Source organism: Leucobacter sp. CX87, from assembly GCF_018682295.1.
Classification (GTDB): domain Bacteria; phylum Actinomycetota; class Actinomycetes; order Actinomycetales; family Microbacteriaceae; genus Cx-87.
Window position 1 is genome coordinate 227740 of record NZ_JAFIRI010000002.1, and the last position, 55843, is coordinate 283582.

Consider the following 55843-nt stretch of genomic DNA (forward strand, 5'->3'; position numbering starts at 1 on the left):
GGTGTCGGACCCCGAGGCGCCGGCCGCGATGGGCCAGCTCGACCGCTCGGGCTTCGAGCACGCACTCACCCGCAATCTCACGACGGCGTACCTCGTGACGCGCGCCGCGCTCCCCCACCTCGCCCTGGCCGAGCACGGCCGCATCGTCACCGTCTCGTCCGTGTCCGGGCCGATCCTCGCGTACCGCGGCGACGTCGGGTATCACGCGGCGAAGGCGGGCCTCGTGGGGCTCACGCGCGCTCTCGCGGTCGACCTGGCGGCGAGCGGCACGACGGCGAACGCGGTCGCCCCGGGCTGGATCCGGACCGGATCCGCGACCGAGCACGAGAACCGCATGGGCGACGCGGTGCCGCTTGGCCGCTCGGGCACCCCCGATGAGGTCGCCGCGGTGATCGAGTTCCTCGCATCCCCGGGCGCCTCGTACGTCACCGGCCAGGTGCTGATCGTCGACGGCGGAGGCGCGATTCAGGACGAGAAGGGGGTCGGGTAGCGGGCCCTTGTTCCCCGTACTCTTGAGTGACCCCTTCATTCGACGGGATGTCGCCAAGTTCCAGGAGGAACCGTGAAGACCAACCCGTACTACTCGACCAACACGACCGACCCCGACGTACACCACAACCAGCGCGACTGCCCCGCGGGCAAGGCGATCCCGAAGGAGAACAAGAAGTTCGGGACCAACGGCTACAAGCTCTGCAAGACCTGCGCGAAGATGTAGCTATTCGGCGGCTGCTTCCCGAGGCTCGGTCGGAGCTACATCGGCGGCAGGATCCTGTCCGGCCGCCACGGGAGCGCCGCCCGGGCGCCGGAAGAGGCCCCGCCAGCCCAGCTTGATGCCCTCTTCTGCAGGCTCTTCGACCTCAAGCCCGTAGTAGTCGCCGATGTGATCGACGAACGCGGCGCGCTGGGCACGGTCGTACGCGCGCCGCTCGCGGGTGAAGGCGATGATCGTGGACCAACAGATCCCGAGCATGATCACGGAGAACGGCAGCGCGATGATGATCGCCGCGGTCTTCAGCGCTTCGAGCCCTCCTGAGAGCAGCAGGGCGGTCGCGAGGAAGGCCGTGGCAAGCGCGAAGAACACCCGGATCCAGCGCTTCGGCTCGACCTGGCCGCCGGTCGCAATCATGCCCATGACCAGCGAACCAGAGTCCGCCGAGGTCACGAAGAAGATCGTGATGAGCACGATCGCACCGACGGTGAGCGCCGCGCCTCCCGGCAGCTGCCCGAGCATCGCGAACAGCGAGCCCTCGATGTTGACCGCCCCGTCCGGGCCAACGAGCCCGCCCGGGCCCGACAGCTCCGAGTAGAGCGCCGTCCCTCCGAGCACGCTGAACCACAGGAACGTCATCAGCGTCGGGACCAGGATGACGCCCATCACGAACTGGCGCACGGTGCGCCCGCGCGAGATGCGCGCGATGAAGATACCGACGAACGGCGCCCACGAGATCCACCAGCCCCAGTAGAACGTGGTCCACGACGCCTGCCAGGCCTCACCCTCGGCGCCGGTAAACGCGCTCACGGTGAAGGACATGCCGACGATGTTCTGCAGGTAGTCGCCGATGGACTGCACAAATTCGCGCAGCAGGAACTGAGTGGGCCCGACGATCAGGATGACCAGCACGAGCACTCCGGCGAGCATCAAGTTGGCGTTCGACAGCCACTTCATGCCCTTCCCGACGCCCGACAGCACCGAGAACAGCACGAGCGCGGTGATCACGACGATGATGACGATGTTGCTGAAGTCTGACGCCTGCATAATGCCGGCGCTCTCAAGCCCCGCGCTGATCTGCAAGACGCCGAGGCCGAGTGAGGTGCCGACGCCGAAGATCGTGCCGACGAGCGCCACCACGTCGATCGTGTTCCCCCAGCCGCCGCGTACACGCTTGCCGAGCAACGGCTCGAGCGTCCAGCGGATCGAGATGGGGCGGCCGCGGCGATGGATCGCGTATGCGAGCGCCAGACCAATCACCACGTAGATCGACCAGGCGTGCACCCCCCAGTGGAGGTACGTCTGCGAGAGGGCCTGCTGCGCCAACTGCCCCTCGCTGCCGGTGACCCCTGGCCGCGGGCTCGCGAAATGACTCAGCGGCTCGCTCACGCCGTAGAAGACGAGACCGATGCCCATACCCGCGGCGAAGAGCAGCGAGAACCAAGAGCCGAGCGAGAACTCCGGCTCGTCGTCGTCCTTGCCCAGCTTGATCTCGCCGAAGCGACTGAACCCCATTGAGAGGCTAAAGATCACGAAGAACGACGCGATGAGGACGTAGTACCAGTTGAAGTTGTGGACGATGCTGGCCTGGATTGCCTTGAAGGCGGCTTCCGCCGCATCGGGCAGGATCATCGCGAAGGCGGCAAAGAGAACAACGATCGTGGCCGCGGGCCAGAAGACCCAGCGGCTCAGGGTGGACGATTGAACGGTTTCGTTCGTCATGCCCTCCAGGCTAGCTGGGATGCGGCCGCGAGGCGATTCGAGCTGGGTTGGTGGGAGTGCAGATGGCCGCCCACCTCACCCGTTGGGGAGGTAGGCGGCCACAGTTCAGCCCTACGCAGCGGCCGAGAGCACCTCGAGAGCGGCGTCGATTCCCGCACCGACGTTCACGTCCATTCCCAGATCTTTGAGCCCTCGCCCCAGCGCCGCAAGCCCCACGATGGGGTACATTCCGCTGGCGGTCGGACCCATATGCGCGAGGCGCATCAGGTTGCCAGCCCCCTGGCCGCTCGACAGCATGACGCCGTACTTCTCGCGGACGTGTGTGCGCACCTCGACGTGATCAAGGTGTTCCGGCAGCCGCACAGAGGTGACGCAGTTTGCCGCGATGCCGGGGCTTGCCGCCCACAGCTCAAGCCCCATCGCGACGACGCCGGCACGGGTTGCCTCGGCAGCGAGCGTGTGCCGCGCGATCGCCTCGTCGAGTCCTTCTTCGAGTACCTGGTCCAGCACCGACTCAAGCCCGTGCACGTCGGAAACCGACGGCGTATAGGGGAAGACTCCCCCGTCGAGCCACTTCTCTTTCCAGTCGAGCAGTGACACATACGAGGCGCGCGGCGCGGCGGGGTTGTTTTCGATTCGGTCCCAGGCGGCAGGGCTGACCGACATCATCCCGATGCCGGGAGGGCCCGCGAGGCACTTCTGTGCGCCGGTCACGACGACGTCGAGCTGCCACTCATCGGTCTCGAACTCGAGTCCACCGATTGAGGACACCGCGTCGATGAGCGTGAGGGCGCCGTACTTCTTCGCGATCGGACCAATCGCTTTGCAGTCCGTGATTGTGCCAGAGGGTGTCTCGGAGTGCACCAGTGTGACGAGCTCGATGCCGGGGTGCGACTTGAGGAAGTCCTCGACCGCCGCCGGGTCCACCGCCTCGTTGTAAGCCACCTCGAGCTCGAACACCTCGGCGCCGAAGCTCGTGAGCCAGTACCCCATACCCTTGCCGAACACGCCCTGCACCAGGTTGAGCACCTGCATGCCCGGCTTCACCAGCGAGCGAGCGGCACCCTCGAGCGCCACGATGGCCTCGCCCTGCATCAGGATCATGTCGTTCTTCGTCTTGAACACTCGCGCGGCCTTCTCCTGCGTGCGCCGGAAGGTCTCGAGGAACAGCGGGTCGTAGTGGTACAGAATCGGCTTGCCGAGGGCGGCGAGCGTGCGGTGCGTCGCCATCGTCGGCCCGGCAGACAGAGTAAATACTTCTGGGTTCTTCAACGTTGATTCCCTTTCAGAACAGATGTGCGAGCGCGCCAGAGGACTAGCGGGCACCGCGGACGTATGGTGTTGCGAGCGCCGCCGGAAGGGCGGACTTGCGGGAGAAGAACGTGAGCACGATCATGACGGCGATGAAGGGCATCATGGTCACCACATCGTTCGGGATGTTCAGCGTCGTCAGTTGCAGTACCGTGCCCATCGCGACGAACAGGCCGTAGATCAGCGAGATCAGGAACACCCAGAGCAGCCGTCCACGGGCCAACATCGCCACCACAATCGCGAGGAACCCCATGCCGTGCGTCATCCCCGGCGTAAAGGTACCGGCAGAGATCAGCGCGAGGTAGGCGCCGCCGAGGCCTGACATCGCGCCACCAAACAGCACGGCGAGCGAGCGCGTTAGCAACACGTTGCCACCGGCCGCATCGAGCGAGGCGGGCTTCTGCCCGGCAGAACGTAGCCGCAGGCCGCTCGTCGTGCGGTACAGCCAGATCGAGGTGATAATGGCCAACAGCATCGAGACGTAGAACATGCCCGGCTGCGAGAACAGGCTCGGTCCGACTACCGGAATGTCCGAAAGGAACGGAATCTCCCACGGCGCGGCGAGACCGAGCCGCGGCTTCGAAGTGCCGTAGTTGAAGTCGTACAGCACGCTGCTGACACCGGTTCCGGCAAGCGTGATGCCGATACCCACGACGATCTGGTTGAGGCCGAGCAGCACCGACAGCACCATCATGATGGACGACAACACGACGCCCGCAAGTGCGCCGACGAGGAAGCCGACCCAGAAGCTGCCGGTAGCGAGCGTCGCGACGAACCCGAAGTACCCGCCGATGAGCAGCAAGCCCTCCATGCCGATATTGAGCACGCCTGCCTGCTCGCCCACTGTTTCGCCAATTGCCGCGAGCATGACGGGCATCGCGCTGGCGAGCGCCGCTATGACAAACGCGGTGAGGAATGCGTCAGAGAAAAAGGGAATCATTTCCAGTCGTCCTTACTTCTTCACGCTCTTGAACAGACCAGTGGGGAGATAGCTCTTGCCCAAGTCCTTGCGATTTCCCATGAACTCGATGACCGTCATGAAGAACAGGATCAGTGCAACGATAATGAGCAGGAAGTCGACCGACAGCCCCACCTGTTGCGCAGCGATCGTGCCGCCCGTGGCGAGAATCGCATAGAACGCGACAAGCGGGATCGAACCGATGGGATTCAAGCGCGCCAGGAACACGAACGGCAGGATCTTGTCGCCATACATCGGGTTCCAGTTGGTGCGCATGTAGCCCCAGAGCCCCAGCATGTCGACCGCACCCGCGAGCGCGATCATTCCGGAGGAGAGCAGGAAGACGATGATGATCATCTTCTTCGCGTCGATCCCGGCGTGGGTGGCTGCCTTAGGGCTTGCCCCCAAGACGTCGATCTTGAGCCCGAATGACGACTTCGTGAGGATGTAGTGGAAGACCACGACAATTACCAAGGCAACAATGAATCCCACGTGGATTCGGGTGCCCGGGATAAAGGGGAGCATGAGGCCCAGGTCGAGTACGCGAGTTTGGGGCACGGTGACGCCGTGATCCTGAAACGGGCCCTTGACCAGAATATTTGCCGCGCTGATCGCGATAAACGAAAGCATGAGGCTCGTGATGATTTCATTCGTGCCGTACTTCGCCTTGAGCAAAGCAGGCAGGTAGCCAATCGCCGCGCCGATGACAAATGCCATCACGAACAGCACCACGATCCCCACCCCGAACGGCAGCGTCGCCATCACATCTGGGGCAGTGCCCGCGACGACCGCCGCGGCCAAGAGGTAAGTGCCGTTGTAGCCCAGATTCCAGAGCTGGGCGCGGAACGAGATGATCAGGCCAAGCGAGATGATCAACAAGGGCGCCATCATCGTGAGCGTCTTCTGCCAGCCTGTACCGCCAAGTCCCAGAGCGAGAATGTCTCCGTAGAACTTCAGCGGGTCGACGCCCATGGTCCAGATGATGAACCCTGCAACGATCAGCGCCAGCACAATCGGGGTGACCGTGCGAATGAGTACCTGCATTGCGACGCCGAGCTTACTCTTCTCCGGCTTCCGCGCCGCCTCGATCACCCGAGTTTCGGGGCCTGGATCGCCGGGCAGATCCGTCTCGTTCTGGGTCGACTTCTCTGCGAGCGACTCACTATTCGTGCTCATGTGTTCCCCTTGCTGTCGCAATCGTCGTCTTCGAACCGACCATGAGCTCGCCCACTCGTTCGGTCACCCGGTCGCCGTCATTCAGAACTTCGCCGATCAGACGGCCGTTGGAAATCACGGCGATCCGATCTGAGAGTTCTGCAAGTTCGTCGAGGTCGGTGGAGATCAATAGCGCTGCTCCTCCGCCTCGGGCAAATCCCCGGACGGTCTCGCGCACGCGATATACGGTCTTGAGATCAAGACCGTAGGTCGGCTTGTGGAAAATCACAGCTCGCGGATCATGCGAGAGCTCTCGTGCCAGCAGAATCTTCTGGATATTGCCACCCGAGAGCGTGCCTGCCCGCGTCTGCTCAGAGGGGGTCCGGATCTCGTAGTCGGCAATCTGCCGATGTGCCTCCTCGAGCACCGCGGCCTTGTCCATGCGCCCAAATTTCCAGAAGGGACGTTCGCCCACCTTCTTCAACACCAAGTTGAGAGCAACGCTGAAGCTGCCGACGATTCCCTCGTGCAGGCGATCATCAGTGACGTAGCGCACGCCGAGGTGCTGCCGTTCCTTCACCCTGAGCTTCGTGATGTCCTTCGCATCGAGCGCGACCGAACCCTTCATCGGCGCGAGCTGCCCAGCGATCGCTTCGGCGAGGTGCTGCTGGCCGTGGCCGTCAATGCCGGCAATGCCCACGATCTCCCCCGCGCGAATCGACAGGCTAATGTCACTGATCGGGATCTCGCCCGAACGCGACGCAGTGCTCAGTCCGCGCACTTCGACCACTACCGGAGCATCTGTGGGCACGACGTGTCTACGCTCCTCAGCACCCGCGCCGGCGGCCTCGGCCTGGTCCGTCGTCAGTGCCTCGGGGTTGGTCCCGAACATCGCCTCAAGAATGCGGGCCTTCGCCTGCTCCTCGGTCATCGCGTGCATCTCGACAGGATCAATGCGCCCGGCCACCTTGCCGCCGCGCAATACGGTCACCGCGTCTCCGATGGCGTACGCCTCGTGCAGTTTGTGGGAGATGAAAATCACGGCGAGACCCTCGGCCTTCAGCCGGTTGATACTCGCGACAAGCTTGTCAATGGCCTGGGGAGTCAGCATCGACGTGGGCTCATCAAGAATGAGCACCTCCGAGCCCTTCCACATCGCCTTTGCGATTTCGACCTGCTGTTGTTGACCCAAACCGAGATCCCCTGCGGGGAGGTCGGGGTCGATCTCGACTCCGAGGAGTTCGCTGAGCTCTTGCAGGCGGGCGGTGGCACCAGCTTTGTCGAGCCAGAAGTTGTCGGAGTCGCTCAGCATGAGGTTTTCGAGCACCGTGAGCGATGGGATCAGTGCTGAGTGCTGGTACACGACGCCAATACCCTGTGCCATCGACACGCTCGGCGAGCTCAGGACGGTCGGTACTGAGTTGATCTCAATGGTGCCCGAGTCTGGCTGCTGCAACCCGGCAAGGACGCTAATCAAGGTCGACTTGCCAGCACCGTTCTCGCCCAGCAAGCAGTGCACTTCGCCGCGCTTCACATCGAGTGAGATCGCGTCATTCGCGATGATGCCGGGGAATGACTTGGTAATTTCGGTGAGTCGAATGATCACCGAAGCTTCGGCGTTGTCCGAATCCGGGACATTCACCTGGGTGTTCTCGGACAAGGCTGTCCCCTCCGTTTATCGCGCGGCTCAGATACGAGCGGGGTGCCCCAGCACTTTGCCGGGGCACCCCGTGCAGCGCATATTTCCCGTGTGTTACTTACCCTTGGAGTCGATGATCTTCTGGACCGCCTGAGTATCGGTCGCCCGCTCAACCTTGACGCTGCCGTCGATGATGCCAGCCTTGGCCTCATCGACCGCCGTCGCAATATCACCGGTAAGCGACGGAGTGTCCTGCAGCGACAGGCCACCGTTCTCTACCGTGAGTTCGTAGGTCTTCGTGCCAAACGTTCCAGCCTCGACGTCCTTGATCGCGGCGACATAGGAGTCCTTGAAGTTCCAGAGCACGGAAGTCAGCACCATGTCCGGGTCCTCAACGATCTCGGTAACATCGCCAATCGTGGCGATGTACGAAATCGGGTAGCCGACGTCGGCGGTCTCGATTGCCTGGAGATAGCCGATGGTCGCGCCATCCCCCATGCCGAAAATGACGTCGGCGCCTGCGGCGATGACCTGGGTGGTCACCGTGCTGCCACCCGCGGAGTCCCCATATCCTGCGGGGCCAACATACGCCACGACGACGTTGATCGTCGGGTCCACGCTGTAGACACCCTGCGCAAAGCCACCGGCCATCAAAAACCAGTTCAGGTCCTCGGCCGAGGCCACAATACCGACGGTCTTCGTCGTGGTCTTCTTCGCCGCGGCAACGCCTGCGAGATAGGCGCCTTCCTGGGCCTGCGTAATCACGGTGGCGACCTTGCCCGGCTCATTCTTATCGAAGTCCACAACCAGGGTCGGGACCCCGGTCTGCATGCCGACGCGGTGACCGGCGGTATTGAATCCACTTGCGTGGGCGATGATGAGCTGGTTCCCTGCCTCCGCAACCTGCGTCAGAATCGTCTCGGTGTTGTCGTAGCCGACGTTCGAGTTGTCGTCGAGTTTGATTCCCAACTCGTCTGCTGCCGCCTGGGCAGCCCAGATGCCCTGCTGATTCCAGCCGTAGTCGGACTCCTTCTCAGGTGTGACGATGGCGAACTGAGTCACCTTCGTGCCTTCCGCGGCGCCTTCACCATCGGTGGAGCCTGTCTCAGCGCCACGTCCAGCGCATCCGGCCGTAAAAAGCAAGCCGGCACTGACCGCGAGCGCGATACCGGCTCGGAGCCCCTTTTTCGTTGATCGTTCCAAGAACATTTGCGTTTCTCCAATTTGACTCACCGTTGAGTTGCTGAGCATATACAAGCGGGCACCCTCACCCAGAATTATCACTTTGTAATGCTGGTTTATGAAGCTATAAGAATAAAAAAGCACTGTCAAGCAATTCAGAGCGCCGAGATAACAGCGTTACTTTCCCGGAATTCCGGCGAAGTAACGCCCCATCCCGACATAAATCACATGCTGAGAAACCGGTGCCGCCAACCTGTGCGGCCGATAGGTGATTACTGAGTGCGTTCCTCGGCAAGCACGAGCTCCGCGATCTCCCTGGCGCCCAGCTTTACCTTCTCGAGGAGCCGTTCTTTTGCCTGATCGTCGAGCCGGAACTCGAGCCCAGCAATAGAGAGCGCAGCGACCGTGCGCCCCTCCACAATGATTGGCGCGGCTACCGCGTAAATGCCCTCGTCCACCTCGGCCGCCGAGACGGCGTGATTGAGCTTTCCCGCCAGGGCGACCTCATTGCGCAGCTCCACCACTTCCTCTTTCGAGAGCGTCTGCTCGAGCTTGCGGAAGTACTTCTCCCGCTTCTCGGGGAGCGCTGCTGCAAGCAGGACCTTTGGGCCCGCCCCCTTATGTAGCGGCATCAGGTGCCCCGGCTTGAAGGAAATCATTGCGGGCTTGTCCGGGATCACCGATGCCACACACAACACTGAGTCCTTCACCCGACGCAGGATCAGGGTCGTCTCGTGAGTTTCTTCGACGAGCTGCTCAAGAATCGGCTTCCCGATCGCGCCGATGTCGAGCGACGACTCTGCCACGCTCGCCAGTCGGAACATCTGCGACGTCAGCGTGTAGACCCCTCTCCTGCGCTCTTCGATGAGATACAGCTCACGTAGGAGCGCGATGTAGCGGTAAGCGCTCGGGATCGAGATCTCGAATCGGGCGGAAATCTGCTCCACAGTAATTTCAGGCGATGCCTCGGTGAAGCTGAGCAGAATCTGCAATACCCGACGTGCACTGTCGACACCTTTTGCACGACTCGTTTGCATGTGGTCCTCTATCCTTCGGGCCGATCGTCTCCCCGCAACAACGACCGTACGGGCGGCTAAGTTAGCGCTGATACGTTCCGACGAAGCGATTTTGCTCGACGATAGCATCAGCATACGAGGCCAGGAACTCTTCGCGTGAGGGCGCTCCGTCGACCTTGCGGTTGAGCGCATAGACCCAGAAGTAGTAGTGGTGCTGGCCATGCCCAAACGGGGGCTGCGGGCCACTGTAGGCGGCCTCGCCCATTCCATTGGGACCGACACGTCCCGCCGCCACGGTACCGCCGAGCTCAGTGGTACCTGGATCGATGCCATAGACCGTCCAGTGTGTGAATCCCTGCGGCAGCGGAGCGTCGGGATCGTGTAGCACCACGGCAAGCTCGACGGCTTCCTGCGGGACGCCGGCAATCACGAGACGAGGAGTCTCGTTTCCGGTGTCCGCTGCAAACCGTGAGGCAATCGCGCCCAGGTTTTCGATGTCGGGGCTCGAGAGAGCGAGGTCTTGAATATTGAGGCCCATGGGCGTCTCCTTTGTATCTGGTGGGGTTAGGAAATCTGATCGAGCAAATCGAGCGCGATTTGGGAAACGGCGCCCGGCTGCTCCTCCGGGACGTAGTGGTCAGCATCGGCGACGGTTTCGTATTGCAACTCCGGGCGGAGCGCACGCGATTGATCGAATGCGACCTGGGTCACGAGCGTGCTCTCTGCGCCACGCACGACGACCGTCGGGACCGCGACCGCTCCGTAGTATCCGGCGAGGTCGGCCCGGAGTCCCTGCACCGTCTGCAGCATGGCTGCGGGTGATGCGAGCGGCTCGAAACCCTTCTCGGTTTCGCGATAGCCGTACTCCGCCCGACGCATGATCGCGTCGTGCGGCATGTTGGCATATCTTTCGTGGAGGTAGGCCTCAATTGCTCCGACCGATTCGAACGTCCGGGCGCCGGCACCCACTCTGGCCTCGAGGCTGTCGAAAACTTCAGTTTCGATGAACGGCGTGAAGTCAATAGCGACCACCCCGTCGACGAGCCCTGGATAGAGCGAGGCTGCAGCGATGGAGTTTCGCGATCCGAGTGAGTGTCCCACCAGAACGTTCTTCCCCTCGCCGCCGAGAGCCTCGACAAGCCCGCGGATGTCGCCGGCGAAATCCTCCGCCGAATATCCCGCTCCGGGCTTTGCGCTATTGCCGTGTCCACGCTGATCTACGGCGATCACCCGGGCACGCTGACCGAGGGCGCGGGCCACCGGCGTCCAGACCTGATGATTCGCCGTGACCCCGTGGAGCAGGAAGAACGTGTCATCTCCCTGCCCCAGCTCGGCGTAGGCAATCTCGATTCCGTTCGAAGAGCAGTGTTGGATCACAGCCAGAGCCCTTCGCTAGACCTGGTCGCTGCTCAGCGGCTGCGGCATCGCCTTGCGCACCTGCACGAGCTGCTGGACGATTTGCGCTCGCTTGGCCGCAACTTCGCCCTCGCCATATTCGAACAAGCCCTTTCCGCTCTTGAAACCAAACGTCTGTGCCTCAACATTCTGAGTGATGACGGCGGGAACCCCGTCCGCCTTTGAGAGGTCAGGGTTCAAGTAGCTCGCGACATTGTTATAGGTGTCGAGACCGGCCATGTCGAGCAGACGCATGGGGCCCACCACCGAAAGCTTGAAGCCAATCCCCCAGCGCACGCAGATGTCCATGTCCTCGCGCGAAATAACTCCCTCGTCGACAAGTGCCAGGCTCTCACGCATGATTGCGTACAGGATCCGGTTCTCAACAAACCCGGGGGTCTCGCGCTCACGCACGGCCTCATAGCCGAAGGAGTTCGCAACCTCAGTGACTCGGTCGCTCGTTGCCTCACTGGTCTGCTGACCGGGAACAACCTCGATCAGCGGAATCACGTGCGGCGGGTTTGACCAGTGCATCCCAACCAGGCGCTCGGGGTGAGCAAGCCCTTCAGCTAGCTTGGTAATCGGAATGCCCGAGGTGTTCGATGCGATGATCACGTCCGCGCCAACCAGGCCTTCAACCTGCGCGAGCACCTGGCGCTTGAGGTCTTCACGCTCGGGCACCGCTTCGAGCACGAACTCCGTCCCTGAAAGCGCCTCGCCAATGTCGGTTGTGAAGCTGATCTCGCCCTGGCGATCACCGCGGGGCGACTCAAGGTTGTCAAGCACCTTGGCGGCGAGCTTCACTCCGTCGGCGGCGCGCACGAGGGCGTCCTCGACCACGTCGTACACCGTGACGTCGACACCCGAGCGCGCAAATACGGCGGCAATGCCGGGGCCCATGATGCCCGAGCCAAGTACGGTGACCTTCTTGAGATGTGCCATGTTTCCTTCTCCTTTGAATGAAATGTCGTTGAGCTGTGCTGAACTGCGCCCAGCTAGATCGCCTCGGGTTCCCGACCCTCAGCGCGGTCAAGCAGGCGGTTGAAGTACTTCCAGTAGTTCTCTTTTGCATGGTGCGGGTAGATCCGCGCGGCTTTCTCAATCGACTCCGCGTGGTCGGGAATCGGGAACGTGGCCCCCGACGACTCGAGATCAATCTGAAACTTCGAGGACCACTCAAGGAAGATGCCGCACAGCAGCAGCTCGCGAACATCGCCGCCGGTGAAGGCAACGCCGTGATTGGCCAGGAGGATCGCCTCTGCCTGCCCCAGCTTCGCCGCGACGGCCTTTCCGAGCTCAACCGTCGTGACGATGTGGCTCGTCTCGTCAAAGCGCGGCACGCCCTCGTTCGCAAACCACGCGCCGTGATTATTGACCGGTGCGAGCTGGTTGGTGCCAGCACCAAAGACGGTTGCGAAGTGTGCGTGCGAGTGGCCTACGAAATTCACGTCGGGGCGAGCGAGGAAGATTTCAGCGTGCAGTGGCCATTCGAGGTGACGGAACCCCTCCCCCTGCAACACCTCGCCGTCGAGCGTAACCAATAGGTAGTCCTGAGCCGTAACCTCCGAGAGCGCGAGATGCCCGCGCTTCAGCCACATACCCCGCCCCTCCGGGTCGCGGTAGGACATGTGCCCCATCGACATGTCCCCGTGGCCTTCGATCTCGAGGATGCGATGTACGCGGGCGAGGTTCTCGAGAACCTCTTGAATTTCCGGTGAGGGGTTGAATGGCTCACGCATGTGAAGCTCCTTCTTCTATTCTTGCGATTCTGAAGTGCATTGTTTGACGAGCCGCTATCGCTGCGCCAGAGCCTCGGCTTTGGTCATTCCGCCGACGCGGGCATTCGGGCGTCCGCCGCTCGAGACTGCCACGCAGATCAGCAGCTCGTCTGGCTTGGGAGAGTCTGCGACGTGCAACGTGATGCCGTCGTAGTAGTCACGGACGTAGACTTCGTCCTTAAATGCCAGGGGAATGTCGAGCGTGACGCCCGCCGACGAGACCTTGGTCATTGACGAGATCCAGGCTTTGCCCCCGCCAACAGCGTCGCGGAAGCCGTTGCCGAAGATCGTGGTCACGCAGGCCACCACGTGCTCCTGCTCACCCGCGATGCCAGCAACGCCACCCTTGCCATACCCCTCGACCTCGCGGCCACCCAGCAGCGCCTTCGCCCGGGTACCCAGGGCGAACGCGAGCTCACCGCTCGGGGCGGTCAATGCACTGAGATCCTGCTGGAAGGGCTGGCCGGCGAACGGGTTTCGAATCACGACACCCACCGCCGCCTTGACCAGCGGCTCAGCTAGCTGCTGCCCAGCAAGCTCGGTCACCTCCACCACGCTCGAGTGCCAAGCGCGGATCTCGTACCCATCAATTACTGCGTTCATGCGTGCACCCCCGTTGTCGGATCGTAAATGGCCGCCTCGAGCACCTCGGGCGTGAATTGGTTTCCCTCTGCCATGCTGCGCGTCTCAGCGAACCACGCCGACTTCTCTTGGCAGCGGTCGGTGACCCCGCGCTCGCGCACCTGCCAGTCCACCAGCTCCTGCGTGAGGTCGGCAGAGCCCTTCGATACCGAGGTGGCCATCGTGTAGGCGTTGACCATGGCCGAACCCGCACCCTGTGCGAGCGCCGGGCACATCGCGTGTGCCGAGTCGCCGACCAGTGCGACGCGGCCGTTCGACCACTCCTTCAGCACGTTGGTCTGGTAGCCGTCGTAGCGTCCCGAGATCTTCGCAGCCTCGCGCAGTACGGGAGCCAGGTACGGGTGGCTCTCAACCCAGACGTCGTAATTGATCGGCACCGCCGACCCTTCCTCGTCCTCGATCGGCGCCATGAGCGCGATGTAGAGCTCATCCTCGTTGCAGGGAATGTACAGCACGCGCAGCACTCGGGGTTCGAGGTTCCAGAAGTCGATGACGTTGTCCCACTCGTCGCCTCCGCCCAGCTCCTCCTTGCAGCGGGGCACGATGAGGCGCGTGACGCCGTCCTTCGAGCGCGTGCGCTCCTGTTCAAAGCCGATCGAGTCGCGCACGTTCGAGTTGACGCCGTCCGCGCCGACGACCAGGTCGGCATGGCGCACCTCGCCACTTGCAAGCGTGACACTGCCGGCAGGATCAGCGGCGACGACTTCGGAGTCCACCAGGATCGTGACGCCCGCCTCGATGGCCGTCGCGACGAGCGCGTCGTGCAGCGCCTTGCGGGTCATCGTGCGCCAGGGCAGACCCCCGAAGTCTTCGAGCGACTTCGTCACGTTGTGCATGCGCGTCTCGTAGAACGGCGGCATCACGCTGTGAGGCAGCAGCCGGTCGTAGGCGCCGATCGCCTTCAGTACCTGCAGGCTGTTATTCCAAAGCAGGATCCCTGCGCCCAGCGGGCGAAGCTCCGTATCTTTCTCATGCAGCGTGACGTCCCACCCGTTCTGGGCGAGCGTCGTAGCCGCGACGAGCCCGGCAAACCCGGCCCCTGCAACCTCGGCAGTACGATTACTCATGTTGTTGCGTCCTTTCATGGCCACCATACTCACGTGATAACCAAATCTCAGCTTGTAATAAAAAGTATTTGTGGCATGCCACAAGAAATCCCCGATTTCTTGTGGCGGAAAGCCCGCGCCCGAAGGCGCGGGCACCCTGCTAGTTGCGCGTGTGCCCGCCGTCGACCACGAGCAGCTGCCCGGTCACCCAGCCAGCCTCCTCCGTCGTCAAGAACGCGACGGCTGGAGCAATATCTTCCGGCTGCCCCTTGCGCGCAAACGCCTGCATCGGAACGACGTAGCCGAAGCCATCGTTGTGCGGCCCGGCCTTGACGCCCTCGCTCTCGGTCAGCCCCGGGGCAACCGAGTTGACCGTAATGCCGTCCTTGCCCAGCTCGGACGCGAGCGAGCGAGTGAAACCAATGGTCGCCCCCTTGCCCGAGACGTAGTGGTTCGCGTTGGGCGTCCCCGCCACGAAGGTGTTCGACGAGATATTCACGATGCGACCGTAGCCGGCCTCGGCCATGTGCTTTGAGACCGCCTTGGTCACCAGGAACAGCCCGTCGACGTTGACCGCCATGACACGGCGCCACTCATCAAACGACAGCTCTTCCCACGCAACGAACGGCACGATCGCCGCATCATTCACCAGAATGTCAATACGGCCATACTTGGCCATTACGTCGTCGACCAGGCCCTGCACTGCGGCGGGATCACTGACGTCGGTGCGGTGGAAGTGACCTGAAAGCTCGGCAGCAACCGCCTCGCCCTTCTCAGCGTTCACATCGGCAATGACCACAGTGACATCGTTCTTCGCGATGCGCCGCGCAATGGCCGCCCCAATACCCTGGGCTGCGCCCGTGACAATTGCTACCTGCTTTTCATGCTTCGTCATTGTTCCTCAATTCCTCACTGAATTTCAAAAGTTGTAGGTCGCACTTCCCCAGCAGCGGGCGCTAGCCGCCGTACGACTCGGGAGCCTTCTTCCACAGCAGCCACGGGGCCATCTCGTGCGACGGGTAGATATCCGCACCCTTGGTGCGACTGATGTAGGACAACTTGCGCAGCGAGTCGATCGAGGCCGAAGGATCAAGGTGGAACCCGCCGATCACCTCGGCCTCGAGTGCCTTGTAGGTGTAAGCCGCGTCTCCCGCAAAGAGCATCGCGGGAGCGCCCGCAAACTCAACCAGCATCGAGTAATGGGCGACCGTGTGACCGGGGGTCTCGATCAGCGTCACGCCGGGCGCGATCTCGTACTCCCCCGAAATGAACCTGTACTTCGACTTATCGAAGTTGAAAGAGAGATCGGAGTAGCCGAGGCGCTCGAAGGGTTCGGGCACGAGCGCGTGGCGCAGCTCGTCCTTATGCACGAGAATCTGCGCATTCGTCAGGTACTTGTTTCCACCGACGTGATCGAAGTGGAAATGCGAATTAATGACAATGTCGATGTCTTCCGGCGCCAGCCCGCAGAGGGCGAGCTGCGCGGGAATCGTCTGCTCGGGGCTTTGCAGCGGCTTCTCGAAAGGCAAGACCGCGTTCACATGGTCAAGGTCAAACCCGGTGTCGAACAAGATGTTGGGGCCGTCGGCGATCTGCACCAGCACGCTGTACACCGGAAAACGAACCTCGTCGCCGAGATCATGGTGCCAATGCACCTGCGAGCCATCAATCACCAAACTGCCGCCGTCAAGCAGCGTGACCTTGGGGTCGGTCATTGCTTCCTCCTCGTTGAGATAGACCTCGATCGGCGCCAATTTATCTCAACCGGCGCAAGATTCCTCTCATGTTATGAGAACAAAATGAGGCATGTCAACCACCCGGAACAAAACTCGGCCTTGAGTTTCTTCTCACATGACGAAATAGTTGTCTCAACATGTAACGCAAACGCAAGGGAGCGCAGCCGTGCAAGCACAAGTGCAGACCATCCGGGCGGGTATCATTCTCGCCGCGAGGGACGTATTCACACTCTCCAACTTTTATACCGAGGTGCTTGGCTTCACGGCCTCGGCCCGATTCGAAGACCCGCCCTACGTGATTCTCGAAAAGCAGGGAATGCGGCTCTCGCTCACTCAAGATGGCACCGTGGGCGACGACCTGCCCGACGTCACTTTCCGCGTGCCCCATTCGGCACAAGAACGAAGCGCCTGCCTGGTGCTTGAGGTTGCTGACTGCGATGCGGTGCGCGCCGAACTCGTCGGGCACAATGTGAATTTCCGCTCCGATACGTTTCGGCCGCCGTGGGGTGGCGCACGATTCTTTGTCGCGGACCCCGAGAACAACCTGATCGAGATTGAGGAACTGGCATGAAAGCGATCGTCCTAGCGGCCACCGAAGTAATTGGGATTCAGGATCGGCCCGCTCCCGAGATTTCGTCACCCGAAGACGCCATCGTGCGCGTCAGTCACTCGGCGATCTGCGGGGCCGACCTCTTGCCCTTCCACGGGCACACGCCCGGATTTGAATTTGGGATGATTCCCGGTCACGAGTTTGTCGGCGTCGTCACTGAGGTCGGTACGAGCGTGACCGGGATCGCCGTGGGCGACCGCGTCGTAAACACGAGCATGACGAGCTGCGGCGAGTGTTCCCAGTGTGCCCACGGGCGGTGGACGCAGTGCGAGACGCGCTCGCTCTTCGGGTACTCCGGCGTGTACCCGAAGCTTGACGGCGGCCAAGCAGAGTTCGTGCGTGTACCAAACGCCTCTCGGAGCCTCATGCCGCTCGACGATTCGGTGTCGAATGAGGACGCATTGTTTCTCGCAGACATCCTGCCCACTGGATACGCCGGTGTCGACTCCGCCGGGGTCAGCGCTGGGCAGCTGGTAGTCGTGCAGGGCGCGGGCCCGGTCGGCCTCATGGCAATCATGGTCGCTCTGCAGCGCGGAGCCCGGGTCATCGCCGTGGACGGGGTGCCGAATCGGCGAGAGCTCGCGGTGAAGCTCGGCGCCGAGACCTGCGAGCCTTCCGAGGCGCGCGAACGAGTCGCCCTCGCGAGTGGCGACGACGGCGCGGACTGCGTCATTGAAGCGTCCGGCAGTATTCCTGCACTGCAGGAGGCGCTCCATCTCGCCCGCCCCCAAGGAACAATCTCGGTCGTCGGCGCGCACTTCGAAGCCGACTTCCCGCTCAACAACGGAATCATGTTTGAGAAGGAGCTCACGCTCAAATTCTGCATCGGCAACCCGTTCGCAACACGCGAGCTGCTGCTCGGCATGATCCAGTCTGGTGAGCTTGCGCCGCGCGAGGTCTTGACGCACGTCCTGCCGTTCACCGAAGCTGAAGAAGCGTACCGACGCTTCGACAATCGCGAGTTCGTCAAGGTCGCTCTCACCTACGACGGGATCCGCCAATGAAGTTCCGAAAACTGACCACGACCGTCGAGGAGGTCGCCTTCGAAGGCGGACGCGCGGTCACTCCCATCGCGCGCGTCGCGATCGTCGCTGTAGTAATCGACAACCCGTGGGCGGGCCAGGGCTTCGTCGGCGACCTCGGCCCCGGGATAGCGAGCTGCGCATCGGAGCTGGGCGCATTGCTCACTCCGAGGGTAATGGCGGCGCTTGGCTCACCACTCGAGGCGTATGGCAAGGCAGCGATCGTCGGTCTTGACGGGGAAATCGAGCATGGCTCGGCACTCATCCACACGCTGACGTTTGGCAATCACTTCCGAAACGCGGCAGGCGCGACGACGTTGCTGCCCGCGGTCGAGAAGCGCGGGCTGGCCGGCGCCCTGTTTGACATCCCGCTGAAGCACTTCACCGACGCGACGGTGCGTTCGCATCACCAAACCGTCGAGGCGCGCGTCTCGGATGCCCCTCACCCGGGCGAGATCCTGATCGCGCTCGCGGGCGCAGCGCAGGGCCGGCCGCAGCAGCGGCTTGCGACCTTTAACGCGGCAGAGCAGTAGACACTGCGCAAGTGGAGCCCCGGGACGTTCGCGCCCCGGGGCCCCGTCATGCCGCCCGATAGCCGGGCTGATCCTCATATACGGGCATATCACTGTAAAACGCCCAGAGGTAGCAATACTCGCTCACGGGGTCCTTCGTCACGCTGCCGAGGCAGATCATGTCGCGATAGCGCTCGGCGCCGGCCTGCGTGTAGTGCAGTCGACACAGCACGCGAAACGTGTCGTCGTCGATCATGCTCTCCGACGGCTTCCAGCACTCGACCGCTTCAATCGGCTCTTCGACCTTCGAATCGCGCGGGGCAATGTCGGCGAGTTGCGCGATGATCCGGCCATCCTCGCCACCAACGGTCGCGGCGCCGCCGGCGCATCCGGCCGTACCGAGCAGGGCCGCCGACATTGCCAGCACCGCCGCCAGGCGCAAGGTCATTCTCTGTCTCATTCGGGCCTCACTCGTGCGTTTGCTTCACCATATCGGCTATAGCCACAGGTGCGGACGAGGCGACTGCCCCGCCCGCATCTGTGGTCGTACAGCCAGGGCTACTGGTGCGCCTTCTCGACGAACGACGAGTCAAACACGTCGTTCACGTCAGGGGCCTGCTCAATGACGCCCTGCTTGCTCAACACGTCAATGGTCGTCTGCCAGACCTCTTCGCTCATCGCGCCGAGGCCGAGCTCAGCCGTCAGGTCGCTCTCGAAGGTGTGGTCAATGTCGGCCTGCAGCTGCTCCTGAAAGACCTCTGCTTTGTCGGCGAGCTCGGGAGCCGAGGCGGCCACGATCTCGGCGGCCTCCTGCGGGTTGTCGATGACGTACTGGAACGACTTGATGTAAGCCCGGGTGAAGCGCTCGACCAGATCGGGATCCTCTGCCAGCAGCTTCGAACTCGTGAACATCCCCGAGCCGTACACGTCGTAACCGTTCTCGGAGCCGAGCATCACGCTGAGGCTGCCGGGGCCGCCCGCCTTCGCCTCGAGCTCGGGCACCTCGGCGTCGATGTAGCAAATGATCGCATCGACGTTGCCGGTGAGCAGGTAGCTCTCGTAGGGCGGCGTCACCGTGAGTTCGGTCACATCGGCAGCGGTCAAGTTGTTCGCGGCCAGCAGCGCCTGCCAGAAGATGTAGGTTGAGCCTGCGGGGTGCACGCCGATGTTGAGGCCCTTGAGATCCGCGGCCGTCTGCAGGTCGTGCTTCTCGGAAAGCCCACACATGGCGAGCGGGCTCGTCTGGTTGACGGCGGCCAGCGCTGTCACCTCGACGCCCTGCGAGCGGGCGGTCGCCAGGGTCGGTAAGTCGCCGAAGCCGAAGTCGGCCTGGCCACCGCCGACAATACGCATGGCATCGGGAGAACCCGTGCCCTTAATGATGTCGTCGACGACGATGCCCTCTTCTTCGAAGAAGCCTTTCTCCTGGCCGACGAAGAACATTGCGTGGTTCCCGCGGGGCACATAGTCGAGCTGCACCGTCACATGGTCGAGCTCGGCTGCGCTCTCGCCGCCCCCTTCGCCGCCGCCCGAGGCCGTCGAGCCGCAGCCGGCAAGCAGCAAGGCTGTCGCACCCGCGAACGCGAGCGTGGTGATCAGTCGAGATTTCATAGATAACTCCTTCGTTACTGAATCAGGATGGTGAGAAGTGGGCAGTGTGGTTAGTTCGCCTGCTGGAACTTCAAGTGCGGGTAGAACTTCGCCAGTAGCATCTCGAGCCACGCGATCGCGTAGTACAGCACCAAGCCGAGTGCCGAGATAGCCGTGAGCGCCGCGAACATGAGGGGCGTATCCAGCTGCGTCGATGCGAACTGAATCAGGTAACCGAGGCCGGCGGAGGCCCCCGAGAACTCAGCGACTACGGCACCGATCACGCACAGGGTGATGGCAATGCGCAGGCCTGCAAAGAGGTTCGGCAGCGAGGTGGGGAATTGAATGCGCCAGAGGAATTGGCTGCTGCTCGCGCCGATCGACTTCATCAACATCTTGAGGTCGGCGTCGTACCCTTTCAGCCCCACCATCATGTTGAGGGTGATCGGGAAGAAGGCAATGACCACGATCAGCCAGAGCTTCGGGGCGAGACCGTAGCCGAACCAGAGGATGAAGATCGGCGCGAGGGCCACCTTGGGGACGACTTGAAACAGCACGATGAGCGGGTAGAGCGCGCGGTCGAGCCAGCGGTAGCGCACAACGATCAGTGCGAGCAGCACCCCGACCGCGATGCTGATGAGAAATCCGTAGAGAATCTCTTGCGTGGTCACCCAGGTCGCGGCGAGGAGCAGGCCCGCTGAGTCGACTAGTTCGAGCGCGATAGCACTGGGCTTCGCGAGTTTGAACTCGGAGATCTGAAATACAACGACCGCCAGTTCCCACAGCACCAGAATGAGCGCTGCCAGCAACAGTGCTGGCCAACTCGCGGAAAACCACTTCGCAATACGGCTTTCGCGCGGGACCGCCATCGCTCGGGTCGCGATCGCGACAGTGTCGGTAGTCGTGGCGGTCATGCTGCGCTCCTTGCTGCTTCGACGTTCTGGTCGAGCTGCTCGCGCAGCTTCTCTTCATAGGCGACAAACTCGGGTGTACCGGCTGAGCGCCCATCGCGGGGGCGCGGCAGCAAGATGTCTTCGCTCAGCGTGATCCTGCCGGGGTTTGCCGACATGACGTGCACAGTGTCGGAGAGGAATACTGCCTCGGAGATGGAGTGGGTGACGAAAACGACGGTCTTGCCCGTTGCACTCCAGAGATCCTGCAGCAGCAGGTTCATCTGGTCTCGGGTGATGGCGTCGAGGGCGCCAAAGGGCTCGTCCATGTACAGGATCGACGGGTCGAGCGCGAGCGCCCTGGCGATCGAGACACGCTGCGCCATGCCGCCGGAAAGTTCGTGCGGGAGCTTATCGATCGCGTTCGACAGACCGACGAGCTCGAGGGCCTCGAGCGAGCGCTTGCGCGCCTCAGCCATCGATGTCTTGGGCTGGCTCAGCTCAATGAGAAATGAGGTGTTCTCGAGCGCTGTCTTCCACGGCAGCAACGCAGCCTTTTGCTGCACGAGGCCGATGCGGCCGTTCTTCACCGCGGTGTGCACGTCCTCGTCGCCGATGCGGACTGTGCCGGTGGTGGGCTCTTCAAGACCGCCAAGGATCTTGAGCAACGTGCTCTTTCCACAGCCTGACGGACCAAGCAGTGAGATAAATCCCCCCGCCGGAACCTGGAGATTCAGGCTACTCAGGACCTCGTGGGAGAGGCCTTGACGCCTGAACGTCATGCCCACCGATTCGGCGATAATGCTGTCTCTGGCCACGCGAAGCCCCCTTGCTTCAAGATCACTTGTATTACGTGGAGAGCATAGTGAACTTCTCACAGAAGAGCTAGGGGTGTATCACCATTTAATAATAATGAACTTTGTGTGAGTATGTGAAACCTGCCCTACGGGCGCGGAGAGCAGATGAGGGCCAGATCGGCCCCCGTCCGTCAGCGCAGCCACCCCGGGTCGCCCAAGAGCCCCTCGAGCTCACCCAGGAGCCGCGTGGCGTGAAAGCCGTCGGCCGCGGCGTGGTGAATCTGCAGGGAAACCGGCAGCAGCGTGCGCCCCTCGCGCACGACGTAGCGTCCGAGCGTGAAGATCGGGGCGAAGTGGTCATTTCCGCCCGCGATCTGCAGTGAGAACCCCGTAAAGCTCGTCCACGGGAGGCTCGAGATATCGAACGTGTTCGCCGGCGGCTCCCCCTGCGGGAACATCTGATCGGTGTGAGCGGCGCTCGCGAGCACCTCGACGGCTCGCTCGTGGAAGTTCCTGAAGTCTGCGTCATACGGCACCCAGACCGACGCGAAGGTCTCTCGTTCTCGGTTGAACACCGTGAACGCGGGGTGCACGACTGGCCAGACGGCAGGCAGGTCCTCCGCATTCAGGGTCATCCGGAACTCCGCGAATCGATTGACCACGGTCGCGATGGCCCAGATCTGTGCCGGGTAGGTCTTGAACTCCGACGCGGCGAGCGCGCGCACCATCTCGCTGACGTCGAGCTCGACGGTAATCGCATAGCTGCAGGGCACTCGCGAGCGGAAGTGGTCGAAGGTCTCGCGGCGCGGCCAGTACTCGAGGTCGATCGGCGTGGGGGTAACCATGACCGCCATCCTGCCAGGGGGCTCGTCGCGATATACGGAGTAACGGCGCCGTCTTCGCGCGCGTCGCGCTCTAGGCTCGGCTTATGCCTGCTTTCCTCGACGCCCTTCAATCCGGGGTGGTTCCCCTCGACGGCGGCCTCGGCACGCACCTCGAGGCGCGCGGGAATTCAGTTGCATCGGCCCTGTGGTCGGCGCGGATCCTGCTGGAGCAGCCGGACGAGGTACGGGCCGCACATCTCGACTTTTTCCAGTCCGGGGCCCGCGTCGCGACGACCGGGTCGTACCAGGTCAGCGCGAGCGCGCTGGCGAGTGCGGGGTTCGACCCCGGACTGGCCCCCGAGCTGTTGGCTCGCAGCGTCGAGCTTGCGCGCGAGGCCCGGTCTGCCGCGGGACTCGGTCCAGGCGAGGCGTGGGTTGCGGCCTCGCTCGGCCCGTACGGCGCGAGCCTCGGCGACGGCAGCGAGTACACGGGCGCGTACGGGCTCTCGGTCGCCGAGCTTCGCGAATGGCACCGCCCGCGCCTCGCGGCGCTCGTCGCGGCTCGTCCTGATGTCGTGTTCGCCGAGACCATCCCGAGCCTTGCTGAGGCGGCTGCGATCGCCGCGGAGGGCGTCGAGCTCGACCTACCCGTCGTCCTCAGCGTGACCGTCGCGGACGGCGCACTCCGCAGCGGCGACGCGCTCGCGGACCTTGCAGCGCTCGCCGCACAGCACCCGGGCATCGTCGCGCTCGGGGTGAACTGTTCGTCGGTGGACGAGACTGACGCGGCGCTGCGGGTGCTCGCCACCCACACCGAGCTGCCCCTCATCGCCTACCCGAACAGCGGCGAGGTGTGGGACGCACGGTCACGATCCTGGTCGGGCACCGGCCGTTCAATTGTCGGCGCTGTTGACGAGTGGCGTGCCCTCGGCGTTCGTGCGATCGGCGGTTGCTGCCGCGTCGGCACCGATGAGGTTGCCACGCTGTCTCGCAGGATCACGGTCGAAGCAGCCGGGTGATTTTCGATACCGTACCGTGACCTTTCGTGAGGTCTCTCGCGGCTGTGCGGGGCTTCAATGTCGGAGGTCTGGCGGAACATCGAAACATGGAATTCATCACCTCGCTCGAGCACCAGTTGGCGGCAGTGCGCCAGCTGGTCGGCGAGGTGCCGTCGGCATCTTCACTCCCCGAGATCGTGCGCACGCTGTCCGACGAGGACGTGGTGGCGGTGCTCGAGGCGACAGCCTCGCTTGCTCGTTCGGTCGAGCGGCTGCAGCTCGCCGCGTCCGGCGTCGTGGCCCTTCGGTCCACCCGCACGGACGGGCACTCGGGCATCGCCCAATCACGCGGTCACCGGGGCCCAGTGTCGCTGGTGCAGCAGCTGACTGGAGTCAGCCGATCGCAGGCGATGCGTGAAATCCGGGTGGGGCAGTCACTCCTTGAGAGTGCGGCGGGGACGGGGGCTGGTGCCGGGCCCTATGGCATGAAACTCGGCGCAGACGCGAGTGATGGTGTCGGCACCTCTGCCGACGGTCTTGCCACCCCATGGCATGCGCCGTTAGATCGCGCGCTACTGAGCGGCACGATCACGGCCGATCAGCACGACGCGATCCGGATGGGTCTGGGGGAACCCCCAACGCCGCTCGAGGGCGAGCTTGCCGCTGTGATGGCTGCGACGTGGGGCCTCGCCACCGAGCACCTCATTACCGAAGCCGGCCTGCGCACCCTCGAAGAGCTCCGCGCCGCCGCGCGGGCAGTGCGCGACGAGCTCGATCCCGTGGGGGCCGAGCGCAGGTTCACCGAGCGGTACGAGGCTCGTTCGTTTCGTATCTGGGTTGATGCGAAGGGCACGCACCACGGGACGTTCACCTTTGACGACGAATCAGCGGCCTGGGTGCACGGCCTCATCGACGCCGCCCTCCGGCCGCGCCGAGGCGGCCCCCGATTTGTCGATCCGACCGAGAACGCCCGGGCGGACGAGCTTCGAAATGACCCGCGCACGAACGATCAGCTCACTCACGACCTCATGATCGACGTGTTGCGTAGCGGCACCCTCGCCACCCCGGTCCAGGTGTTCGGGACCCGCCAAGCAGGCGTCCGGGTCGTCCGGGTCGTCACCGATGCCCACCCCGACCACGCGTTCCTCGAGGGCGATGGCACACAGGTCCCGGCCTGGGTCGCTGACCGCACCGTCTGCAACACCGGGACGGTGCCGGTCGCCATCGACCCACTCGGCAATCCGCTCGATGTCGGGCGCGAGCAGCGCCTCTTTACGGCTCGGCAGCGTGTCGCGCTCTCGCTGCGCGATGGGGGCTGCCGGTGGACAGGCTGCGACCGGCCGGCGTCGTACTGCGAAGCCCACCACATCGACGAATGGGCGAAAGACCACGGTCGCACCGACATCGATCGCGGTGTCCTGTTGTGCCGGTTCCATCACATGCAGCTCCACTCGAACGGATGGAGCATCACCCGCGACGGCAGCGGGCCATTCCTGCTACACCCGCCGCCGGGCGACACGAACAACAGACGCGAGGCGACCGGAGGCAGACTCAAAGGCGAGATAGGCAACGTGGCCGCCACCGGGATCGAGCTCCCAGTCCGGGTCATCCGCTCGTATGCGTGGGGAGCAATCCCTGGGCCGACGGTGAGGTTTCGGCCCGGCGACGGCGCGGCCCGACTCGACGTTGCCCGGATCGACGACACCGCCACAAGCTCATTCCCTCGCCAGATCGGTGGCCAAACTGCCGAAGATCAGTTCTCAAGATCGAGAAGTCGACCCAAGGGGACAGCTCCGCCCAACAGCGGGTCAACCCCGAGTCCGGGCCTCAGCGAAGCGATCCGCCCAGGTTGAGGCCGAAAGGGGTCGAGCATGAAAGGGATCGAGCATGAAAGGGGTCGAGCCACAGAGAAACAGGCCGACCCGGGCGAGCGCCCTCCGCCGCAAGCCACCTGCGGCCCACGCAGGCTCTGATTATTCCGTCGCCGCGTTGATCGTCGCCTGCTCGATCGCGCCCTGCTCTGAGTTCCCGGAGCGGAGAATCTCGAGGTAGCGGCCGTCATCGATGAGCTGCTGGAGCGCCTCCTGTGCCTTTGGACCCAGCTCGCCGCCCCGCGGCAGCGGGAAGCCGTAGACGAACCCGTCGAACAGGTCGCCGACCACCGAGATCTTCCCGTCGAGCTGGGTGACCGCGTCGATCGTGACGGGCGAATCGGCAGAGAACGCGTCGGCCTTCCCCATCACGACCGCGTTCGTCACCTCGGGCTGCCCGGTGTAGGGCTGAATCTCGATGCCCGGCTTCCCCGCGTCGAGGCAGGCCTGGTTGCGGGCGGGGAGCTCGTCCAGGTGCTGGGTGCCGGTTGCCATGACGGCAACCTTGAGCCCGCAGGCGTTCTCCGGAGTGACCGACGAGCCACTCCGCGCCGCCCACAGAGACCCGGCCTCGAAGTAGTTCACGAAGTCAACGACCTGCTGACGCTCTTTGGTATCCGAAAACGAGCCGACCCCGATATCGATCGTGCCTCCCTGGATGCGCGGCAGGATCGCGTCGAACGTCAGCACCGTCCACTCGACTTCGAGCCCAAGCTCGTCGGCGATCTCCGCCACGAGATCGACTGCCCAACCGGTCGGCTCCCCCTCGGGCGTCTTGAACTCATTCGGCGGATAGTCGACGATCGTGCCGACCTTGAGCACACCCGACTCCTCGATCTCCGCCCAGGTGCGCGAGACGGCGGGCGCGTCCGACGGCCCAGCCTCACCGGCGCTGGGGCCCGCATTCGTGCAGGCGGTCAGCAGTAGTGCCGCTGCGGCAAGGACAAACGCGACGGGCGAACGAAACTTCATGCGGGTGCTCCACTTCAACTCGACAGCGGAACTTCCGCACTGCGCTCATTCTTCCGGGCATCCCGATTCGCCCCGGCAGCTTGACGAAGTGTGACGACCCGCGCGAAGAGCCCGCGGTCCTGCTAGCCAAACGCCAGATTCCGCCGTCCGGCCAGGTACTGCTCGAAGTACTGCGCAAAAGCACGCTCGCCGATGACGGGCACGCCATACCCTCGCGCCTTCGCTGCTTTCCCGCTCAACGAGTCTGGGTCCGCGGCGACCAGCACCCGAGTCGACTTCGTGACGCCGCCCGTGGCGAGACCTGCGGCAACGATCTCTGCGACCCAATCGTCCCTTTCGCGCGCGAGCGTGCCGGTGAAAACGACTCGATCGCTGAGCCGCAAGAAGCTCTCGCGGGGCTCCGCGCGCACGTCACGAGTCTCGGCAAGTGCCGCCGCCACATCGTCCGCTACGAGCCCCAGGCAGAGCGCCGCGGCGTTCAAGTCAGCAACCTCTTCCGCCGTTATTTGACCGTCCGACCAGGCTTCGGCTGCGAGGCGGCGCAGGTGCGCCTGGTGCAGCTCGGTTAGACGGTCACGGCTGAGTCCCGAATGCTGGGCAATCTCGACCAGCTCCCGACCTTCGGTGACTGATACGTGGAAGTCCAGCAGGGCGTTGTTCAGCGCAACGAGGTACGCAGCTTCGTCCTCAGGTACGCCGGGCACCCAGGCGTCGGAAAGCACCCCGGACATCCACGAGCTCGGCAGAGGCGCGGCCGCAGCCGACCGCCGGGCAAGGGTGGCACATGAACGGCCCTTGCTTCCCGGCCAGACATACGAACGCGCGGCTTCGAGATCGCCGTCCCACTCCCGCGAAGCGGGGACGAGCTCCATCAAACGCGCGAGCAACTGCGCGGTCGCCTCGGCGTCGGCGAGCGCCGTGTGCGCGTCATCGAGCGGAATCCCGAGCGCCTCACAGCAGTGCGCGAGCTTGGCCGGCCCGAGCACCCGGCCCGACCACTTCATCGAGCACAACGCCGCCGGACGCTGCTCAACCTGATACCTGGCGCGGTCCAACTCGCGGTGCAAGAAGCGCATATCGAACGACGCGTTGTGTGCCACGACCACACGGTTCGAGACGAGATCCAGCAACTGGTCGCTGACCTCCTCGAACCTCGGGGCGTCAAGCAGTTCCGCTCCAGTGATGCCGTGAATGTGCGTCGCACCCACATCGCGCATCGGGTTCACGAGCGTGGTCCAGGCGTCTTCGCGGCGCCCAGCCGAGTCGAGCAGGACCACCCCGACCTCCACCACCCGGTCGGCGCGCTCGGGCACCAGCCCGGTTGTCTCAAAGTCAATGACCGCAAACCCTGACATGTTCCCCCTCGCGCGACCTTGCCTCAGGCTTGGCAATCGCTATGCCGACCTGCAGCCACCATATCGCTGGCCCTACGCCCACAACTCACTGAACGAGACCTCGCTGCCGAGGATGTTCTCGGCAGCACGATGCCCCGAGCGCAGCGCCGCGGTCACGGTCGCCGGGTCCTCCGTCCAGGTCGTCTCCCCCGCGAGGTGCAGTACGCCGCCGACCGGCGTCGCCAGCACGTCGTGGTCTTCGGGGGTTGCCCCGGGCAGCATGTACGCGTAAGAACCACGGGAGAAGGGATCCTGCTGCCAGTCCGTCACCACCACGTGCTCGGGCACCTCGACGCGGTCGCCGTAGATTCCGCGCAGCGCAGAAAGCACCGAATCTGCGACCTGGTCGTCGCTCCAGTCCCGGATCATTTCGGCACAGGGGCCGGCCGCGAACGTCAACAGGGTCGGGGTGCCGTGCAGCGCGGTGAGGTCGTACCAGGAGTGCCACCATTTCCCGGCCTCCCCCTGCTGCCGGATGGCATAGACGCCCTCGTCCCAGAACCTCGTCGGGAAGCGCAGGAAGACCTTTTCGAAGTGGTTCATCTCGAGCCCCGAAATCGCCTGGGCGAGCCGCTGTGGCAGCGGGGGGTCGATGACGAAATCGTCCGACTTCAGCACCCCGATCGGCACCGTCACGACCGCGCGGGCCGCGCTGAACTCACCGCGGCTCGAGGCGACACGAATACCGTCGGCCGACCAGCTCACGCGGGAGACCTCGTGCTCGAGCCGAACGTCGAGCCCCGCGGCAAGCCTCGCGGCAAGCACGGCGAACCCCTCGGGGAAGACCACCTCGTCGCCGTCCACCGCGTCGTCGTCCAGGCCGTGTGCGTCGAGTCCGCTCGCCGACACCCCGTATTGTTCCTCCGAGCGGTGCCGCAGAAACTCGCGGACCCGCTCGGCTCGCGCGTCGCCCCAGCCGAGGCGCGCGAGCGTCGCCTCGATCGCATCGTCGTAGGTGCTGCCCGCGGACGAGGCCGCGATGGTGTCGGCGAGGTGCCGATCGCACTCCCGGACGTCGCCGGCGAAACGCGCCGCCGCCTCGTCGCTCAGGCGCTCGCCCGCGGGGCCGTAATACGCGATGGGTCGACCATCGGGCTGATAGCTACCGACCGTGAACTCGACCTCGCGCATGCCGAACGCCGAAACGACTTCCGCCAGCGGGTTGTCGTCAACACCGTGGATCCAGGAGGCGCCGCGATCAGTGATGTGCCCGTCACTGCGCTCGGTCCAGGTGCGGCCACCGATCCGGTCTCGCGCCTCAAGCACCAGCACTCGCTGACCCGCCCGCGCCAGTAGGCGCGCAGCGGTGAGACCCGAGACTCCCGCACCGACGATGATCGTATCGAAATCACTCATTGCACCCTCGCTCGCTCGAATTCCGCTTCAGCCTACTGGCGAATGTCAACGAGACTGATTCCGGGGCGCTCCCTGCCGGGCCGTGAATCCCACCAATTTCGACACGAGGCTCGCGGGGTTCGCCAGAATAGAGCCTCAGGCAGACACAACGTTTTTTCGAAGGGCGGCACCCGATGACCATTCCTCTCACCCGACACGTCGTGATTGCGGGAAGCTCGGGGCTCATCGGCTCGGCGCTCACCACGGCCCTCCGCGCTGACGGAATCACCGTCAGCCGCCTGGTGCGCCGCCCGGCGCGCGCACCCGACGAGGTCGAGTGGCTCACCTCCGGCAGCGCGCTCGCGCCAGAGACGCTCGCCGGCGCGATCGCAGTCGTCAATCTGTGCGGTGCGAGCATCGGACGTCTTCCGTGGACGCGGGCATACCAGGAAGAACTCCGCTCGTCCCGCCTGATCCCCACCCGCGCGCTCGCCACCGCGCTTCGCGCGCTCGGGCCTGAGGCGCCGGCATTCCTGTCAGCCTCGGCCGTCGGGTACTACGGCAATCGTCCCGGCGAGGAATTGAGCGAGGCCAGTGGGCAAGGGGACACCTACCTCGCGGAGCTCTGCGCTGAGTGGGAGCGTGAGGCACTCACCGCCGGCCCCGACGCTCGAGTCGTGCTCTTGCGCACCGCCCCCCTGCTGCATCGACGCGGGGTGTTGAAGCCCCTCATCGCCCTCACCGGGCTCGGCCTGGGCGGCCCGCTCGGCCCGGGCACCCAGGTGTGGCCGTGGATTTCGCTCGACGACGAGGTGAGGGCGATCCGACACCTCATCGACGGTCAGATCAGCGGGCCGGTCAACTTGAGCGGGCCCCTGCCAGCGACCGCGAACGAGATTGGTCGGGAACTTGCCCGCGCGATGCACCGCCCGTTCCTGCTCCCCGCTCCGAGCTGGGCGCTGCGGACCGCCCTCGGCCGCGCCGCGGCGGACTCGCTGCTCTTGCCCGACGCGCGGGTGCGTCCCGGAGCCCTCGAGACCTCGGGATTCGAGTTCACCCACCGCACCGCCGCAGAGGCGATTGCAGCGGCGCTCGCAGAGTAGGAGCGCCCTCCCGGGAGGAGTCCTTCCCGGCAGGACTCCTTGCCGGGAGCGGGGCACGGGCGTACCGTCGAAGCACGTCATCGGCGACGCACCCGCAAGGAGGACTGATGTCTGCTCGGTTTGTGTATTGGATGAATGTCTCGCTCGATCTGTATATCGGCGCAACCGCCGATGAAAACGGCGGCGGTGACTGGATGCGGATCGACGAGCCCCTGCACCGCGAGTTCAACCGGCGGGCGCGTGAGTTCTCGCTCGACATCTCGGGGCGCAAGGTCTACGAGATCATGGAGACGTACTGGCCCGACGCTCGAGACAACGAGTCGGAATCGGAGGTCATGCGCGAGTACGGCGAGATTTGGGTCACCACGCCGAAGATCCTCGTCTCACGCACCCGCACGAGCGCGGCGTACGACACACGCATCATCGGCGGGGACGACGCCATCGCACAACTCGCCGTCGTACGCGCCCAGTCGGAGGGCCGTATTGGGGTGGGCGGCGCCACGCTCGCGACTCAGCTGCTGCGCGAGCATCTGCTCGACGAGCTCATGCTTTTCACTCATCCAGCAGTGCTGGGTTCCGGACGTCCGCTCTTCGATTCCCTTGACGAACCGCTGGGACTCGACCTCATCGAACAGCAACGCTACGAAAATGGCGTCACACTGCATCGCTACAGCGTGCAGGGAGCGCTATGATTTAGCTAGCTTTTCTAGCAAAGAGATTGGGTGGCAAAATGCAGCCGAAACACAGTGCCGACCAGACGGTTCCCGCAACCGGGAATTCGAAGCCGCTGGGGCGCTGGATCAGGATCCTGCTCCCGACCGCCCTCATCCTGATCTGGCTCACCATGGCGGGCCTCGGCGGCCCACTCTTCGGCAAGATTGACGAGGTGTCGTCGAACGATCCCACCGCCTACCTGCCCACGTCGGCGGACGCGACCGAGGTGCGCGGGGCACTCGGCGGCTTCCTCGGCGACGACACCATTCCGGCGATCATCGTGTTCTCCTCGGAGACTCAGCTGAGCGACGAGCAGATCTCGGCCATCGACGAGGCCGTGACTTCGGCCACCGAGTCAGCGGAAATCTCGGAGGGTGCCTCGCCCGCGATTGTCTCCGAGGACGGCCTCGCCGCCCAGGTGTTCGTGCCGATCGATTCTGATGCCGACGTCGGCGAGGTGGTCCAGGCCCTCAGTGCGGCCCTGGACGAACAGCGTCCGGACGGCGTCGCAGTCGCAGTCACCGGCCCGGCAGGCTTTACCGCCGACCTCGTCGCGGGGTTCGCCGGTATCGACGGGATCCTGCTGCTCGTTGCCTTGCTGGCAGTGTTTGTCATCCTGATCGTGGTCTACCGCTCGCTCCTCCTGCCCGTCATTGTGCTGATGACCAGCCTGTTCGCCCTCTGCGTCGCACTCTTCACCGTGTGGCACCTCGCAAATGCGGGCGTGCTGCTGCTCAGCGGGCAGACCCAGGGAATCCTCTTCATCCTGGTCATCGGCGCCGCGACCGACTATTCGCTCCTCCTGGTGGCCAGGTTCCGCGAGGAATTGCGCGTCACCCACGACCGCGGCGGCGCGATCATCGCTGCGATGAAGGGGTCCGTCGAGCCCATCCTGGCCTCCGGCGGCACCGTGATCGCTGGCCTGCTCTGCCTCCTCCTGAGCGACCTCAAATCAAACAGCACGCTCGGCCCGGTGGCGTCGATCGGGATCATCTTCGCGATGCTCGCGGCGCTCACGCTGCTCCCCGCGCTCCTCTTCGCCTTTGGTCGCGCGGCCTTCTGGCCGCGTCGCCCGCACTTCGAGCCCGAGGTAGTGCGCGCCGAGAACGGCATGCCCACTCGCGGGCTCTGGCACTGGCTCGCGCAGACCATCAAGGCGCACCCGCGCCCGATCTGGATCATCACGACCCTCGTCCTCGCCGTCGGGGCGGTGGGGGTCACCCAACTGAACGCGCAGGGCGTACCGGGCTCGGACCTCGTGATCGGGCAGTCTGACGCGCGCGACGGCCAGGTGGTGCTCGGCGAGCACTTCCCCGGCGGATCGGGCAGCCCAGCGTACGTCTTGGTCGAGAAGGACAAGCTCCAGCAGACCGCCGACGTGCTGCTGAGCAACTCCGGCGTGGATGCCGTTTCGGTCACCAGCGACGACTCCCCGAGTGGGAGCGCCCCCGTGACCAGCGATGGTATCCAGGCATTCGGCCCTCCCGGAACGCCTGCCCCGGCTCCGACGGTCAGCGACGGACGCGTGCTGCTCCAGGCGACACTCACCGACGCCGCAGACTCTGCCGCCGCCGGCGAAACCGTCACGAGCCTGCGCGGGGAGCTCGAGGGAACCGGAGCGATCATTGGCGGAGTCACCGCGACCGCGGTCGACACCAACGAGGCGTCGATCCACGACCGCAACACCATCATCCCGATCATCCTGGCGGTGATCCTGCTGATCCTGATGCTGCTCCTGCGGTCGATCCTTGCGCCCGTACTGCTGATCCTCACCACGGTGTTGTCGTTCGGCACCGCGCTCGGCGTCTCGGCGCTCGTCTTCAACGGAATCTTCAAGTTCCCCGGGGCCGACCCGGCGGTGCCACTCTTCGGCTTCGTCTTCCTCGTCGCGCTCGGCATCGACTACAACATCTTCTTGATGACGCGCGTGCGCGAGGAGTCGAAGAAGCACGGCACCCGGGAGGGGATCCTGCGTGGTCTCGCGATCACCGGCGGCGTCATCACCTCGGCGGGCCTCGTGCTCGCAGCGACGTTCGCGGCCCTGTCGATCATCCCGATCCTGTTCCTCGTGCAAATCGCGTTCATCGTCGCCTTCGGCGTACTGCTCGACACCTTCGTCGTGCGGTCGCTGCTGGTTCCGGCACTCGCGACCGACATCGGCAAAGCGATCTGGTGGCCCTCCAAGCTCGCCAGAGAGGATGCGAAGTAACGCGCTAAGGCAGCCTCACGGTCACTCGCAGCCCGCCCTCGGGGCGGGCTGCCAGACCGAGCGTGCCGCCGAATCGATCGACGATCGCCGACACGATCGAGAGGCCCAACCCGTGGCCCGAGTGCGCCGACGAGGAGCGCCCTGATGCCCGTACGAACGGCTCGGTGAGCTGGGCCAAGTCGGCCTCGCTCAGCAAACGTCCGCTGTTCTCGACCTCGAGCGTCGCCCCTCGGCCCTCGCCGCCCGCGCGTGTGCGCACCGTGACGAACCCGCCGTCGGCCAGGTTGTGCCGAATCGCGTTTTGCACGAGATTCGCGACCAACTGGCGAGCGAGCACGGGTTCCCCCGCAAACGACGCGGGGGCGAGCTCTCGGTCGACGGAGACGCCACTCATCTCGGCATCGGGCGCGCACATCTCGACCGCTGCCGCAGCGCAGGCCGCCAGGTCAACCGGCTCTGGCGCCGGGGACGATGACTCGATCCGGGCCAATTCGAGAAGCGCCTGGGCCGTCTCGATGCTGCGCTCGTTCATCAGGCGTAATCGGTCAAACACCTCGCGATCTTGAGGCTCCGAACGCTGCGCGATGGCCACATCGAGCATGGCCCGCGTCGTCGCAAGCGGCGTCAGCAGCTCATGCGACGCGTTCGAAGCGAACCGTCTCGACGCCGTAAACGAGCGTTCCAGCTGTTCGAGCATGTGGTCGAAGTTTCCGGCGAGCTCGGTGATCTCGTCGCGCGGGCCCTCGAGCCGCACCCGCTGGCGCAGATCTCCCCCGGCGGCCTGCCGCGCGGAACCGTTGAGATACTGCAGCGGCTTGAGCATGCGCCCGGCGACCGCCCAGCCCACCCAGACCCCCGCCAGCGCGAGCAGGACCAACACGATGGCCGAAATCACGAGCAGCAGATTCAACAGCTCGTCCGTGGACGCGACCACCAGTTCGCTCGCCGGGGTCGTGAGCGCCGCGACCTCGGCCCCCTCGGGGGCAACCGGGACCGGGGTGGCGGGCACCGACGCTGCCGGTGTGAACGCGTAGGTAGGCACGAAGCGCATGAACGCGTAGATCAGCGCCAGCATGACGATGCCCGAACCGGTCAGCAGCGCCGAATACGTGAGCGCGAGCCGCGCGCGTACGGTGACCCGGTAGCGCCGAATCTCACCGTCGCGGGCTGCGTGCTCAGCGTTCTGGCGTGATGGCATAGCCGGCCCCCGAGATCGTCGTAATGAGGCTGGGGTCACCGAGCTTTCGACGCAGCGAGCTCAGCGTGACTTTCACCGTGTGGGTAAACGGGTTCGCGTGTTCGTCCCAGGCCTTCTCGAGCAGCGTTTCGGCGCTCACCACTCCGCCGTCGGCGCGGAGCAGCAGCTCAAGCACGGCGAACTCCTTCGGCGTGAGCTGCACCGGCCGACCGCCGACCGATACATCCCTGCGAAACGGGTCAAGCCTGATTCCCCGCCGCTCGAGTACCGGGGGCAGCTTGGTGAAGCGGCGCCGCCCCAGGGCGCGCAGGCGCGCGATCAGCTCGGGAAATTCGAAGGGCTTAGCGAGGTAGTCGTCGGCGCCGAGCTCGAAGCCATCTACCCGGTCTTCGAGGCCGCCCGCGGCGGTCAGCATCAGGATCGCGGGGCTCTCCGGATTCTCGGCAAGCACGCGGCACACCTCGTCACCGTGAACCTCAGGAATGTCGCGGTCAAGCACGACGGCGTCGTAATCGTTGACCTCCACTGCGGCGAGGGCCGCAGCTCCGTCTCCGACAATGTCGGCGGCAATCGACTCCATTTCCAGGCGCGCTCGGATTGCGTCGGCAAGAAACTCCTCGTCCTCGACGATCAGTACGCGCATGTATCTCCGCTCAGTTGGGCGGGCAGCCCCGCTTGATCGTGCAAGTCAAACAGATGCAGGGTCTGAGAAAGGTAAACGTGCCTCCTTTACTTTTTTCGAACCGGGTTGCTGCTGAACTGAAGTTTGCCCGGCGCTTTGGCCGTGGCGTGAGTCAAGGAGTCAGCCATGAAGTTTTCTTCCCCACGCGGCACCCGCCGCAGCATCGCCCAGTTCGCCGCAGCAGCAGCCGGAGCAGCCCTCTTGCTCGGACTCACCGCGTGCGCTCCGGTGGGCGAGGAAGACGTACAGCTCAAGACCGCCGACTTCGAGACCGCCCTGATCGATTGGCGCGATCAGATGGACGGCTGCATGCTCGACGCCGGATTCGATATGACCCCAACGGGCGGCGACAGCGAGAGCACGGGCACGATCGACACCTCACAGTTCGACATGGTCGAGTTCGAGAAGGAGTACGCGGCCTGCACGAAGCAGGTCGGCGAGGCGCCCGTCGACGAGAGCCTGCCGACCGAGGACGAGATGTTCGAGACGCAGCTGATCTTCGCGCAGTGCATGCGTGAGGCCGGCTACGACTACCCCGACCCGGTACGGGGCTCGGGCGGCATGACGCAGGCGTTCGGATCCGAAACCAACCCGGACGACATCGACACGTGCTCGGCACAGGCGGAAGCCGGAGCCCAGCAGTGAGCGACGCAGAGTCCGTGATCCCCAGTGAACCCCGGAACACCAGAAAGCGCAGGATCCTGCTGGCCTCGCTCGGCGTCCTCGCCGTGGCGGCGATCGCGGCCACCGTCCTGCTGGTGCAGCGCCCGGCGAGCTCGGGAACGAAGAAAGATACCGTCGCGGTGCAGACTGCCACCGTCACACGGGGCGATCTCACCGAGCAGATCCGCACCCAGGGCAAGCTCGGATTCGCGAGCCCGCGTGACCTCGGCACGCAGCTTCCGGGCACCGTCACGGGGCTGCCCCCGGTCGGGTCCGGGGTGGTCTCTGGTGGCGAGCTCTTCCGCATCGACAACGCCCCGGTCATCTTGATGCACGGCGAGCTCCCGGTGTGGCGCTCGTTCGCATCTGGCATGAGTAGCGGCGCCGACGTTGCACAGCTCGAGCGAAACCTCGCGGCCCTCGGATTCTTCGGATTCGACGCGGACGAGAAGTTCAACTGGGACACCCAGCAGGCGATCATGCAGTGGCAAAAGTCCCTGGACATTGAGCAGACGGGAAGCATCGAGCTCGGCCGAATTGTCTTCGCTCCAGGCGATGTTCGCGTGCAGGCGTCAAAAGCTGTCGTCGGTGATGCGGCGAGCGCCGTGATCATTTCAGTGACCGGCGGCGCGAAGGTGGTTGAGGTCTTCATCGATCCGGCCCAGCAGCCCCTCGCTCCGGTCGGCGCACAGGTGAAGATCACGCTTCCCGGCGGCGCCGAGACCACCGGGACCGTGTCGAATGTCGGCGCCCCTGTTGAACGCGAGGGGGCAAACGGGAAGGCCGTCAAGGTGCCCCTCACCCTTACGCTCGACGATCCGGCCGCGGCCGAGGGCCTCGACAACATCACCGTGACGGCGCTGCTCACTCAGGTGAAGGGCAGCGACCTGCTGCTCGTGCCGGTGGTCGCGCTGCTCGCCCAGCCGGGCGGAGGCTTCGCCGTCGAGGTGCAGCTGAAGCAGCCGGCCAAGGATGGCGCAACGTCCGAGCTCGTCCCGATTGAGCTGGGGGCGTTCGCCGATGGTCAGGTCGAAGTCACTGGGGGCAAGCTGCAGGCAGGCGACACCGTCGTGGTGGCCAAGTGACCGCCGCAATCGTCGAGCTCTCCGGGGTCACACGAAGTTATGGCTCGCCTCCGACCGTCGCGCTGAACTCGGTGGACCTCCGTATCGACGAGGGCGAGATGCTCGCCATCGTCGGCCCCAGCGGCTCCGGCAAGTCGACCATGCTGAACATCATCGGTTCGCTCGACCGGGCGTCGAATGGCCAGACCGTGATCGCCGGGCAGGACGTGGGCGACCTCAGCGACACCGAGCTGTCGGCACTTCGCGCCTACACAATCGGGTTCGTGTTTCAGCAGTTTCACCTGTCGGAGGGCGTCACCGCCCTCGACAATGTCGCGATGGGACTCCTGTACACGGGGGTTCCGCAGGCCGAGCGCCGCCTCCGCGCCGAGGCCGCGCTCACGCGGGTCGGTCTCGGTGATCGACTACGCCACCTCCCGAACCAGCTCTCTGGCGGCGAGCGCCAACGCGTGGCGATTGCGCGTGCGGTCGTCGGCGCGCCCCGCCTGTTGCTCGCGGACGAGCCCACCGGCAGCCTCGACACGAAGTCGGGGGCGGAGGTCATGCGCATCCTCACCGAGCTCCACCACGACGGGACCACCGTGGTCGTCATCACGCACGACCAGGATCTGGCCGCCAGCATGCCCCGTCGAGTGCGCATCAGCGACGGCGCAATTGTCGCCGATGAGCGCGGCCAGTCAGAGACGGAGGCAGCCGCATGAGCGCCATCACGCGCTCCCGCCTGCGCGCCCGCGACCTCTTGACGCTCGGGTTTCACGGGTTGCGCGCACGCCCCATGCGGGCCGTGCTGTCCTCGCTCGGCATTGCGATCGGCATTGCCGCGATGGTGTCGGTCATCGGCATCTCGACGTCGAGCCAGGCGCGGGTGCAGGAAGAGTTGTCCAAGCTCGGCACGAATCTGCTCACGGTCACCGGGGGCACCGACATCATCGGTCAGCCGGCGCCGCTTTCCCGGGAGGCGCTGTCGCAGATTCGGCGTCTGCCCAACGTGCTCCAGGCGAGCTCGACCGGCACGATCAAGGACGTGTTCGTGTTCCGCAGCGCCGAGATCGATCGCTCAGCCACGGGCGGGCTCTCGGTCGCGGCCGCAGACCTTAACCTGCTCCAAGCGACTGGCGCGACCCTCCTGTTCGGCAACTGGCTGAACGACGCGACGGCGAAGTACCCCGTAGTCGTGCTCGGCCGAACGACTGCCGAGCGCCTCGGCGTGCAGACGCCAGGCACGCTGGTCACCCTCGGCGAGCAACAGTTTGCCGTCGCAGGGGTGCTCGACTTCTCGCCCCTCGCTCCCGAACTCGACTCGATGGCGCTGATCGGCGAGCCGATCGCCACAGAGCTCTTTAGTTACGACGGCAGTCCGAGCACGATCTACGAGCGCTCGACCGACGAAGCGGTGGCCGAGGTGCGGGGGCTGCTTCCGCCCACCATCAACCCGCAGGCTCCGAGCGAGGTCAAGGTGAGCCGCCCGTCCGATGCGCTCGCTGCACAAAACACCGTCGATCAGGCGTTCACCGGACTGCTCATCGGCGTGGGATCGATCGCGCTGCTCGTCGGCGGTATCGGCGTCGCGAACACCATGGTGATCACGGTGCTGGAACGGCGTCGCGAGATCGGGTTGCGCCGGGCCCTCGGCGCGACGAAGCGACACATCCGACTACAGTTCCTATTCGAAGCCATGCTGCTGTCGGCATATGGCGGTTTCGCCGGCGCGATCCTGGGTTGGGTCATTACGGCTATCGCAGCCGGGGCGAATGGCTGGAAGCTCGCCATTCCGCCGGCGGTGCTCGTCGCCGCGGTGGGCGTGACGATTGCTGTGGGCGCGATTGCGGGGCTGCTCCCGGCAATTCGCGCGGCGAACACCTCCCCCACTGCCGCGCTCAACGCGTAGTACGCGGCCCGGATCCTGCCCCTCCGCTGCCCCGCAGGGGCAGGCTCCCAGCTGTGCGCCAGCGCTAGAGCGCGATCCCGTGCCCGAACGGAAACAGCGGGTCCTTCGTGTCCGAGGGCACGTCGGGCCGGTTCGCCTCGACCGCGGCCATGCTCGACGGCAGCTCGAACGGCAAGCGTCCCTGGGCGGTGGCGTCGCCGAAGAGCACGTCGAGCACCGCCTCCTGCGCGGCACCAAAGTCCGCGACCAGCGCCGCCTTGCCCACGAACGGGGTAAGAATCGCCGGACGATCCAGATACACGACCAGCACGGTCGGCACCCGGCCCGCGATCGCGGTGACGCGCGCAATCTCTTCCTCCTCAAACGCGAGCGAGCCCTGGTGGAAGAAGCTCTCGAAGCCCGGGCGAGGCTCGAACGGCGCCGAGAGGCGCAGGATCGCAACGTCCGCATCGTCCGGGTTCTGCACTGCCACGCCGAACGGGGCCAGCGCTTCTTCGGCGAATCCCTCCGCGAAGATCCGCACCCCCTTGGGCAGCGGCAGCTCGGGGGTCTCATCACCATGAGCGAGCACGGTGAGGGCGGCACGCTGCGCCTGCGCTCCCTGCGCGACGAAATCCGCGTTCCCCACGATGCGCTCCGCAGCGTCCTCGTCGACAAACGGCGAATCGAACAGGCCGAGCACGAACTTCTCGCGCAGCAAGCGCCGCGCCGACTGGTCGAGCCGCGCCTCGTCAATGCGGCCACCGCGCACCAGCTCCACGAGGAGCTCGGGGAGGGCTTCGCCGCCGAACTGGTCGACACCGGCCTCGATCACCTTAAGCATCCGCTCTGCAATAGGGAGGTGCTCGACGCCCCAGGCACGAGCAGGGAACGGCACCCCCAGAACCTCGTCGTCGCTGAGCAGTCCCCAGTCCGTGCAGACAATGCCGTCGAATCCGAATCGCTCGCGGGCGAGGCCAGTGATGACCGACTTGTTGAACCCGAAGCCGACCTCCTCGTATTCGGTGCCCACCGGCATGCCGTAGTACGGCATGATCTGGCTCGTGCCTGCCTCAAAGGCAGCGAGGAACGGCTTGAGGTGATACTCGAAGTTTCCTCCGGGGTAGACCTGCTCGCGGCCGTGCGCGAAGTGCGGGTCTTCCCCGCCCTGCTGCGGCCCTCCCCCGGGGAAATGCTTCGTCATGGTCGCGACTGATTCGGGGCCGAGCGCGGCGCCCTGAAAGCCTCGAATGTAGGCGGCCCCGAGCTTTGAGGTCAGCTCGGCATTCTCGCCGAAGGTGCCGTTCTGGCGACCCCATCGAGGCTCGGTGGCGAGGTCAATCTGGGGGTGGAGGGCGACTCTCAGGCCGACCGCGGCATATTCCTGGCGCGCGATGTCGGCGAACGTTTCCATGAGGCGGTCGTCTCCGATCGCCCCGAACCCAAGTGTCTCCGGCCACTGTGAGAACGGGCCGGCCAGGATCGAGGCGCCCGGGTTTTCCGAGAAGTGGTGCCTCGGGTCAGTCGACAGGGTCACCGGAATTCCGAGCCGGGTCGATGCGGCCAGCCGCTGCACCGCGTTGTGCCACTCGGCAAACTCTCGCCCGGACGGCGCCGCGCCGAGCACATTGAAGTGCGTCATGCCCTGGTCGAGCACGAGCTTCGTCGTGGACGGTACGGGCATCACGGGATTTTCGGCTTCAATTTCGCCCCTGCTTCCCGGGGCGATCATGGTGTGAAAGCAGAGCCCCGCTTTCTCCTCGAGCGTCATCTGTCCGAGCAGGATCTCGACACGCTTCGACACGGGAATCGTGGAATCTCGATAGCGATCATCGACGGGTGGCTGCGGTTGATCTATTGCATTCATGAGCGCTCCTTTGTGCCGCCGGAAGTCTCAAAACAGTACCGCGCTCAGTTTTGACCGTCAAGGATGAGACGTGTTCTAGGCTGACACCATGGCAGCACGAGGTTCATACGCGAAAGGCATCGCAAAGCGCGACGAGATTCTCACGACCGCGCTCGAGGTGATCGCCACAAACGGGTATCGCAAGACAACCATCCGCGAGCTTGCGACCGCTGTGAATCTCAGCCAGACCGGCCTGTTGCACTACTTCGGCACCAAGGAGGACCTCTTTATTGAGGTGCTCCGCAAGCGTGACGAGGTCGATTCAGCCATGTTCGGCGGCAGTTTTGGGCAGATCGACGCGAGTGCGAACATCATCGACGTCTTCATGCAGGTCATCCAGCACAACACCGAGGTTCCGGGGCTCGTGCACCTCTACACGCAATTTGCCTCAGAGGCGTCCGAGCCAGGCCACCCCGCACACCAGTACTTTCTCGAGCGCTCGGAAAAACTCAGGTCAACATTCTCCGGGGCGATTCGTGCACAGCAGGACAACGGGACGCTCGCAGACTCCATTGATGCAGATCGCGTGGCCACACTCCTCATGTCGGCGAGCGACGGCCTGCAGGTGCAGTGGCTCCTCGACCCGTCGGTGGACATGATCTCGCACATTTCGCTGCTCTGGGCAAGCCTCACCCGCCCCTAACCGCAGCCGCGCCGACTGCCAGGTGCCATGCAGCCCAGTCGCTTGCACTCTAAAACCGAGCGCTGTACGGTGTTCAAAACGTGTGCACTGACGGCACCCTTGCAAAAGGAGCAGCATGACCCCCTCGGACTCCCCCCACCCGGCGCAGAGCGTGCTCGCGGCGCTGACGCTCGAGCAGAAGGTCGGCCTCACGAGCGGTCGCGATTTTTGGACGACGAAGGAGGCGCCCGGCGTCCCGTCGATCATGCTCACCGACGGCCCGCACGGGGTGCGCAAGCAGGCCGAAAGCTCTGACCATCTCGGGCTCTCGGACAGCATTCCCGCAACCTGCTTCCCGCCGGCGGTCGCCCTCGGTTCAAGCTTTGACACCGAGCTCCTGGAGGAGGTCGGCGTCGCCCTCGGGCAAGAGGCGAAGGCGGAGGGCGTCGGGGTGCTGCTCGGCCCCGGCGTGAACATCAAGCGCTCGCCGCTCTGCGGCCGAAACTTCGAGTACCTCTCGGAAGACCCGTACGTCTCGGGCGTCATGGGTGCTGCCCTCGTGAACGGCCTCCAGTCGCAGGGCGTCGGTGGCTCGCTCAAGCACTTCGCCGCGAACAACCAAGAGACCGATCGCATGCGCGTCTCGTCCGATATCGACGAGCGCCCGCTCCGCGAGATCTACTTGCGCGGCTTCCAGCGCGTGGTCGAGGACGCGCAGCCGTGGACGGTCATGTGCTCGTACAACCGCATCAACGGCGTGCACGCCTCGCAAGATCCTTGGCTGCTCACCGACGTGCTGCGCGGCGAGTGGGGCTTCACGGGGCTCGTCGTCTCTGACTGGGGCGCCGTCGTCGACCGGGTGGCGTCGCTCGCCGCCGGCCTCGACCTCGAGATGCCGTCGAGCGGCGGTCGTGGCGACTCGGCAGTCATGGCCGCGGTCGAGGCCGGCACGCTCGACCAGGCTGTCGTTGACACCGGCGCGGCGCGGGTCATCGACCTCGTACAGAAGGCCGTGGCCGGCGCCGACGCGAACGCCAGCTACGACGCCGAGGCGCACCATCAGCTTGCCCGCAAGGCCGCGGCCGCGAGCGTCGTGCTGCTGAAGAACGACGGGATCCTGCCGGTGAGCGCCGGCACGAAGGTTGCCGTCATCGGCGAGCTCGCGCGCACGCCCCGCTTCCAGGGCGCCGGCAGCTCGCAGATCAACCCGACCAAGGTTGAGAGCGCGCTCGACGAGCTGCGCGCCTTCGACAGCTCGATCTCCTTCGCCGCCGGGTACGACAACGACGGCGGCCAGACTGATGCGCAGGCGGCCGAGGCGGTCGCCGTCGCGTCCGCGGCCGAGACCGTACTGCTCTTCCTCGGCGTCCCTGCCGCCCAAGAGTCGGAGGGCTTCGACCGCGACGACCTCGAGCTCCCGGCAGCGCAGCTCGCGCTGCTCGACGCGGTGCTCGCGGCGAACCCGCGCACCGTGGCGGTGCTCTCGAACGGCGGCGTGGTGCGAGTGTCGGGCTTCGCCGACCGGGTCCCCGCGCTGGTCGAGGGCTGGCTGCTCGGTCAGGCCGGGGGCGGCGGCGTCGCCGACGTCCTGTACGGCCACGTCAACCCGTCGGCCCGCCTCACCGAGACCATCCCGCTGCGCCTCGAGGACACCGCAGCCTACCTGAACTTCCCGGGCGATCACGGCCACGTGCGCTACGGCGAGGGGATCTTCGTCGGCTACCGCTGGTTCGACGCGAAGAAGCTCGAGGTGAGCTACCCCTTCGGGCACGGACTCTCGTACACCAGCTTCGCGTACTCGAACGCGAGCGTCTCCGCGCATGAGCACGGACTCACCGCTCGAGTCACGATCACGAACACCGGTTCGCTCGCGGGCGCTGAGGTCGTGCAGGCGTACGTCTCGCTGCCCGGCTCAGCCGTCACCCGGGCCCCGCGCGAGCTCAAGGGCTTCGCCAAGGTCACACTGGACGTCGGCGAGAGCCGCGAGGTCGAGGTCGCGATTCGCCGACAGGATCTCGCCTACTGGGACACGCGCGTCTCGCAGTGGATCGTCGAGGGCGGCGACTACACGGTGGAGATCGGGAGCTCGAGTCGAGACATTCGCGCGACGGCAGCTGCCGCAGTCACGGGAGACGCGGTCTCCGTCCCGTTGACGATGGAATCATCGATCGGCGAGGTTATGGCCGATCCGATTGCCGGCCCGATCATCATCCAGTCGATGGGCGGCGGTTCGGGCGAGGGACTGTTTGCCGACCCGACCGTGCTGCGCATGCTCGCGTCGGCCCCGATCGGCCGCATGCTCGGCTTCCCGGGCACCGGCGTCGACCTCGCCCAGGTCGAGGGTCTGCTCGCGATGGCGAACGCGGGCGTCGTCCCACCCATGCCCGAGCAGTAGCCGCAAGTTGTGTCTGCGGGCGGGCTGGCCTCTGGGCGAGCCCGCCCACAGCCGCGCGGGCGGCCCGCGCCAGATCCCTACGTACCGCAGTACGTCCGGTGCGGCGGAAGATTGGCCGGCGCGGGGAGCGCGAAGCGCGCATACTCTGGCCGCTCGTCGAACGGGTGCGACACCGCCTCCAGCAGCCCCGTGAACAACGTCAGGTCGCCCGCGTTCGCCGCGACGAGGGCCTCATCGACGACTTGGTTCCGGGGAATGTACACCGGGTTCACGCGGTCCATGGCGTCGGTATCGGGGGCCAGCCTCGTCCAGTCGGCCACCCACGCGGTTAACTCTGGTGCGGCCCAGGCCCCAGCCCCGCCGCGCGCCACCCGAGCGAGGTCGCGGAAGGTTCCCGTGAAGTCCAGGCGGTGCTCCGCCATGAGTCCGAGCAACCGGCCGGCGAGCGTCGAGACCTCGTCGTCCGACACCTCAGACGCGAGCCCCAGTTTGGCTCGCATGCCGGCCGTCCAGTGCCGGTCGTACGCGGAGCCAAAGCCGGACAGCTCACCCTCGGCGGCGGCAATCGCCGCTTCCTGCGTCTCGCCCAGCACCGGCACGAGCGCCTCGGCGAAGCGCGTGAGGTTCCAGAGAGCGATCTCGGGCTGCCGCCCGTAGGCGTAGCGGGCCTGCTGGTCGATCGAGCTGAACACTGCGGCGGGGTCGTACCGGTCGAGAAACGCGCACGGTCCGTAGTCGATCGTCTCCCCTGAAATGGTCGTGTTGTCCGTGTTCATCACGCCGTGCACGAAGCCCAGCAGCATCCACCGCGCGACGAGCGCGGCCTGGGCCTCGATCACGGCCTCGAGCAATCCGCGTGCGGGAATGTCCGAGCCCGCGAGCTCCGGGTAATGGCGCCGATTCGCGTGCTCCACCAAGCGCAAGAGGAGCTCAGGGCCGCCCGCGTATCGCGCGTACTCGAAACTGCCGACCCGCAGGTGGCTGCTCGCGATTCGCGCGAGTACCGCGCCGGGCATGGGCTCGGCGTCGCGTCGCACGGTGCGGCCCGTAGCGACGACAGCGAGCGCCCGCGTGGTGGGCACGCCCATCGCGTGCATGGCCTCGCTCACGAGGTACTCGCGCAGCATCGGCCCCACGACCGCGAACCCGTCCGCCCGGGCGAGCGGGGTGGGCCCCGAGCCCTTGAGGTGCAGGTCAACGAGCCCGCCCCGCGCGTCGGCGAGTTCGCCAAGCAGCAGCGCCCGCCCGTCGCCGAGACGCGGTGAGTACCCGCCGAACTGGTGCCCGGCATAGATCTGGGCCACCGGGCCGCTCCCCTCAGGCAGCACAGTGCCCAGCAGTAGTCCGAGGCCGGCGGCGGCGCGCAGCGCCTCGGGGTCGAGCCCGACCTCACGCGCGAGTGGTTCATTCAGCACCAAGAGCTCGGGCATGGGGGCGTCCGCCGCACGCCAGGGCACGGACAGCTCGGGAAGCTCGCGCGCAAACTGGTTGCGCAGCATTCCTGGGGCGTGCAGTGATGCGCTCATGCTCGCACTCTACTGGCGCAGGTTCCGCGCCAGCAGGATCCTGCCGGCAGCGTCGGACTCAGCTCGCCTCTGGGTCCAAAGCGATGCCCATGGCGTCAATGACCCGGGCCGCCGCGTCGAGCTCGTCGTCACTGAACTGCGCAAACGCGGCCCGCATCGCCATCAGTTTCGGCCCGAACAGGCGAAAGAACTCGGCTTTTGAGAGGTCGGTGAGTTCGATGACCTGCGCCCGGCGATCGCTGGGATGGGGCACGCGCCGCAGGTGTCCCGTCTTGCTCAGCCGATCTAACAGCTTCGTCGTGGACGCGGTCGAGATGCGCAGGTGCTTCGCGATCTCATTCGGGCTGACTGACTCCCCGCGTTCACTGCGCATGATGAGCAGGCGGAGCGTCGCCAGGTCCGTCGGGTTCATGCGCATGCCCTGCTTCATGCCGCTGCTCATGCGATCGTGTGCGTCGCCGAAACTGCGCACGGCGCGCAACATCGCAAGCTCGCGCACTGCGCGATCCGGCAGTTGCTCGGCGTCTATCACGGCCATCTCCACTCGTTCAGCGACAGGTGCCGTCCGAAGAACAAAACGCGTCAGACCCGAGCGTACCTGTCGGGCGGCGGAGTTCTATTGTACGTCCGCCACGGGCGCCCCACCTGGAGCACGACGAGCCGCGGCACGACCTGCTCGCTTTCGCTGGCAGCCACGCCTCATCTCAGGCACGAGGTACGCGAGTGGGCCGCGCCCGAAACCATTATCAATAGTGATAACATTCACGCATGGCCACCGCTCACGCCCTATTCCACCCCGTGCGCCTCCGCATCGTGCAGGCGCTCCTCCGCGACGACCAGCGCACCACGCGCGAACTTCACGAGCAGCTCCGCGACGTGCCCATCGCCACCCTCTATCGCCAGATGGCCCATCTCGTGCAGGCGGGCATTATCGAAGCGGCTGATGCCCAGCAGGTTCGCGGTGTCAGCGAGAAGTCGTACCGGCTCTCGCCCGGCTTCGCGAACCCAACCCCCGAGGACCTCGCGACACTCAGCCCCGAGCAACTGCTGACGACGTTCAGCGTCTTCAGCAGCGGGCTCCTTCGCGATTTCGAGGCCTACCTTGAAGCGGGCACCACGAACCTCCACACGGATCGAGTCACGTTCGCCCAGGCCGACGTCTGGGCAAGTACCGACGAAACGGACGCATTCTTCGCTGACGTCTCGGCGGCCCTCCAGCGGCTTCTGGCGAACGAGCCGGGCAAGGGCCGCCGCCGCCGCACGCTCACCACCGTACTGATCCCTCGACCCGACTCGGACCCCACATGAACCTCGCACCCGACCAGCTGGTGCCGCTGATCCCCGTCGCCGTGCTCGCATTGGCACTCGACCTGTTCTGCATCGTCGACATCGTGCGCCGTCGTCACGTGTTGCACCTGCCGCGATTCGTGTGGGCGATCATCGTCCTCGCCTCGTTCCCGTTCGGCGCGATCCTGTACCTCGTGCTCGGTCGCGGCGCGAAAGAACCGCCCGCGGAACTCGCGCTCGCGCAGAGTGCCGCCGCGATTCCCAGCGACACCGCCGGATACCCGCGGCACGCTGCGACCGCGCCGACCGACCCCGCCCGGAGCCCGGCCAACCATCCCGCCCTCCGTGTCGAGCACGTCACGAAGACGTTTGCGTCCGGCGCCGGCATTCGCGACATCTCGTTCACCGCGCAGGATCGCGCCGTCACCGCGGTGATCGGCCCGAACGGAGCGGGCAAGACGGTGCTCTTCAGCATCATCGCGGGCCTCGTTCACGCCGATTCCGGTTCGGCGAGGCCCGAGTCCGCCACCGCCCGGGTGGCCTACTGCCCGGACGTGCCGCAGTTTGAGCCGTGGCTCACTGCGCGCGAGGTCGTTTCGACATCGCTCGTCCTCTCGCAGTCCACCGGCACGCTGAGCGCGAACGCGGCCCTCGAGCAGTGCGGCCTCGGCGCCGTCTCAGAGCGCCGCGTCTCCGATTTCTCCCGCGGCATGCTGCAGCGCCTCGGCATCGCAGCCGCGCTCGTGCTCGACCCCGACATTCTGATCCTGGACGAGCCCAACAGCGCGCTCGACCCGATCGGTCGCGCGGACGTGCGCGCACTCATCGCCCAACAGAAGCAGCACCGCTGCATCGTGCTCTCGAGCCACCTGCTGAGCGAGGTTGAACAGCTTGCCGACGCAATTGTCGTGATCAGCGAGGGCCAACTGGTTGCCTCCGGTACAACGGCCGAGATCCTGACGCACCGGCTGTCGCCAGTCTGGACGATTCGTCTGGGCTCCCCGTCCCCCACCCCGCTTGACGAGCTCGCCGCCGCGCTGCCTGGAGTCACCCTGACGCAGGCCTCTGACACCCTGATTACCGCATCCTTCGAGAGCTTCGCAGCGGCCGAAACGCAACTCACCCGCCTCGTCGGATTACTGGCTGCCCCCATCATCGAGGTCACGCTACAGGACCGCGACCTCGACGCTTCCTTCGCCCGTATCGTCCAGAATCAGGAACAGTCATGAGCATCGCCCTAGCCTCGGCTCGCCTCGAGTCTCGCCGCCTCTTGCGCTCGGGTCTCTTGCTCGGGCTCGTCGCCGCGTTCGCCTTCTTCGGGTTGTCCGGACCCCTCCTCGCCAGCTACCTGCCCGAGATCCTTGGCGCCGCGTCGGGAAGCGACCAGTTCACGATCGAGGCGGCCCCGGCCACCGCGACCTCCGCCCTCACGATGTTCAACCAGAGCGCCATGCAGCTCGGACTGATCCTGGCGGTCGCGGTCGCGATCACCGCGCTGTCCTGGGACTCCCGGCCCGGCTCGTCCATCTTCTACCGCGTGCGCCTGCGGCGACTCAGCCAGCTCACGGTGCCACGGCTCGCGACCGGCTGGGCCGTGGTCGCCGCCAGCTACGCGCTCGGGTTGGCGATCGCGGCGGGTCTCACGACCGCCACCATCGGCCCGGTACCGTGGAGCCTCACGCTGCGCGTGGGTCTCGCCTCCATCGCCTACCTCGTGATGTCGATGGCGATCGGCCACCTCATCATGACGCTGACGAGACGGACGGCGCCGGCGATCTCGGTGGCCGCGATCCTGCTGATCGTGCTTCCGGTGTTCAGCCAGGTCCCATTCCTGTCGAGCTGGTTCCCCACGACGCTCCTGACCGCCACGACGGCGTCGGGTGCCGACCTGGTGTGGCCGGCGCTGAGCGCGATCTCGTTCACGGTGGCCTGCGTGGTGGTGGCCAGCCTCGTCGCGACCCGCCAGTCTCTGCGCCGGGACGCGTAGAGGCCGGCAGCTATGCAACCTGGTTCATCCGAATGAGATTGCCCGCCAAGATGTTGGCCCCACGCGCAAGGCTCTCGATATCGAGAGGTTCGGTGTAGTCCCGGTCGATCCGATCGCGCACGCGGCGCAGGACGGCGAGGCCACGCAGGCAGCTGCGCATGCGCGGCAAGGCTGTCACTGTGCCGACTCCGGCATTCACTAGAGTCGAGACCATGTCCCCGTCCACGCCGACCCGCACGCGCACGCGGCTGTCACCGGAGCAGCGACGGGAGTCCATCCTCGAGGCGGCCCGCGAGGTTGCGGTGAGCGAAGGTCTGCTCGGGCTGACCCTCAAATCTGTCGGCGCCAAGGCCGGAGTCGCTTCCTCCCTGGTCGCCCACTACTTCCCGGTGATGAATGAGCTCGTTGTCGAAACCTTTCGCGCGCTTGCCGGGGACGAGCTGGACTCGCTTCGGGTGCTCCAGCTGCGCGAGCCTTCGGCCCTTAGTCGCATGCGCATTCTGGTGGATTGGTTGCAGGGCGCTGAGCGCCTCGACGTCACGGCGACCTGGCTCGATGCCACCCTCCTCGGCCGGAGGAACGAGACGCTCGCGGCCGAGGTCCGGCAACAGCTCGATCGCTGGCAGGAGTCAGTGAGCGGCCTCATTCGCGAGGGCGTTGCCGCGGGCGAGTTCACCTGTGATCGGCCGGAGATCGTCGCGGCACACATCTTGAGCCTCATCGACGGATTGAACACGAATTCCCTCGTGAACTACCACGACGCTGCCGGGCTCGCGGAGTACTTGCGCGAACTGGTCGAGGCGGAGCTGCACCTCCCCCGCGGTTCGCTGACGACGGCCCCGCCGCACATCTCACTCTAGTCAGTCACGTTGACTTATCGCGGGCGCCCGACTACTGTTGCCACCGTATTGATTGCTCAATCAACAACTACGTTCGCTCAACGAAGAGGTGCGCATGACCAGCACGACCACGCAGCCCGCCCCACCTGGCGCCCCGAGCCCCGCACCTCAGTACTCCACCGCGCACGTCGAGGTCCACGGACTCGATTACATCCCGTCAGCCGAGCGCCACGGCCGCCCCTTCGACCTGTTTTGGGTGTGGATGGGCGCCAATGTGAATTACCTGTCGTTTGTGTTTGGCGGACTATTGATCCTGATCGGGCTCTCGCTCTGGGAAGCAATCATCGTCACCGTGATCGGCAATCTCTGGTACATCGCCGTGGGCTGGCTTTCGGTCAGCGGCCCGGCGTCAGGCACACCGAGCGTGACGGTCATGCGCGCCATCTTCGGGATCCGGGGCAACAGAGTGTTCGGAGCAGGACAGGGCATGGTGATCGGCCTCTTCTACGAGATCATCAACATTGCCGTTGCTACCTTTGCCTCACTTGCGCTTCTTGATCTCTTCAACATTGCAGTCCCCGCCGGGATCGAGTGGATGGTACTCATTGCCGTCGTCGTACTCAGCCTGGTACTGAGCGTCTATGGCCACGGCGCAATCGTGAAGGCGTCACCGTACCTGTCGGTCGCCCTCGCCGTGGCGTTCGTCGCTCTCGCAGTCTTCGTGCTGCGCGTTGCTGATTTCTCCTACACGCCCGCGCCACTCGAGGCGGCCGCGCACTGGCCAACACTGCTCCTCGGCTACGCAATCGTCTCCTCCGGCCCGCTCTCCTGGGGCACCGGCGCGGACTACTCCCGGTATCTGCCGAAGTCCGCGTCGCGGGCCGGAATCGTATGGTGGACGGCGCTTGGCGGATTCATTCCCACCGTGCTGATCAGCCTGGTCGGGATCTTCTCAGCGACGGCAATTGACATGACCGACCCCGAGCTGACGATCGGCGAGATCGTCCCCGCGTGGTTCACCCCGGTCTTCCTCGCAATCATCATCGTCGGGAGCATCGCAAACAACGCCGTCGTGGGGTATTCCCTCGGGCTCTCAACCCAAGGCATCGGCGTCAAGGTACACCGCGCCACAACGGTCGTGATTACGGGCGCGATCGCGGCAGCCGCGTCGATCTGGCTCGTCTTTTTCTCGCCCGGCTTCCTGGACACCATGGAATACGCACTCGAACTCACAGTCACTATCCTCGGGCCGCTCATCGCGATCTACGCGGTCGATATCGTGCTGCGCAAGAACCGGTACAACGGCATCGCGCTCAACGACGAGCGGCCCGGAAGCCCGTTCTGGTACAGCTCAGGGGTGTTCTGGCCGGGCGTTATCGCCCAGCTTGCAGGCACAACGGCCGCCCTCCTTATGGTCAACACCACGCTGTTCATCGGCCCCATCGCTGCGGCGATGGGCGATGCCGACCTGTCCTCGATCGTCGGACCGCTCATTGGTGGTGGACTGTATGCCCTGCTCTGGCACACGATGAGTCCATTCAACGATCCCAGCGTCCGACCGGGCGCTCCCCACGACCTCCAACAGCAGGGCGTCTCGGCGCCCAGCACACCCGCAACGAAAGGCAACTGATGAACTGGCGTATGCCCAGCGAGACCGATCCGCACGAACGCACGTGGATGGCATTTCCCTGCGAAGGGCCCGCACTCGAAGGGGACGAACAGGAACGCGCGTCGACGTACGCGGCATGGGCAGACGTGGCGAACGCGACCTCTGAGTTTGAGCCGGTGTCGATGCTCGTCGATCCGTCCGAGGCGCAGCGCGCGCGTCGCATGCTGAACTCGGAGATCGAGTTGTTCGAAACCCCCATCGACGAGTGCTGGATGCGGGATCACGGTCCGACCTTCGTCGTCGACGATTCGCGCCCCGGTGTGCTGGGCGCGGTGGATTGGACCTTCAACGGCTGGGGCGACCACGAGTGGTCGCTCTGGGAGAAGGCGAACCAGAACGCCCGATTCGTCGCCGAGCTCACGGGCGCGGAACTCATCAGCTCGACCATGGTGAACGAGGGCGGCGGGATCCACGTCGACGGTGAGGGCACCGTGCTGCTCACCGAGACGGTGCAGCTCGACCCACGCCGCAACCCGTACGCGGACAAGGCGCGCATTGAAGCGGAGTTCGCTCGCACGATCGGCAGCACGAAGGCCATCTGGTTCCCTCGGGGCCTCACTCGCGACTACGAAGACTTTGGAACGAGCGGCCACGTTGACGTCTTCGCGACCATCACCGCTCCGGGAAGGATCCTGGTGCACAGCCAACGAAACCCTGAGCACCCTGACTTCGAGGTTTCGAAACGACTCATTGCCCAGCTCGAGCAGGAGACGGACGCAGCAGGGCGTCAATTCGATATCACTGAGATTCCGGCTCCCGATTTGCTGCGCGACGCGGACGGCTTCGTGGACTACGGCTACGTCAATCACCTGGTGGTCAACGGCGGGATCATTGCCTGCGGTTTTGGAGAAGAGCTGGCCGATGCGCGTGCGCGCGAGATCCTCGAAAGCGTGTACCCGGGTCGCCGCGCCGTGACGGTCGACGCGCGCGCGATCTTCGAGGGCGGCGGCGGGATTCACTGCATCACGCAGCAGCAGCCGAAGGTCCAGCGATGAGCCGGATCGAGGTCGTCGAGGCCTCCATTGCTGAGCTTCGTCGCGCTCTCGAGACGGGTCAGGCCACTGCCGTGGATCTGCTTGAGGCATATCTCGCACGCATCGAGCAGTACGACTCCCCCGACAGCGAGACCGCGCTGAACGCGATCGTCGTCCTCAATCCCGATTCCCACGCTGACGCGGCGGCATCGGACGCTCGGCGCGCTCGCGGCGAGGTGCTTGGCCCGCTCGACGGCATCCCCTATACGGCAAAAGACAGTTATCGCGCCGCGGGCCTCACCGTCGCTGCCGGCTCCCCCGCGTTCGAACACCTCGTCGCTCAGGACGATGCGTTCACAATCGAGCGCTTGCGTGCTGGTGGCGCCGTACTCATCGGCCTGACGAACATGCCACCCATGGCGGACGGCGGAATGCAGCGAGGGGTGTACGGGCGGGCCGAAAGCCCCTACAACGCCGATTGGCTCACTTCCGCATACGTCTCGGGTTCCTCCAACGGCTCCGGCACCGCGACCGCAGCTTCGTTTGGGGCGTTTGGCCTCGGCGAGGAGACCTGGTCGAGCGGCCGGGCACCGGCGTCCAATAACGCGCTGTGCGCGTACACCCCGAGCCGCGGCATCATCTCGATGCGGGGCAATTGGCCGCTCATTCCCACGATGGACGTTGTCGTCCCGCACACGCGAAGCATGGCCGACATGCTCGAGCTCCTCGACGTCGTGGTGGTGGACGACTCCGAGGCGCGCGGCGACTTCTGGCGGGTCCAGCCATGGATCGACATCCCGAAGGCCTCCGCACACCGCCCCCACTCCTACCGGGATCTCGCGCCCCAGACATTCGAGGCTGCGACCCAGCATCTCTCGGGGAAGCGTCTCGGGGTGCCGAAGATGTACATCAATGCGGACGAGCTTGCGGGCACCGCAGCCCAGGTGAGTATCGGCGGCCCCACCGGACAACGCATTGAAACGCGTGCGTCGATCATCGAACGGTGGGAGGCCATGCGCCGCGATCTCGAGGCCGCGGGCGCCGAAGTGAGAGAAGTCGACTTCCCCCTCGTAACGAACTATGAGGGAGACCGCCCAGGCGCACCCACCATCATGAGTCGCGGCCTCGTCAGCCCGGAGTTCCTTCACAATGAGCTCGTCGACCTCGCCGCGTGGGCGATGGAGGACTTTCTTCAGGCGAATGGCGATCCGGCCCTGCGCACCATGGCGGACGTCGATGGCGCGCACATCTTCCCGCACCCGGAGAGCGCCCTCCCCGATCAGTACGACGACTTTGACGGAGCACTGGAGGAGTTCCCCCGAATGATTCGCGATCGGCCCTACGGCTCGTTCACGGAGATTGCCCATCTCGAGTCAGGCGTGCACGGCCTCGAGGAGACCCGTCGGATCGACCTCGAGCAGTGGATGGACGAGCTCGGCCTCGACGCAGTGGTCTTCCCCGCGGTTGCCGACGTCGCCCCGGCCGACATGGACGTGAATGAGGCGTCCGCGGTGGTGGGCTGGCGCAACGGCGTCTGGGTCGCGAACGGCAACCTGGCCATCCGGCATTTTGGTGTTCCCACCGTCACCGTGCCGATGGGGACGATGTCCGACATCGGCATGCCAGTCGGCTTGACGATCTCCGGTCGCGGGTACGACGACGTCGCGTTGCTCCGGCTCGCTGCGGCGGTGGAGACCACGGGGGATCGCCGCACGGTTCCCCCGCGAACTTCCGTTTAGGAGGTGTGTGCCCCGAGCCCTCCGCAGAGAGGGTTCGGGGCACACACGTCCCCGCTCTCGCTAGAAGCTAGCGATTGCCTTCCCCAGCATCTGCACGCCGAGGAGCACGAGCACGACCGACATGATCGTCGCGTTGTTTGCAATGAGCCAAATGCGCAGCTTGTCGAGCGCGCCGGCAGCACGCTCGGGGGCCACGAGGTAGGCCACAATCGGGCCACACACGCTGAGGGCGGCGATGACGACGAACACCGCGATCGTGGCTGCTCCTGCTCCCGCCGAGAGCCCGGCCTGGCCAACAATGGTGCCCGCAGCGACCGCCATCAGGATGTTCTTGGGGTTCACCGCGGCGAGCATAAACGCAAAACCGACGACCGGCAGCGGCTTCATCGTCTGAATCTTCGCCATCCAGCCGGGAAGCTCTGGCTCCTCGCCTGCTTGCGGGCGCGAGCGCCACTGCTTGACGGCGAGCAACAGCAATGTCAGCCCCAACACGAGCTGGATTACGCCCACCACGGGCTTCGCGCCAGTGTCGCCCTGCTCCGGAATGACCCCGGCGAGCAGCGTAAACAACATCGTGGCAAAGGCTATGCCGACAACCCACCCGCCCAGAAAGCTCAACCCGAGCGAGCGCGCCCGTTCGGACATGAGCAACAAAATTGTGGCAATAATCGGGATCGGGCTGATCGCGATCGCTACGGCGAACGGGAGCGTCTCCCCAATAGCAAGATTCATGGTGCCTGTTGTTGCGCTAGCAGGTCAGGTCTGCTGCGAGCGCTTCCTGGGCGCTCTCTACGTCGGCGACGCTGCCCTGCACGGCTTGGATTGCCTCGGGCACGGTGAGCGTGTCATCAAGCTCGGCGATGGTGTTGTCGAGCTCGCCCCAGGCCGCTTCGAGCGCGATCTGACGATCGGTCGTCACGTCAGCGAGCGATTCGTTCAACGCGGCGTACTCCGCCTTGATGTCGTCGCGGGCCGCGGCAATGTCGCCAATGCTCGAGGAGGCGTCGATGCTCGACTTTGCCTCGGCGACGACGCCCACGAACGAGCTGTACGCGTCGCATGCGGCGTCCGCGTTCTCCACGGGCGTTGCCGTGCTGCACCCGGTGAGCGAGATCGCAAGCAGCGCGACGGCGCCGAGGACAGGAAGAGTCTTGATGGTTTGCATCGAGGTCACTCCAAACAAGGTGAAGAAGGAATTTCAGATGCCGCGAAGCATCTGGCTCTTTGCCAGGGCAAATTCTTCCGCACTGAGCAAGCCCTGTTGGTGCAGCTGGCCAAGCTCCTGGAGCTTGGCGACAAGGTCAACAGTGACAGCCGGCATGGAAGACGGTGCGACCGGCGGCACAGCAACCGGCTGAGCAGCCGCTGCAGCCTGCTGCTCAGCAATGCTTCGCAGCTCCTGCTCTTGGGCGGACTGATGTTCGACCGCGCGGATGTGCTGCCGATTTGCAACGGCTCCGCTCACGGCGGTGGCGGTCCCAGCGACGACCGCGGTGCGTGCGGCCATACCGAGCAGGCCCGGCCGTCCGACTCTCCGAATGAATGGCATGAGGTGTCCTTTTCGATTAGGCGTTGTGCGTCGACGCTTCGCGGATGAGCTGGTTCACGATCGGTGCAGGGATCCGGTCGCTGCGGATAACGCTGCCGTTCGCCGCCGATAGCCGCGCCGCTAGCTCCGTGGCCCAGGTGAGCTCGAGGGCCACCAGTGCGACGCCGTGGCCCGCTTCGATCGGTTCGACCAGCTCCGCGATGTCCTCGTCGCCGAAGAGTCCTTGGACCTCCAGCTCAAGGCCGAGCGCGCTGCCGAGATCGCTTTCGGTGCTGATCTCGGTGACGGTGACCGAACCGTCAAGTTGGCGGATCGCGATGAGCAGATCAAGCAAGCGTACGGTTTCGGCCTGGGCCAGATCCGCCACGGCCGAGAGCACCTCGCGGTTGGGGGTCGTTCCTGAAAACTCGACCACGTAGATTTCGACTGGGCCGTAGGCGGGGTCGCTCATAGTGACTCTCCGTCCTTCGAAATGCTGGGGAAGTTCCACGTGCCGTCGAGCACTTCGGCGCGCGGGCGGTAGAGGCGGACGAGATAGTTCCAGCCCTCCATGATGGGCAGCGCGTTCGGGGTGTCGCCCGTCCCGCCGAAGTTGATGGTGATGGTGCCGTCCTCGCCAGGCTTCCCGATGATGCTGTTCACGCTGTACTGGCCCTGCGCGTTCTCGGCGAAATATCCGTCCGCATTGTAGAGCGAGATTGACCAGAATCCGTCGACGGGGACGT

At 65.2% G+C, this 55843-nt stretch carries 57 protein-coding genes (2 of these 57 running past the window's edge); 23 read left to right on the forward strand and 34 right to left on the reverse strand.

All coding sequences use genetic code 11. From position 1 onward, the window contains the following. A protein-coding gene (locus tag KOE53_RS04050; protein WP_188057469.1) for an SDR family NAD(P)-dependent oxidoreductase crosses the window boundary here: on the forward strand, window positions 1–490 show its 3' portion. The gene continues 341 nt to the left of window position 1, outside the view; only the last 490 of its 831 coding nucleotides appear in the window; its start codon lies off the left edge, out of view; its stop codon occupies window positions 488–490. Window positions 491–562: 72 nt separating this feature from the next. Beyond that, on the forward strand, window positions 563–715 hold the full coding sequence (locus tag KOE53_RS04055) for a hypothetical protein (RefSeq protein ID WP_188057470.1): 153 nt from the start codon (window positions 563–565) through the stop codon (window positions 713–715). On the opposite strand, the gene KOE53_RS04060 is transcribed toward KOE53_RS04055, so the two are convergent. The 15 genes from KOE53_RS04060 to pldA form a co-directional block, all read right to left on the reverse strand. After that, on the reverse strand, window positions 716–2431 hold the full coding sequence (locus KOE53_RS04060; protein ID WP_188057471.1) for a BCCT family transporter: 1716 nt from the start codon (window positions 2429–2431) through the stop codon (window positions 716–718). It lies immediately after the preceding gene. Between the two features lie 111 nt (window positions 2432–2542). After that, window positions 2543–3703 (reverse strand): pyridoxal-phosphate-dependent aminotransferase family protein, encoded by a 1161-nt coding sequence (locus KOE53_RS04065; RefSeq protein WP_188057472.1) that lies wholly within the window; start codon window positions 3701–3703, stop codon window positions 2543–2545. 43 nt (window positions 3704–3746) lie between these two features. Continuing rightward, window positions 3747–4682: an ABC transporter permease gene (locus KOE53_RS04070; protein ID WP_188057473.1), complete on the reverse strand. Its 936-nt coding sequence runs from the start codon at window positions 4680–4682 to the stop codon at window positions 3747–3749. 12 nt (window positions 4683–4694) lie between these two features. Further along, window positions 4695–5876 (reverse strand): putative B6 ABC transporter permease subunit 2, encoded by a 1182-nt coding sequence (locus KOE53_RS04075; protein ID WP_188057474.1) that lies wholly within the window; start codon window positions 5874–5876, stop codon window positions 4695–4697. After that, window positions 5863–7515, reverse strand: coding sequence for a putative B6 ABC transporter ATP-binding protein (locus KOE53_RS04080; protein ID WP_215401656.1), 1653 nt, complete (start codon window positions 7513–7515; stop codon window positions 5863–5865). Before KOE53_RS04080 ends, KOE53_RS04075 begins: the two co-directional genes overlap by 14 nt. A 93-nt stretch (window positions 7516–7608) precedes the next feature. Next, window positions 7609–8556, reverse strand: coding sequence for a putative B6 ABC transporter substrate-binding protein (locus tag KOE53_RS04085; RefSeq protein ID WP_188057475.1), 948 nt, complete (start codon window positions 8554–8556; stop codon window positions 7609–7611). A 392-nt stretch (window positions 8557–8948) separates the two neighbouring features. Then, a complete protein-coding gene (locus KOE53_RS04090) occupies window positions 8949–9713 on the reverse strand; it encodes an IclR family transcriptional regulator (protein ID WP_188057476.1) in 765 nt (254 codons plus the stop codon). Window positions 9714–9774: 61 nt separating this feature from the next. Continuing rightward, window positions 9775–10230: a YbhB/YbcL family Raf kinase inhibitor-like protein gene (locus tag KOE53_RS04095; protein WP_188057477.1), complete on the reverse strand. Its 456-nt coding sequence runs from the start codon at window positions 10228–10230 to the stop codon at window positions 9775–9777. A 26-nt stretch (window positions 10231–10256) separates the two neighbouring features. Beyond that, window positions 10257–11069, reverse strand: coding sequence for an alpha/beta fold hydrolase (locus KOE53_RS04100; RefSeq protein ID WP_188057478.1), 813 nt, complete (start codon window positions 11067–11069; stop codon window positions 10257–10259). A gap of 15 nt (window positions 11070–11084) precedes the next feature. Next, window positions 11085–12029, reverse strand: a complete 945-nt coding sequence (locus tag KOE53_RS04105; protein WP_188057479.1) for a 3-hydroxyacyl-CoA dehydrogenase NAD-binding domain-containing protein — start codon at window positions 12027–12029, stop codon at window positions 11085–11087. Between the two features lie 53 nt (window positions 12030–12082). Next, window positions 12083–12826, reverse strand: coding sequence for a class II aldolase/adducin family protein (locus KOE53_RS04110; protein ID WP_188057480.1), 744 nt, complete (start codon window positions 12824–12826; stop codon window positions 12083–12085). Window positions 12827–12880: 54 nt separating this feature from the next. Continuing rightward, window positions 12881–13468, reverse strand: a complete 588-nt coding sequence (locus tag KOE53_RS04115; protein WP_188057481.1) for an amino acid synthesis family protein — start codon at window positions 13466–13468, stop codon at window positions 12881–12883. Then, window positions 13465–14574, reverse strand: a complete 1110-nt coding sequence (locus KOE53_RS04120) for an FAD-dependent oxidoreductase (RefSeq protein WP_215401657.1) — start codon at window positions 14572–14574, stop codon at window positions 13465–13467. The genes KOE53_RS04115 and KOE53_RS04120 overlap by 4 nt, the downstream gene beginning before the upstream one ends. A 139-nt stretch (window positions 14575–14713) precedes the next feature. Beyond that, on the reverse strand, window positions 14714–15448 hold the full coding sequence (gene pldH / locus KOE53_RS04125; RefSeq protein WP_188057483.1) for a pyridoxal 4-dehydrogenase, SDR-type: 735 nt from the start codon (window positions 15446–15448) through the stop codon (window positions 14714–14716). Window positions 15449–15509: 61 nt separating this feature from the next. After that, on the reverse strand, window positions 15510–16268 hold the full coding sequence (pldA, locus tag KOE53_RS04130; protein WP_188057484.1) for a 4-pyridoxolactonase: 759 nt from the start codon (window positions 16266–16268) through the stop codon (window positions 15510–15512). A gap of 187 nt (window positions 16269–16455) precedes the next feature. Between pldA and KOE53_RS04135 the strand changes: the two genes are divergently transcribed. The 3 genes from KOE53_RS04135 to KOE53_RS04145 are packed head-to-tail and all read left to right on the forward strand — an operon-like array spanning window position 16456 to window position 18454. After that, window positions 16456–16860 (forward strand): VOC family protein, encoded by a 405-nt coding sequence (locus tag KOE53_RS04135; RefSeq protein ID WP_188057485.1) that lies wholly within the window; start codon window positions 16456–16458, stop codon window positions 16858–16860. After that, on the forward strand, window positions 16857–17903 hold the full coding sequence (locus tag KOE53_RS04140) for an alcohol dehydrogenase catalytic domain-containing protein (RefSeq protein WP_188057486.1): 1047 nt from the start codon (window positions 16857–16859) through the stop codon (window positions 17901–17903). The genes KOE53_RS04135 and KOE53_RS04140 overlap by 4 nt, the downstream gene beginning before the upstream one ends. Then, window positions 17900–18454, forward strand: a complete 555-nt coding sequence (locus KOE53_RS04145; protein WP_188057487.1) for an amino acid synthesis family protein — start codon at window positions 17900–17902, stop codon at window positions 18452–18454. Before KOE53_RS04140 ends, KOE53_RS04145 begins: the two co-directional genes overlap by 4 nt. Before the next feature lie 46 nt (window positions 18455–18500). Here the strand turns inward: KOE53_RS04145 and KOE53_RS04150 are convergent, their stop codons facing one another. The 5 genes from KOE53_RS04150 to KOE53_RS04170 all read right to left on the reverse strand — a co-directional run bounded on the left by KOE53_RS04150 (window position 18501) and on the right by KOE53_RS04170 (window position 22555). After that, window positions 18501–18881, reverse strand: a complete 381-nt coding sequence (locus tag KOE53_RS04150; RefSeq protein ID WP_188044292.1) for a hypothetical protein — start codon at window positions 18879–18881, stop codon at window positions 18501–18503. A 110-nt stretch (window positions 18882–18991) separates the two neighbouring features. After that, window positions 18992–20044: an ABC transporter substrate-binding protein gene (locus KOE53_RS04155; RefSeq protein WP_188057488.1), complete on the reverse strand. Its 1053-nt coding sequence runs from the start codon at window positions 20042–20044 to the stop codon at window positions 18992–18994. Between the two features lie 50 nt (window positions 20045–20094). After that, window positions 20095–20937, reverse strand: a complete 843-nt coding sequence (locus tag KOE53_RS04160; RefSeq protein WP_188057489.1) for an ABC transporter permease — start codon at window positions 20935–20937, stop codon at window positions 20095–20097. After that, window positions 20934–21731: an ABC transporter ATP-binding protein gene (locus KOE53_RS04165; RefSeq protein ID WP_215401658.1), complete on the reverse strand. Its 798-nt coding sequence runs from the start codon at window positions 21729–21731 to the stop codon at window positions 20934–20936. The genes KOE53_RS04160 and KOE53_RS04165 overlap by 4 nt, the downstream gene beginning before the upstream one ends. Before the next feature lie 170 nt (window positions 21732–21901). After that, window positions 21902–22555, reverse strand: a complete 654-nt coding sequence (locus tag KOE53_RS04170; protein WP_188057490.1) for a CatA-like O-acetyltransferase — start codon at window positions 22553–22555, stop codon at window positions 21902–21904. Window positions 22556–22638: 83 nt separating this feature from the next. Between KOE53_RS04170 and mmuM the strand changes: the two genes are divergently transcribed. Beyond that, window positions 22639–23553, forward strand: coding sequence for a homocysteine S-methyltransferase (mmuM, locus tag KOE53_RS04175; protein ID WP_188057491.1), 915 nt, complete (start codon window positions 22639–22641; stop codon window positions 23551–23553). An 86-nt stretch (window positions 23554–23639) separates the two neighbouring features. Further along, window positions 23640–25385: an HNH endonuclease signature motif containing protein gene (locus tag KOE53_RS04180; protein ID WP_188057492.1), complete on the forward strand. Its 1746-nt coding sequence runs from the start codon at window positions 23640–23642 to the stop codon at window positions 25383–25385. A 120-nt stretch (window positions 25386–25505) separates the two neighbouring features. Here KOE53_RS04180 and KOE53_RS04185 read toward each other — a convergent pair whose 3' ends face one another. From KOE53_RS04185 to KOE53_RS04195, 3 genes are all read right to left on the reverse strand, one after another. Further along, complete coding sequence (locus KOE53_RS04185) at window positions 25506–26375, reverse strand: ABC transporter substrate-binding protein (RefSeq protein ID WP_188057493.1); 870 nt, start codon at window positions 26373–26375, stop codon at window positions 25506–25508. Window positions 26376–26497: 122 nt separating this feature from the next. After that, entirely contained in the window at window positions 26498–27730 is a 1233-nt protein-coding gene (locus KOE53_RS04190; protein ID WP_188057494.1) for an exonuclease domain-containing protein, read from the reverse strand. Between the two features lie 72 nt (window positions 27731–27802). Continuing rightward, window positions 27803–29125 (reverse strand): flavin monoamine oxidase family protein, encoded by a 1323-nt coding sequence (locus tag KOE53_RS04195; protein WP_188057495.1) that lies wholly within the window; start codon window positions 29123–29125, stop codon window positions 27803–27805. Between the two features lie 173 nt (window positions 29126–29298). Here KOE53_RS04195 and KOE53_RS04200 point away from each other — a divergent pair, with 173 nt between their 5' ends. The 3 genes from KOE53_RS04200 (at window position 29299) to KOE53_RS04210 (ending at window position 33130) form a co-directional block, all read left to right on the forward strand. Beyond that, entirely contained in the window at window positions 29299–30207 is a 909-nt protein-coding gene (locus KOE53_RS04200) for a TIGR01777 family oxidoreductase (RefSeq protein ID WP_188057496.1), read from the forward strand. A gap of 107 nt (window positions 30208–30314) precedes the next feature. Beyond that, on the forward strand, window positions 30315–30899 hold the full coding sequence (locus KOE53_RS04205; RefSeq protein ID WP_188057497.1) for a dihydrofolate reductase family protein: 585 nt from the start codon (window positions 30315–30317) through the stop codon (window positions 30897–30899). Between the two features lie 38 nt (window positions 30900–30937). Then, a complete protein-coding gene (locus KOE53_RS04210; protein WP_188044303.1) occupies window positions 30938–33130 on the forward strand; it encodes an MMPL family transporter in 2193 nt (730 codons plus the stop codon). A gap of 4 nt (window positions 33131–33134) precedes the next feature. On the opposite strand, the gene KOE53_RS04215 is transcribed toward KOE53_RS04210, so the two are convergent. Both KOE53_RS04215 and KOE53_RS04220 read right to left on the reverse strand, forming a co-directional pair. Beyond that, a complete protein-coding gene (locus KOE53_RS04215; protein WP_188057498.1) occupies window positions 33135–34328 on the reverse strand; it encodes a sensor histidine kinase in 1194 nt (397 codons plus the stop codon). Then, window positions 34306–34971, reverse strand: coding sequence for a response regulator transcription factor (locus KOE53_RS04220; RefSeq protein WP_188044305.1), 666 nt, complete (start codon window positions 34969–34971; stop codon window positions 34306–34308). Before KOE53_RS04220 ends, KOE53_RS04215 begins: the two co-directional genes overlap by 23 nt. Before the next feature lie 165 nt (window positions 34972–35136). On the opposite strand from KOE53_RS04220, the gene KOE53_RS04225 reads away from it, so the two are divergent. From KOE53_RS04225 to KOE53_RS04240, 4 genes are read left to right on the forward strand one after another with little or no spacing between them, the layout of a single operon-like run. After that, on the forward strand, window positions 35137–35655 hold the full coding sequence (locus KOE53_RS04225; protein WP_188057499.1) for a hypothetical protein: 519 nt from the start codon (window positions 35137–35139) through the stop codon (window positions 35653–35655). Then, on the forward strand, window positions 35652–36758 hold the full coding sequence (locus tag KOE53_RS13780; RefSeq protein WP_188057500.1) for a peptidoglycan-binding protein: 1107 nt from the start codon (window positions 35652–35654) through the stop codon (window positions 36756–36758). The genes KOE53_RS04225 and KOE53_RS13780 overlap by 4 nt, the downstream gene beginning before the upstream one ends. Further along, window positions 36755–37459: an ABC transporter ATP-binding protein gene (locus tag KOE53_RS04235; RefSeq protein WP_188057501.1), complete on the forward strand. Its 705-nt coding sequence runs from the start codon at window positions 36755–36757 to the stop codon at window positions 37457–37459. The genes KOE53_RS13780 and KOE53_RS04235 overlap by 4 nt, the downstream gene beginning before the upstream one ends. Further along, on the forward strand, window positions 37456–38646 hold the full coding sequence (locus KOE53_RS04240; RefSeq protein ID WP_188057502.1) for an ABC transporter permease: 1191 nt from the start codon (window positions 37456–37458) through the stop codon (window positions 38644–38646). The genes KOE53_RS04235 and KOE53_RS04240 overlap by 4 nt, the downstream gene beginning before the upstream one ends. Window positions 38647–38710: 64 nt before the next feature. On the opposite strand, the gene KOE53_RS04245 is transcribed toward KOE53_RS04240, so the two are convergent. After that, window positions 38711–40492 carry a glycoside hydrolase family 3 protein gene (locus tag KOE53_RS04245; RefSeq protein ID WP_188057503.1) on the reverse strand — a complete coding sequence of 594 codons (1782 nt, stop codon included), beginning with the start codon at window positions 40490–40492 and terminating at the stop codon, window positions 38711–38713. A gap of 88 nt (window positions 40493–40580) precedes the next feature. On the opposite strand from KOE53_RS04245, the gene KOE53_RS04250 reads away from it, so the two are divergent. Then, on the forward strand, window positions 40581–41174 hold the full coding sequence (locus KOE53_RS04250; RefSeq protein WP_188057504.1) for a TetR/AcrR family transcriptional regulator: 594 nt from the start codon (window positions 40581–40583) through the stop codon (window positions 41172–41174). A 115-nt stretch (window positions 41175–41289) separates the two neighbouring features. Next, window positions 41290–43548, forward strand: a complete 2259-nt coding sequence (locus KOE53_RS04255; RefSeq protein WP_188057505.1) for a glycoside hydrolase family 3 C-terminal domain-containing protein — start codon at window positions 41290–41292, stop codon at window positions 43546–43548. Window positions 43549–43625: 77 nt separating this feature from the next. Here KOE53_RS04255 and KOE53_RS04260 read toward each other — a convergent pair whose 3' ends face one another. Together KOE53_RS04260 and KOE53_RS04265 are read right to left on the reverse strand one after the other, a co-directional pair. Continuing rightward, window positions 43626–45074: a protein adenylyltransferase SelO gene (locus KOE53_RS04260; protein ID WP_188057506.1), complete on the reverse strand. Its 1449-nt coding sequence runs from the start codon at window positions 45072–45074 to the stop codon at window positions 43626–43628. A gap of 58 nt (window positions 45075–45132) precedes the next feature. Then, on the reverse strand, window positions 45133–45612 hold the full coding sequence (locus KOE53_RS04265; protein WP_188057507.1) for a MarR family winged helix-turn-helix transcriptional regulator: 480 nt from the start codon (window positions 45610–45612) through the stop codon (window positions 45133–45135). A gap of 230 nt (window positions 45613–45842) precedes the next feature. Between KOE53_RS04265 and KOE53_RS04270 the strand changes: the two genes are divergently transcribed. Genes KOE53_RS04270 through KOE53_RS04280 form a run of 3 tightly spaced genes read left to right on the forward strand, consistent with a single transcriptional unit; the run spans window position 45843 to window position 48348 of the window. After that, window positions 45843–46382: a helix-turn-helix domain-containing protein gene (locus KOE53_RS04270; protein WP_188057508.1), complete on the forward strand. Its 540-nt coding sequence runs from the start codon at window positions 45843–45845 to the stop codon at window positions 46380–46382. Continuing rightward, window positions 46379–47590 carry an ATP-binding cassette domain-containing protein gene (locus KOE53_RS04275; protein WP_188057509.1) on the forward strand — a complete coding sequence of 404 codons (1212 nt, stop codon included), beginning with the start codon at window positions 46379–46381 and terminating at the stop codon, window positions 47588–47590. The genes KOE53_RS04270 and KOE53_RS04275 overlap by 4 nt, the downstream gene beginning before the upstream one ends. Beyond that, window positions 47587–48348 (forward strand): ABC transporter permease, encoded by a 762-nt coding sequence (locus KOE53_RS04280; protein ID WP_188057510.1) that lies wholly within the window; start codon window positions 47587–47589, stop codon window positions 48346–48348. The genes KOE53_RS04275 and KOE53_RS04280 overlap by 4 nt, the downstream gene beginning before the upstream one ends. A gap of 10 nt (window positions 48349–48358) precedes the next feature. Here the strand turns inward: KOE53_RS04280 and KOE53_RS13785 are convergent, their stop codons facing one another. Further along, entirely contained in the window at window positions 48359–48562 is a 204-nt protein-coding gene (locus KOE53_RS13785) for a hypothetical protein (RefSeq protein WP_188057511.1), read from the reverse strand. On the opposite strand from KOE53_RS13785, the gene KOE53_RS04290 reads away from it, so the two are divergent. The 4 genes from KOE53_RS04290 to KOE53_RS04305 all read left to right on the forward strand — a co-directional run bounded on the left by KOE53_RS04290 (window position 48561) and on the right by KOE53_RS04305 (window position 53569). After that, complete coding sequence (locus KOE53_RS04290) at window positions 48561–49208, forward strand: TetR/AcrR family transcriptional regulator (RefSeq protein WP_188057512.1); 648 nt, start codon at window positions 48561–48563, stop codon at window positions 49206–49208. The two genes, KOE53_RS13785 and KOE53_RS04290, sit on opposite strands and share 2 nt — an antisense overlap. Before the next feature lie 94 nt (window positions 49209–49302). Continuing rightward, a complete protein-coding gene (locus KOE53_RS04295; protein ID WP_188057513.1) occupies window positions 49303–50817 on the forward strand; it encodes a purine-cytosine permease family protein in 1515 nt (504 codons plus the stop codon). After that, the gene (locus KOE53_RS04300; RefSeq protein ID WP_188057514.1) at window positions 50817–51851 is read left to right on the forward strand and encodes an agmatine deiminase family protein; all 1035 of its coding nucleotides are present in this window, start codon (window positions 50817–50819) and stop codon (window positions 51849–51851) included. Before KOE53_RS04295 ends, KOE53_RS04300 begins: the two co-directional genes overlap by 1 nt. After that, on the forward strand, window positions 51848–53569 hold the full coding sequence (locus KOE53_RS04305; RefSeq protein WP_188057515.1) for an amidase: 1722 nt from the start codon (window positions 51848–51850) through the stop codon (window positions 53567–53569). The genes KOE53_RS04300 and KOE53_RS04305 overlap by 4 nt, the downstream gene beginning before the upstream one ends. A gap of 60 nt (window positions 53570–53629) precedes the next feature. Here the strand turns inward: KOE53_RS04305 and KOE53_RS04310 are convergent, their stop codons facing one another. The 5 genes in view from KOE53_RS04310 to KOE53_RS04330 are tightly spaced (at most 33 nt apart) and all read right to left on the reverse strand, a layout consistent with a single transcriptional unit that may run on beyond the window. Further along, window positions 53630–54301: a GAP family protein gene (locus tag KOE53_RS04310; protein ID WP_188057516.1), complete on the reverse strand. Its 672-nt coding sequence runs from the start codon at window positions 54299–54301 to the stop codon at window positions 53630–53632. A 16-nt stretch (window positions 54302–54317) separates the two neighbouring features. Continuing rightward, window positions 54318–54734, reverse strand: coding sequence for a hypothetical protein (locus KOE53_RS04315; RefSeq protein WP_188057517.1), 417 nt, complete (start codon window positions 54732–54734; stop codon window positions 54318–54320). Between the two features lie 33 nt (window positions 54735–54767). Beyond that, window positions 54768–55118, reverse strand: a complete 351-nt coding sequence (locus tag KOE53_RS04320; protein ID WP_188057518.1) for an SHOCT domain-containing protein — start codon at window positions 55116–55118, stop codon at window positions 54768–54770. 16 nt (window positions 55119–55134) lie between these two features. Beyond that, complete coding sequence (locus KOE53_RS04325; RefSeq protein ID WP_188057519.1) at window positions 55135–55569, reverse strand: DUF6325 family protein; 435 nt, start codon at window positions 55567–55569, stop codon at window positions 55135–55137. Continuing rightward, window positions 55566–55843, reverse strand: the final stretch of a protein-coding gene (locus KOE53_RS04330) for a DUF1254 domain-containing protein (RefSeq protein ID WP_188057520.1). Its footprint extends 676 nt past the window's final position; the window shows 278 of its 954 coding nt (coding positions 677–954); its start codon lies off the right edge, out of view; its stop codon occupies window positions 55566–55568. The genes KOE53_RS04325 and KOE53_RS04330 overlap by 4 nt, the downstream gene beginning before the upstream one ends.

Bases quoted from the DNA above. Each gene is read 5' to 3' on its own strand.
- KOE53_RS04060 (WP_188057471.1), bottom strand. From the start codon at position 2,431: ATGACGAACGAAACCGTTCAATCGTCCACCCTGAGCCGCTGGGTCTTC.
- KOE53_RS04070 (WP_188057473.1), bottom strand. From the start codon at position 4,682: ATGATTCCCTTTTTCTCTGACGCATTCCTCACCGCGTTTGTCATAGCG.
- KOE53_RS04075 (WP_188057474.1), bottom strand. From the start codon at position 5,876: ATGAGCACGAATAGTGAGTCGCTCGCAGAGAAGTCGACCCAGAACGAG.
- KOE53_RS04090 (WP_188057476.1), bottom strand. From the start codon at position 9,713: ATGCAAACGAGTCGTGCAAAAGGTGTCGACAGTGCACGTCGGGTATTG.
- KOE53_RS04095 (WP_188057477.1), bottom strand. From the start codon at position 10,230: ATGGGCCTCAATATTCAAGACCTCGCTCTCTCGAGCCCCGACATCGAA.
- KOE53_RS04105 (WP_188057479.1), bottom strand. From the start codon at position 12,029: ATGGCACATCTCAAGAAGGTCACCGTACTTGGCTCGGGCATCATGGGC.
- KOE53_RS04110 (WP_188057480.1), bottom strand. From the start codon at position 12,826: ATGCGTGAGCCATTCAACCCCTCACCGGAAATTCAAGAGGTTCTCGAG.
- KOE53_RS04115 (WP_188057481.1), bottom strand. From the start codon at position 13,468: ATGAACGCAGTAATTGATGGGTACGAGATCCGCGCTTGGCACTCGAGC.
- KOE53_RS04120 (WP_215401657.1), bottom strand. From the start codon at position 14,574: ATGAGTAATCGTACTGCCGAGGTTGCAGGGGCCGGGTTTGCCGGGCTC.
- pldH (WP_188057483.1), bottom strand. From the start codon at position 15,448: ATGACGAAGCATGAAAAGCAGGTAGCAATTGTCACGGGCGCAGCCCAG.
- pldA (WP_188057484.1), bottom strand. From the start codon at position 16,268: ATGACCGACCCCAAGGTCACGCTGCTTGACGGCGGCAGTTTGGTGATT.
- KOE53_RS04140 (WP_188057486.1), top strand. From the start codon at position 16,857: ATGAAAGCGATCGTCCTAGCGGCCACCGAAGTAATTGGGATTCAGGAT.
- KOE53_RS04145 (WP_188057487.1), top strand. From the start codon at position 17,900: ATGAAGTTCCGAAAACTGACCACGACCGTCGAGGAGGTCGCCTTCGAA.
- KOE53_RS04150 (WP_188044292.1), bottom strand. From the start codon at position 18,881: ATGACCTTGCGCCTGGCGGCGGTGCTGGCAATGTCGGCGGCCCTGCTC.
- KOE53_RS04155 (WP_188057488.1), bottom strand. From the start codon at position 20,044: ATGAAATCTCGACTGATCACCACGCTCGCGTTCGCGGGTGCGACAGCC.
- KOE53_RS04160 (WP_188057489.1), bottom strand. From the start codon at position 20,937: ATGACCGCCACGACTACCGACACTGTCGCGATCGCGACCCGAGCGATG.
- KOE53_RS04170 (WP_188057490.1), bottom strand. From the start codon at position 22,555: ATGGTTACCCCCACGCCGATCGACCTCGAGTACTGGCCGCGCCGCGAG.
- mmuM (WP_188057491.1), top strand. From the start codon at position 22,639: ATGCCTGCTTTCCTCGACGCCCTTCAATCCGGGGTGGTTCCCCTCGAC.
- KOE53_RS04180 (WP_188057492.1), top strand. From the start codon at position 23,640: ATGGAATTCATCACCTCGCTCGAGCACCAGTTGGCGGCAGTGCGCCAG.
- KOE53_RS04185 (WP_188057493.1), bottom strand. From the start codon at position 26,375: ATGAAGTTTCGTTCGCCCGTCGCGTTTGTCCTTGCCGCAGCGGCACTA.
- KOE53_RS04190 (WP_188057494.1), bottom strand. From the start codon at position 27,730: ATGTCAGGGTTTGCGGTCATTGACTTTGAGACAACCGGGCTGGTGCCC.
- KOE53_RS04195 (WP_188057495.1), bottom strand. From the start codon at position 29,125: ATGAGTGATTTCGATACGATCATCGTCGGTGCGGGAGTCTCGGGTCTC.
- KOE53_RS04200 (WP_188057496.1), top strand. From the start codon at position 29,299: ATGACCATTCCTCTCACCCGACACGTCGTGATTGCGGGAAGCTCGGGG.
- KOE53_RS04205 (WP_188057497.1), top strand. From the start codon at position 30,315: ATGTCTGCTCGGTTTGTGTATTGGATGAATGTCTCGCTCGATCTGTAT.
- KOE53_RS04210 (WP_188044303.1), top strand. From the start codon at position 30,938: ATGCAGCCGAAACACAGTGCCGACCAGACGGTTCCCGCAACCGGGAAT.
- KOE53_RS04215 (WP_188057498.1), bottom strand. From the start codon at position 34,328: ATGCCATCACGCCAGAACGCTGAGCACGCAGCCCGCGACGGTGAGATT.
- KOE53_RS04220 (WP_188044305.1), bottom strand. From the start codon at position 34,971: ATGCGCGTACTGATCGTCGAGGACGAGGAGTTTCTTGCCGACGCAATC.
- KOE53_RS04225 (WP_188057499.1), top strand. From the start codon at position 35,137: ATGAAGTTTTCTTCCCCACGCGGCACCCGCCGCAGCATCGCCCAGTTC.
- KOE53_RS04240 (WP_188057502.1), top strand. From the start codon at position 37,456: ATGAGCGCCATCACGCGCTCCCGCCTGCGCGCCCGCGACCTCTTGACG.
- KOE53_RS04245 (WP_188057503.1), bottom strand. From the start codon at position 40,492: ATGAATGCAATAGATCAACCGCAGCCACCCGTCGATGATCGCTATCGA.
- KOE53_RS04250 (WP_188057504.1), top strand. From the start codon at position 40,581: ATGGCAGCACGAGGTTCATACGCGAAAGGCATCGCAAAGCGCGACGAG.
- KOE53_RS04255 (WP_188057505.1), top strand. From the start codon at position 41,290: ATGACCCCCTCGGACTCCCCCCACCCGGCGCAGAGCGTGCTCGCGGCG.
- KOE53_RS04260 (WP_188057506.1), bottom strand. From the start codon at position 45,074: ATGAGCGCATCACTGCACGCCCCAGGAATGCTGCGCAACCAGTTTGCG.
- KOE53_RS04265 (WP_188057507.1), bottom strand. From the start codon at position 45,612: ATGGCCGTGATAGACGCCGAGCAACTGCCGGATCGCGCAGTGCGCGAG.
- KOE53_RS04270 (WP_188057508.1), top strand. From the start codon at position 45,843: ATGGCCACCGCTCACGCCCTATTCCACCCCGTGCGCCTCCGCATCGTG.
- KOE53_RS04275 (WP_188057509.1), top strand. From the start codon at position 46,379: ATGAACCTCGCACCCGACCAGCTGGTGCCGCTGATCCCCGTCGCCGTG.
- KOE53_RS04280 (WP_188057510.1), top strand. From the start codon at position 47,587: ATGAGCATCGCCCTAGCCTCGGCTCGCCTCGAGTCTCGCCGCCTCTTG.
- KOE53_RS04290 (WP_188057512.1), top strand. From the start codon at position 48,561: ATGTCCCCGTCCACGCCGACCCGCACGCGCACGCGGCTGTCACCGGAG.
- KOE53_RS13785 (WP_188057511.1), bottom strand. From the start codon at position 48,562: ATGGTCTCGACTCTAGTGAATGCCGGAGTCGGCACAGTGACAGCCTTG.
- KOE53_RS04295 (WP_188057513.1), top strand. From the start codon at position 49,303: ATGACCAGCACGACCACGCAGCCCGCCCCACCTGGCGCCCCGAGCCCC.
- KOE53_RS04300 (WP_188057514.1), top strand. From the start codon at position 50,817: ATGAACTGGCGTATGCCCAGCGAGACCGATCCGCACGAACGCACGTGG.
- KOE53_RS04305 (WP_188057515.1), top strand. From the start codon at position 51,848: ATGAGCCGGATCGAGGTCGTCGAGGCCTCCATTGCTGAGCTTCGTCGC.
- KOE53_RS04310 (WP_188057516.1), bottom strand. From the start codon at position 54,301: ATGAATCTTGCTATTGGGGAGACGCTCCCGTTCGCCGTAGCGATCGCG.
- KOE53_RS04315 (WP_188057517.1), bottom strand. From the start codon at position 54,734: ATGCAAACCATCAAGACTCTTCCTGTCCTCGGCGCCGTCGCGCTGCTT.
- KOE53_RS04320 (WP_188057518.1), bottom strand. From the start codon at position 55,118: ATGCCATTCATTCGGAGAGTCGGACGGCCGGGCCTGCTCGGTATGGCC.
- KOE53_RS04325 (WP_188057519.1), bottom strand. From the start codon at position 55,569: ATGAGCGACCCCGCCTACGGCCCAGTCGAAATCTACGTGGTCGAGTTT.